Here is a 57671-nt window from a genome sequence, read left to right as displayed (position 1 = left end):
GCTTGTGCGACCACCGCCAGGTATCGCTCCGCATGCATTTCGGCAAGTTGTGCGTAGCGCTCCTGGCTATCCTCCAGCATGTCGATCCGATGTGTGAAGACATGGAATTCCGGGATGACATGCAATCCAGTGATCCTCGCCTCAAATGCCTTGGCGAGTGTCACCGCCATGCGCACAGCAGCGTCGGAGAGTGCCGATCCATCGGTGGGCACCAAGATATGCTGAAACATGTTGACCTCCTCATGGCCGGCCGGGCCATCCGCCTTGCCCCCTGGCACGCGTTACGAACTTAATGGTATGACAAGCGTTCCTGCTCTGACGTGACGCGCTCCTCGATTCTCTGATCAGGGGAACAGGGGGACTCGTGGCGGTGTAGCTCCCTTGTCAGCCTTGGTGCTTCGACAATTTGGTGTCTCCGCCTGGGCGGCAAGATTTCGCCTTCAGCCTAGCACTGCAGCAACCGTCAACAAAGGGCCGGCGGCGACAGCGGTACGCTGAGCGAGAAATTCTACGGCGTTGATCGCAATGGGAGGATTGCTCACCTGCGACAGCGGGATGTTGCAGCGCCGCATGCCATCGGTGTACAGATATTCCGATGACCTCCTGAACCAGGATCTGATCCCAGACCGCATGTACAGCGCGCGGTACGCCAGGAAGACGGGCAAGCGAGCCCTCGTCAGCGACAAGAGGCTTTCGTGGCATAAGCGCGACGATACTTCCGTCGCTTTGATTCCACGGTCCTCTTGCCCCCTTCCGAGCTGCTTCGTCGTGGCTTGCTGTTTGTCATGCCGGGCTGTCAACCCAAGCCTATATTTGACACAGTGCCAATCGTGCTGCGCGACGCACCGCGATGATTTTGCTAACAGGAGCGCAAGATGAACGACATCCGATCCGATTTCTCCATGCGCAAGGACGCATTGGCCCGCGACGTCGATACGCTGATGGCCGACGTGCAGGCGCTCCTTCATGAAGTCAAAGCCGAAACCGGCGTAGGGACCAGCCTTGAGCGCCACGCACTTAAAGCCCGGCAGCGCGCGCTGCAGGACCGCCTCGTTGCACTGCGCGATGAGGGCCGCGCCAAAGTCTCCGAGTGGGCGACAACGACCGATCGCTACGTTCATGAGCATCCGTGGCAAAGCATGGGTACCGTGGCCGCCATCGCGGCAACCACAGGCGCTATCGTCGCGCTGGCTGCCAGCCACCGTTAGGCATTCGTGACTGCGGCGCCGGCATGGCAGTGACACGTGGTAGTCCCGCATGGGACACGTGGTGTTTGCCATGCCGGCAAATGGCTGCAGCCCCTTGCCGGAAGCAATTCAGGGACGGCCGACATTTGGCGGTCTGGCTCGGCCAGGTGCCTCGCCAGTGCTCTTCGGGAGGCAAGCCTCGTCTGCACGGCATTAGCCGGCGCGGCGACACTGTGGTTAAACCAGCATCCTGACGCCTGTTTTTCGTGCCGGCCGCCGTGTCCGGCGAGCCGTGAATTCGATAAGGCCAGGATGCGCGGATCTCATCGAGGCTGCGGGCGTGCTTCGGCAAGCGCCCATTGGGCAAGCCGGATACATGCATGCAGATCGTTTCGACATCACGAGCAAGAAGCCTGCAAAAGGCGTCGGATCCATACATGCCAGGGGCACCGGCGGGGCACTCGCTTCATTGCCGCGGCGGTGAGCGGGGCGGTCTGGTTCATCCGGAAGGCGTGGCGCAACACGACAAGGTAGAGGGCGCCCAGACTCAGGCCGAGATTGACATCATCACACTGCTCTCCAAACAGTGCTCGATGTGCCCACCGTCAACTGGGTTGACCGCCGAGGAGCAGAGCTTCCTGAGTATGCGGACCGCGTCCGCATCGCAGGGCAAGCCTGCAAGCGGGCCTGACTCGGTGACGGTGGAGACCTTACGCGGCACGTCAGCCCTGCCCGGCGGCCGATTCCCACAAGCTGTTCGCTACCCTTTCTATGCATTCCATGGCGCATCGCGCCATTGGCGAAGGTGTGCGCCCCGTCAGCGAGACGATCCCGGGGCGTACGATCAGTTCCGGAGCATCTTTGACCTCAAGTCTGACCAGAGTGCCGGCATCGACGTCCGCCACGACGAGGGCACGGGTACATGCCAGTACCGTTTCCGTGCTGAGCGCCACCGTGCGCAGGATGGCGAAGTTGTCGCATTCCAGCGCCGGCACGGCGGCGCTGGGTGACTGGCCCAAGGCTGCGGCCAGGGCGGCCTGCATCATGGCCGGGGGCGTCGCCGATGCCAGCCCGAATTGCCAGACTTGCGCGAAAGCACAGCGATTGCCAGCCAGCGGATGACCTGCGCGAGCGTAGAACTCGACCTGCTGCGGGGGCAGCAGCCGGATAGTCAGTGCGGCTTCCCTGGGAAGGTCATTGGTGTCTGAAACAAAGAACTCGATGCTTTCCGCGCGCAGCCGTTCCAGCAACTGCTTCCAGTTGCTTTCAACCACCCGCAAGCCGACCTTGGGGTGGCGCTGGCGCAGCTCGGGCAGCACCCGCGGCATCAGCGTGACCGCCGGAAACGGCCCGACCCCGAAGGCCGTGTCGCCGAGCTCGACATCCCGGTAAAGATCGATATCGCGCTGCAGGCAGCGGGCATCGAACAGCAGCTTGCGCGCGCCCTCGATCACAAACTGCCCGGCGGGTGTCGGGCGCACATCCGCATCGCCCCGCTCAAATAAACGCAAGCCCAGTTCCGCCTCAACGGCCTGGATGCTGCGGCTGAACGCAGGCTGGCTGAGATGCACGCGCGCGGCGGCGCGCGCGAAATGCAATTCATCGGCGAGGGCGAGAACGTGGGTGAGACGGCGGAGATCCATACTGGACGCATTGCGTCAGACGCATTGATCGGATGCTGATAATGCATTGGACGAATCGGTGCGGCAATCCTAAAGTCAGCGCATCAAATCCCGGCAACGAACGGGACGGCCCGGATGAAGGGAAACGGAGACAACATGAAAGTGCTGGACAAGTTCTACATCAACGGCGCGTGGGTAGCCCCGTGCGCCGGTGCAACCTACGCCGACATCACCGATCCGGCGACCGAGATGGTAATCGGCAAGCTGACCATGGGCAACGCGGAGGACGCCGGGCGTGCCGTGCAGGCCGCCACGGCAGCGCTGCCGGCGTGGTCCGGCACCACGCGCGAGGCCCGTATCGGGCTGCTTGAACGCGTGATGGCGTGCTACCAGGCGCGCCTCGGCGAACTGGCGCAAGCGGTGCGACAGGAGATGGGTGCCCCGTCGACCCTCTGCAACACGCTGCAGGCGCCCATCGGACTCGGCCAGATCCAGGCCACCACCGAAGCTCTGCGTCACTTTGAATTCGAAAGCGAGCGCGGCCGCAGCTGGATCCGGCGCGAGCCGGTCGGCGTGGCGGCGCTGATCACGCCATGGAACTGGCCACTGAACCAGATCGCGGCAAAGGTGGCACCCGCGCTCGCGGCGGGCTGCACGATGGTGCTCAAGCCGTCAGAGATCGCGCCGCTGGATGCCGTGCTGTTCGCTGAAATCCTGCACGAGGCCGGCGTGCCCGCAGGCGTGTTCAACATGGTATTCGGAGACGGCCGGGTGGTCGGGGCCGCGCTGTCGTCGCATCGCGATGTGGACATGATTTCCATCACTGGCTCGACCCGCGCCGGGGTGGAAGTGGCCATCAACGCCGCGCCGACCGTCAAGCGTGTCGCGCAGGAACTGGGCGGCAAATCTGCGCTGGTCATTCTCGATGACGCCGACCTGCACGCCGCCGTCGCGAGCGGCGTGGCACAGGGCATGATGAACGCGGGCCAGACATGCATCGCGCCCACGCGCATCCTGGTTCCGCGCCACTGCTACGAAGACGCGGTGTCCATTGCCGCGGCAGCGGCCAACGCCATCCGCGTGGGCGATCCCGCCGATCCGGAAACCGCCATGGGCCCGATCTCCAACCGCGCTCAGTACGAGAAGGTGCAGCGCATGATCCGCGTCGGCCTGGAGGAGGGCGCGCGGCTGGCTGCGGGCGGACCAGGGCGTCCGGAGGGACTCGAACGCGGATTCTATGCCAGGCCGACCATCTTCGCCGACGTCCGCAACGACATGGCAGTCGCACGCGAAGAGATCTTCGGGCCAGTGCTGGTGATGATCCCCTACGACGGCGAGGAAGCGGCGATCGCCATCGCCAACGATACCGATTACGGCCTGGCCGCCTACGTGGCGGGCACGGACCCGGAGCGCACACGCCGCGTGGCGGCGCGGCTGCGCGCGGGCGCCGTCCTCCTTAACGGCGCCATGCTGGACATCGCCGCGCCATTCGGCGGATGCAAGACCTCCGGCAACGGGCGGGAATGCGGGCCGGAAGGACTGGCTGAGTTCCTCGAGATCAAGACGGTGACGTCGCTCTGATCGGGCACGCAGCCCGCCGTCCGACGCGGCGCGCGTGCCGCGGCTCCCCACGCTGTCCCACTGACGATGTCCCCGGCGGCCGCCCGCGATGGCGACCCGCCGCGGCGACGTGCACCTTGCTGGAGAACGCATGAGCACCTCTTATCAACCGGCCATGGCGTGGCGCACCGCCTTGCTGCTGGTGGTCTACATGGTTATCAATTTCGCCGACAAGATCGCGGTCGGCCTACTGGCCGTGCCGATGATGACGGAGCTGAACCTGTCGCCCGCGCAGTTCGGGCTGGTCGGCAGCAGCTTCTTCTGGCTGTTCGCCATCGCCGGCGTCAGCGGCGGTTTCCTGGCCAACCGGCTGCCCACGACGGGCATCCTGCTGGCGATGGCGCTGGCCTGGTCGGTGCTGCAAATCCCGATGGCCATGTCGTCCAGCCTCTTTGTGCTCGTGGCGGCGCGCGTGCTGCTTGGTGCCGCCGAAGGGCCGGCGTGGCCCGTCGCGGTCCATGCTTGCTACAAGTGGTTTCCCAACGAGAAGCGCGAGCTGCCGGTGGCCTGCCTGGCGCAAGGCGGCGCCATCGGGCTGCTGTTGGCAGGCATGGCCATGCCGCTTGTGACGGCGCACTGGGGATGGCGCGCCAACTTCTACGCGCTGGCCGCGATCGGCTTTGCGTGGGCGTTGCTGTGGGTCGCGCTCGGCAAGGAAGGCAAGGACGCCGGCGCTGGAAAAAGCGAGACGAAGGAGGGCATGTACGTGCCCTATCGCCGGCTGCTTGCCGAACCGACGGTCGCTGCCTGCATGGCCATGAAGTTCTTCTCCTACTGGGGTCTGGCTCTGACGCTCACATGGCTGCCGGCCTATCTGCAGAAGGGCCTGGGGTACGGCGCGGTCGAGTCGGGACGGTTGTACGCGGCACTCATCGCCATGAGCCTGCCGGTCAGCATCGCGGGATCGTGGCTGGTGCGCCAGCTGCTGGCGCGCGGGGTGTCGTCGAGGACGGCGCGCGGACGCGTCGCCGCGGCGGTCGTTGCCCTGGGCGGCGCGGCATTCGTGCTGGTCTGGCTGGGCGGGCTGCCGCCGCTGTGGCGCGCGGCACTGATCGGCCTCACGCTCGGCCTGACCCAGATCATGTATGCGGTGGGGCCGGCCATCCTGGCGGAGGTTGTGCCGGATTCGCAGCGCAGCGCCGTCCTGGCCATCGACAACTCCATTGCCTCGTTTGCCGGCGTACTGGCGCCGCTGGTCACCGGCTTCCTGGTGCAGGGCATGACGGGAAGCGCGGGCTATGAGGCCGGCTTCGCCATCTGCGGCCTGTTGATGGTGGTCGGAGCGCTAGCAGGGGGCGTGGCGATCGATCCGGCCCGGGCCGCCTTGTCCGTGCGCCGGCATGCGACGCCTGGCTACGGCTATCACGGCGAGGCACCGGCATCGAGCCACTGACAGGCCGTGGCGACTGGCAGGAAAATCAAATCAAGACACTGATTGGAGCAGAGACAAATGACCGCATACAACTTCCCATTGCTGATCAAGCAGCTGCTGGTCACGCCGATCGCGCAGCGCTCGCGCAAGGAGATCGTCTACGAAGACCGCGTGCGCTTTGGCTATCCCACGCTGGTCGAACGCATCGGGCGGCTCGGCAGCGCGCTCACCCGGCTTGGGGTGGGCCGGGGCAGCACGGTGGCGGTACTCGACTGGGACAGCCATCGCTACCTGGAAGCCTACTTCGCCGTGCCGATGCTGGGCGCGACACTGATGAAGACGAACATCCGCCTGTCGCCCGAGCAGATCGCCTATACGCTCGATCATGCCGAGGCGGAGACGCTGCTTGTCAACGTCGACTTCCTGCCGCTGGTCCGGGAAATCCGCGCGCAGCTGCCGCGCGTCAAGCGCCTGATCTGCCTGACCGACGGTAACGTGCCGTCGGACCTCGACTGGGCAGGCGAATACGAGGCGCTGCTCGCCGCCGGCGATCCGGCGCATGCGTTCCCGGAGTTCGATGAGAACACGCGCGCGACGCTGTTCTACACCACGGGCACCACCGGCCAGCCAAAGGGCGTCTCGTTCAGTCACCGGGACCTCGTGCTGCACAGCCTGACTGCGCTGGCGACGCTGTCGCAGGCCGGCGGGAACGCGCGTTTCTCGCGCAACGAGGTGTACATGCCATTGACACCGATGTTCCACGCGCATGCGTGGGGCTTTCCGTACATCGCCACGCTGTGTGGCTGGAAGCAGGTCTACCCGGGCCGCTACGAGCCGTCGAAGCTGTTGAACCTGTTCCGCAAGGAAGGCGTCACCTTCTCGCACTGCGTGCCGACCGTCCTGCACATGGTCCTGTCGGCGCCGGCTGCGCAGGACGTTGACTTTGGCGGCTGGAAGGTGGTGATCGGCGGCAGTGCCTTGTCACGCGCCCTGTGCAGGCAGGCGCTGGCGCGCAACATCGACATCTGCTCGGGCTATGGCATGTCGGAGACCTGCCCGCTGCTGAGCCTGGGCCAGATCAAGACCGACATGATCGGAGACATTGCCGACCCGCAGGCGCGACGCGAGCGTGAAGTCGACGTGCGGGTCGGTGCCGGAATCCCGGCGCTGCTGGCGCAGATGAAGGTCGTCGACGCTGACATGCAAGCGGTGTCGGTGGATGGGGTATCCGTCGGCGAAGTGGTGGTGCGCACGCCCTATCTGACCCAGGGCTACCTGAAGAATCCCGATGCCAGCGCCGCGCTGTGGGAGGGTGGCTGGATGCATACCGGCGACATCGGCCGCTTCGACGCGGATGGCTACCTGCATCTGGTGGACCGGGCGAAGGACGTGATCAAGAGCGGGGGCGAGTGGGTGTCGTCGATCGACCTCGAGGATGCCATCGCCCAGGTTGTGGGTGTCTCCGAGGTGGCCGTGATCGGCGTGCCGGATGCCAAGTGGGGAGAGCGGCCCATGGCGCTGGTGGTGCCGCGCGCCGGCGGCGCGCCGCTGGACGCCGACGCCGTGCGCAACCACCTTTGCACACTGGCGGAGGCGGGAACGATCTCGAAGTACGCGATTCCGGAGCGCATCCTGCTGGTCGACCAGATCGACAAGACCAGCGTGGGCAAGCTCGACAAGAAGCGCCTGCGCGAGCGTTACAAGCCGGCCTGACCGGCGCTGCGCGGCGCAGGATGACGGTCAGGCGCTGAAAGGCGCAACTATCAATGGCGCGGTCCGGTAAGCCCCGGACCGGCTGCCTCAAGGGAGATTGGAATGAGCGAACAAGCATATGCGGCCGCGCCGAATAGTCCGGCCATCATCCGCCCGGGTATCCGGAAGGCCTCGTTCACGGTGGAACCCGTCGCGCCGTGCCTCGGGGCGGAGATCGGCAACATCGATCTCCGCATGCCGCTCGAGGACGACCAGTACCTGGCACTGCGCGCGGCGCTGTTGAAGCACAAGGTGCTGTTCTTCCGGGACCAGGACATCAGTGCCGCGCAGCAGGTCGAGCTGGCGCGGCGGTTTGGCGAACTTGAAGTGCATCCCGTGTTTCCCCACCACCCCGACCATCCGGAGCTGGTGATACTGGGAGGCGATAGCACGCAGGCGGCGCGCGAGAATATCTTCCACACCGACGTGAGCTGGCGCAAGCGTCCGTCAATGGGTTCGCTCCTGCGCTGCCTCGAATGTCCGACGGTCGGGGGCGATACGCTGTGGGTGAACATGGCTGCGGCACATTCCGGCCTGCCCGCGGCGGTGCGTGAGCGGATTGCCGGCCTGCATGCCGTGCATGACATCCTGCCGGCCTTCGGTTCGCGCATGACTACCGAGCAGCGCGAGGCCCGCCGCCAGGAATTTCCGCCGGCGACGCATCCCGTCGTGCGCACGCACCCCGAGACCGGCGAACAGATACTGTATGTGAACGAGGCGTTCACCACGCACCTTTCGAACTACCTGGAACAACACGAAGGCCAGTATCGATTCGGGTTTGATTTCAGGATCGAGGAAATGGACCTGCTGCATTACCTGTTCCGCCAGGCGAGCGCGCCGGAATACCAGGTGCGCCTGCGCTGGCGCGCCAACACCATCGCCTTCTGGGACAACCGTTCTACGCAGCACTACGCCGTCCAGGACTACTTCCCCGCGCGCCGTCGCATGCTGCGCGCGACCATCATCGGCGACGTGCCGTTCTGAGGCACTACGACGCCACCACCAACAGGGTTTGCCTGATTACCAGGGAAGGAGATTCACATGTCAAAAGTCGTAGTCGCCGGGGTCGGCATGGTTCCGTTCACGAAGCCGGGCGCCAGCGGCACGTACATCGAGATGGGTTCGGAAGCCGCGCGCATGGCGCTGGGCGACGCCGGCATCCCGTATGACCTGGTGCAGCAGGCTTACGTCGGCTACGTGTACGGCGACTCCTGTGCCGGCCAGGCTGCGCTGTACCCGGTGGGGCTCTCGCAGGTTCCCATCGTCAACGTCAACAACAACTGCTCGACCGGGTCGACCGCGTTGTTCCTGGCCCGCCAGGCGGTCGAGAGCGGTGCGGTGGAGTGCGCGATCGCGCTGGGTTTCGAGCAGATGCAGCCGGGAGCGCTGAAGTCGCAGTGGGATGACCGGCCGGCCCCGCTGGGCACGTTGCTCGATATCACCCGGGACCTCAACCAGGAAGCATCGGCTGCGGGCATACCCATCGCCCTGCTGCAGTTCGGCGGGGCGGGGAAGGAGCACATGGAGAAGTACGGCACCAGGCTGGAAACCTTCGCCGCAATTCGCGTCAAAGCGAGCCGCCACGCCGCCAGCAATCCGCTGGCGATCTTCCGCAAGGTGGTCAGCGTCGAGGACGTGATGGCCGACCCGGTGGTCTGGCCGGGCGTGATGACGCGGCTGATGGCCTGCCCGCCGACCTGCGGCGCCGCTGCGGCCATCCTCTGCTCGGAGGCGTTCGCCAGGAAGCACAACCTGCGCGCTGACGTACGCATCCTGGCCCAGTCGATGACAACCGACAGCCCTAAGACCTTCGAGACCCGCTCGATGATCGAGGTCGTGGGCTTCAGCATGGCGCAGGAAGCCGCGCGACAGGTATATGAGAGCGCCGGCGTCGGCCCGTCGGACATCCAGGTTGCCGAGCTGCACGACTGCTTCGCGCACAACGAGTTGCTGACCTACGAATCGCTCGGCTTCGCGCCGGTAGGCGGCGCCGAGAAGTTCGTGCTGGACGGCGACAACACCTATGGCGGCAAGGTCGTGACCAACCCGTCGGGCGGCCTGCTGTCGAAAGGCCACCCGCTGGGCGCGACCGGCCTGGCGCAGTGCTATGAGCTGACCCGTCAGATCCGCGGCATGGCTGGCCCGACGCAGGTCGAGGGCGTGAATCTGGCGCTGCAACACAACCTCGGGCTGGGCGGCGCCTGCGTGGTGACGCTCTATGGTCGCGGCTAGGACAAGGTGGCGCTGGGTGGCGGCGCCACCGGACATGAACTGGGAGACCCACACATGGCAGACAAAAGCCTCATAGGCAGCAAGATGTCGGCGGGCACCGTCGACGTGGAGAAGGGCCGCCTGCGCTTCTTCGCCAAGGCGATCGGCGAAGCCGACCCGATCTACACCGACGAATCCGCCGCGCGCGACGCCGGCCATCCGGCTTTGCCGGTGCCGCCGACCTTCCTCTTCTGCCTGAACAGCGAGGTGGGCGAGCTGCGCAAGACGTTGGAAGTCCTGCAGATGGACCTCGGCCGAATCCTGCACGCCGAGCAGGCCTTCGACTACCACCGCATGGCCTATGCCGGGGACGTACTGCACTTCGAGACCAGGGTCGCGGACGTCTACGACAAGAAGGGCGGGGCGCTGCACTTCGTCGTGCAGGAAACCAGCGTCACCAACCAGAAGGGAGACCGCGTTGCGGAGCTGCGCAGCACGCTGGTCGAGCGCCGTGGCTGAGGAGACGTTCCAGATGCAAGCACCGCGCTACAACGACGTGAAGGTGGGCGACAAACTGCCCGCCCTAGCCTTGCCGGCCACCAACCGCACCACGCTGGCGCTGTACGCTGGCGCCTCGGGCGACCACAACCCGATCCATATCGACATCGACTTCGCCCGCCAGTCGCGCATGCCGGACGTGTTCGCGCACGGGATGCTGTCGGCCGCCTACCTCGGCCGCCTGCTGACCGGCTGGGCGCCACAGGCGGCACTGCGCAACGTCGCGATCCGCTTCACCGGCATCACCCACCTGGGCAACCAGCCGACCTGCACCGGTGAGGTGGTCGAGAAATTCGAGGCCAACGGCGAGAAGCGCGTGAAGGTGGCGATCAGGTCGACCAACCAGTATGGCGAGGACAAGCTGGTTGGCGAGGCCATCGTCGCGCTGGACTAACCCATTGTTGTCTCCCCGTCCCCAGGCAGGAGAGGGGAGCAGAACCGAACAGAGCATCCAAAGGAAAACCCAAATGACCAAACTCGCAGGCAAGTCCGCCATCGTTACCGGCTCGGGCCGCGGCATCGGCCGTGAAGTGGCCCTGAAGCTGGCGTCCGAAGGCGCGCGCGTAGTGGTGAACGACCTTGACGCCGAACCGGCGCACGAAGTCGTCGAACAGATCCAGTCGCAGGGCGGCGAGGCGGTGGCCTGCATCGGCAGCGTGACCGCTACCGACTTCGCCGACCGTCTGGTGGGCACGGCAGTCAGTCACTTCCAGAGCATCGACATCATCGTCAACAACGCCGGCTACACCTGGGACAACGTGATCCAGAAGATGAGCGACGAGCAGTGGTACGCCATCCTGGATTGCCACCTGACGGCACCGTTCCGCATCCTGCGCGCGGCCTATCCGGTCATCAGCGCTGCCGCCAAGGCCGAGGCTGCGGAGGGCCGCGAAGTGTTCCGCAAGATCGTCAATATCTCGTCGGTGGCCGCCGGCGGCAATCCAGGCCAGGCCAACTATTCGTCGGCCAAGGCCGGCATCCTTGGCATGACCCGGGCGCTGGCCAAGGAATGGGGCCGCCTGAAGGTCAATGTGAACGCCGTCGCCTTTGGCCACATCGAGACCCGCCTGACCGTGCCGTTCGCCGGCAAGGAAAGCGCCACCGTCAATATCGAAGGCCGCGAGATCAAGGTCGGCATCAGCGAGGCGCTGGCCGAGCAGTCGAAGAAGTTGATCCCGCTCGGCCGTCCGGGCACCGCCGTTGAAGCCGCCGGTTCGGTCTACATGTTCTGCCAGCCCGAGTCGAACTATGTTACCGGCCAGGTGCTGGTCTGCGGCGGCGGCGTCGGCAGCGTCTGAGACGAAGCAAGGGGAACCAGCATGCTCGAAAACTACCGTTCGCCGTGGATGGATGAGGACCTGGACGCGTTCGCCGGTGCGGTGCGGCGCTTCTGCAAGGACATCATCGAGCCTAGCGAGATGAAATGGCGTGCACAGCACCACGTCGACCGCGCGGTCTGGCTCAAGGCCGGTGAACTCGGCCTGATCCTGCCCGACGTGCCCGAGGCGTACGGCGGCGCAGGCGGCACGGTGGCGCACGCGGCGGTGGTGATGCGCGAGATGGGCTACGCCGGCAGCACCGGCTTCGGCTATGGCATCAATTACCTGGTGGGCCACTACCTGGGCAGCTATGGCACCGAGGCACAGAAGCAGCGCTGGCTCCCAGGCATCGCGACCGGCCAGATCATCACGGCGGTCGCCATGACCGAGCCGGGCACCGGCTCAGACCTGCAGGGCGTGCGCACCACGGCGAGGAAGCGTGCCGACGGCAAGTACGTCGTCAACGGCGCCAAGACCTTCATCACCAACGGACAGATGTGCGACATGGTGGTCGTGGTCGCCAGGACCGGCGACCAGCAGGGCGCCAAAGGCATTTCGCTGCTGATCGTCGATGCCAGCAACCCGGGCTTCCGCCGTGGCCAGTGCCTCGACAAGGTGGGCCAGGACTCCGGCGACACCTCCGAGCTGTTCTTCGATGACTGCGTGGTGGAGGCTGACGCGCTCCTCGGCGGCGCGGAAGGCCAGGGTTTCTTCCAGCTCATGGGCCAGCTTCCGTACGAACGCGCCATGATCGCAGTGGGAGCCGCCGCGCAGATGGAGCGGGCCCTCGAGCTGACGGTGGCGTACGTGAAGGAGCGCAAGGCCTTCGGCAAGGCGTTGATCGAGCAGCAGAACACCCGCTTCGTGCTGGCCGATGTCAAGGCCACGGTGACGGCCTCGCGCGCCTTCGCCGATCACATCATCCGCCACTGGATCGACGGCACGCTCGACTCTTCGCTGGCCTCGATGGGCAAGTTCTGGCTGACCGAGCGCCAGGGCGAGGTGATCGACAAGTGCGTGCAGTTCTTCGGCGGCTACGGGTACATGCTGGAGTACCCGATCGCGCGCATGTACGTCGACGCGCGCGTGCAGCGCATCTACGGCGGCGCCAACGAGATCCAGCGCGAGCTGGTGGCGCGTTCGCTGTAACGCCCGGCACGACTGAACGATCGTCAGCGGGCTGCCGCGCTCCAACCTGGTGACTATGCGCGCCTTCGCCGAGGCGTGGCCGGATGCCGCAAATTCACCTCGAAGCGAGCGGCGACGACTCTTATCTCGATCTGCAGTTCTATCAGCTGATAGCTGCGCTGCAATATCGTCATTGAACTGAAGACTGGCGCCTTTGAGCCAGAGTATGCAGGTCAGATCAGTTTCTATCTGTCGGCGGTTGATGCCCTGATGAAAACTGAAGCCGACCATCCTACCATCGGGCTACTGTTATGCCAGGGAGCACAACCGGCTGGTGGTCGAATACGTGCTGCGCGGCATGGGCCAGCTGATTGACGTGGCCCAGTACCAGTTCGTTGCGGAACTCCCGGCTGAGCTGCAGGAAAGCCTGCCGAGCGTCGCGGCTGGTGGCGTCGTCGACAAAGACCAGCAGCGTGCAGGCCGGCGCCCGGTCCTCGAACCAGGCGTGGTCGCTGCCGTCGATCTGCACCAGCTCACCGAGGCAGGCGCGGCGATTGCGCGACTGGTGCACCCTGGGCGGGCGCAGCTTCCTCGGCACCCAGAAGCCGGCGTCGATCATGATTCGGCGCACGCATGCCGGCGAGATCTCGATGCCATGGCGCTCGCGCAGCTTCTCGGCGGCCAGGGTCGGGCCGAAGTCGGCGTAACGGTCGCGGAACAGGCCCCGCACGCGGGATTCCAGACCCGGAGGCAACTGATTGTGGCCAGGCTGACCCCATTTACGGGAGACGAGGCCCTGGGGGCCGTCCTGCCGGTACCGCTGCACCAGCCGCTCGACCTGGCGCTTGGAAAGGCCGAGCTTCTCGGCGGCGCGCCAGACCATCAGACCGTCTTCGACGACGGCCTGGATGACCTTGCAGCGGTCCAGCTCCCGCATACTCATGGTGATCGGGTCGGCCCATGGTCGCGCTCCAGGCTAGACGGCAAAGCCGCCAGCTTGGCACGCTCCGGGACGGGGTACGACATTTGAACTTAACCCAAGTACGACATTAGAAAAAACGGCATAATAAGTGTTATTTTAAATTGGTACGCAACATAACAAAATTGGCTCTGCGGTGCGATCCGTGTTCTGTAAAGCAGCTTGGAGTAAACAAGCCGACCGGTGGCGCTCCGTTGCCTAGACGGGATGCAAATCGACGCGTAGCGGCATTCAGAGGCCGAACCAGTTCGCCAGCCGCAAACCAGCCAATTCCGCAAAATCCTTTGTGTTACGCGTCACCAGGGTTAGCCCGTGCGCTATCGCAACCGATGCAATCTGCCCATCCACGAATGGCAATGTGAATCCAGCCCGCTCGCGCGACTGGCGCAGCTCTGCGTGGATCCGCGCTCCGGCAGCGTCATAAGGCAAGACTGGCAAAGTGCCCACGACATCTTGTACAAAACGGCCAACAGCGTCCTTCCGTTGGCCATCCGGCATGCGCAACCAACCAAAGCGGAGTTCGTGCCAGACCGGGGCTGGAATGGCTAGCTCCCCCTCGTAGCGGGCCAAATTTTCCATTACCGCGACCTCAGGTCTCGGCCGCATGGCCTCTGAAACAATGTTGGTGTCCAGCAACCAACTCACGGCGCTCACCATGAGAATTCTCTTCCCCCATCGGGTTGACGTAATTGCGCAAAGGGATCGCTCTCATCCTCCCCTGTCACATGCCTTTGGCGCCACTCGGTCAAACGCGCAGAAAAGCCAGAGGAAGACCCAACCAGCTGTCGATATTGTGACCACGACATCAAGACGCCGGCAGCCTGCCCGCGCCGGGAGATCATTAGGGGCTCTTGTGCCACTTCTACACCCCGGAGCGCATCAGCGAGATGCGCTCTTGCCTCAGAGAACGGGATAGTTCGCATGGAAAGTGCTCCTGGCTTGATGTGTACATTTAAATTGTACATCATGGGGGGTCAAGCAGAGTTCCAAGTCAACGGCCGCTCCCTGTCAGCGTTGCACGCTCCGAGGGGGCGACGATTCAATGGCCGGCGTGTATTGGGTAACGCCGGCGCGTACTGCACGTATGGCCGCTTCCTGAACCAGAGGCGGCGCCGTGAAGTCCGGCTCGCCGATGCTCAGATGGATCACCGGTTTGGCTCGGGCGGCCTCGGTAGCGGCCAATTGTGTAGCCGCCTTGGCTACCTCCATCACGTAGAACGGCTCGATGTGAGCAGCACGCTTCGAAATCTTCATCGAATATCTCCATCCGGGAATGCGCCGCTCTTATGTGGCTCACTGGGGATCATTGTGTGCCAGGCGACGTAAGGGCCACGGAACGGTGGGGCGCTCGCGCCGGCAGGCGTGGGTCGAAACGAGAATTCTCGTGACCTCGTGCGGACTGGACAATATGGCTTACAGAGAATGTGTTTTGCATCCTGCGTAAGAATTGAAGCGCTTTCCATCCGGTTGCGCCGCAAGACGGAACCGCTGCCATTGAATGCGTCTTTCAGGGTATCTCAGGCGAGATAGTGACCTTGGACGGCGAATCGAATCTCACATAGCCTTCGGGAAAGGAGGGGCGAGGTCCCGCTCAATCCCCCACGTGCGCAAATCTCCGCAGCGCGCCAAGGTCCATAATCTGGATCGCCCCGTATTCCACCGCGATCAATTTGGCGTCAGCCAAATCGCGAAGTGCACGATTTGTGTTCTGCCGCGATAGTCCAGACAGGCGTCCTATTTCCTCTTGGGATAGACCCAAGATCCTGTCAGTAGCTGGATAGAGCTGCTGATTGAACATCTCGGCCAAGCAGAATGCCACTCGCGCTGAGGCTTCGTGCAACCGTAAGTTGTGTACCAAACCGACGTAGTAGCCACAGCGCGCATTGAGCTGGTCTATGACATATCGGCTGAACTGGCTGCTGTGATCGAGCAGCCAGAGAAATGTCGATCTTGGGACGAATGCCAGCCGACTGTCCCGAACTGCCACTACCGAATAGGGTCGGGGCTCTTCCTTTAGGACCGCTCCCTCCCCAAACCAAGAGCCAGCAGGGACGCCCGCGAATGTGACAGTGCGCCCTGCGCTTGAGGCGGTATCGACCTTAATGATCCCGTCCACAACTGCCAACCAGTGGTCAGCGGGATCGCCCCGGTGGCAAACGGTCGAGCCGGCATGATATGAGCGATCAAAGCAGTCGCTCCTTACACGAGCCTTTTGTTCGCCGGAAAGATTCGGATACCACGGCGACCGGGAAAGGAAATCCACCAGGCTCGAAATCCCTGCATCCTCCGTTTCTGTTGAATCACGGAACAGGATCGGTCTTCCCAGCCTGTCTGTGCTTGCAGGCCCTTCGGGCGCAATGCCAAGCCGCTCCACTCGCTCGGCACAGAAGACTCTTAGAGAGTTCATGATGGTAGCGCTACGTCGTCTTGGACGGCCGCAACCAGTGGCGTGCGGCAATCACCATAGATTCCTCGCTCAGCCGTCATCCGGGCGCGCGGCAGCAGAACCGCTCTGATTTCGCATGTCAACACGGGTGGTCTCTTAAGTGAAATTTAAATTCACTTAAGGCTATGCGGCAACCTGGACCCTGTCAAGCTCGTCGCATTAGGTGTTTCCACGGCCCGCTCCCAAGTTTTCGGTCGTCCTGGGGCCAGTCGCATGCCATAATTGGATCCTCTCGCAACAGGGCTGAGTAGGTTCAGATGCGTTAATCGACACCCGAGATCCTATGTCTACTGAAACCGAGCTTCTACTTAGCACTCCGCGCGCACGGATTCGCCGCCGCGGAGCGGACAAACATCCCCTGATTCTGAAGGCGGCGCGTGCCTTGGTCGCTGACGTGGGATTCCGGGAAACACAGATGTTGTCGGTTGCCGAAGCCGCAGGGATTGCCATTGGCACGTTGTACCGATACTTCCCGTCGAAGACAGAATTGATGATCGAGGTCGTCAAAGTAACGGCGCAGCGCGAAGTGGATGTGGTTGCCGGCATTGCAATGCGCGATGGATCGGCCCACGAACGACTGGGTGCGGCGGCATGGACCTTCGCCAATCGTGCCCTGCGAGGTCGCCGCCTTGCTCACGCGCTAGTTGCGGAGCCAGTCGAGCCCGATGTTGAGGCAGCGCGCCTGGTCTATCATCGCGCGCTGTCGAGAGTCTTCAAGACCATAATCGAGCAGGGAATCACCAGCGGTGAATTCCCTGCCCAGGACGCGGCCGCTTCTGCAGACTGCATTGTTGGCTGCCTGTTCGAAGGGCTAGTAACGCCACTGTCCAATGATGTTAGTGCTGATGCGGCGCAGATAAATATCCATGCATCAGCCATTATCACTTTCTGCTTGAGAGGAGTTTCCGGCTCCCAAGCTCCCTACAGCGTACCGACTCAGTAGTTGTCCATCGGGCGCGCCCGACCCCGAGGCATGAAACGGCGGGGACCAAGAGGCACTTCGTGACGGCGTTTCCTAGTAGCCTCCGAGCAGCAGCTCCCCGGTAGCTAAAAAACGTCCATCAGCATTGCTGATGGACGTTGCCAGTACAACTATTACTCGATGGGGTCGTCCAGAAAGAATCTAGTGATCCTCCTCATCCCAAACTATTGAGACGGGTCCGTACAGGTAAAGCTGCTTTCGACGTTCGGGTCGCCGGTACCGTTGTACTTCGGATACTGCGGATACCTGCACAGCGGACGTGTGATCCGAGCAGTGCCGGCGGGGGCGTAAAACGTTTGCGCAATTATCCTTTTCGCCGAAGGCGGAGTTCCTTTCTCGAGCCACTCAAACATCGGACCAACGAGGTCCACGTTGTCAGCCCCATTGCCCATTGCGCAGTGATTGACACCGGCGGCCGTGTAGAACTCCATGAACTGGTCAGCGGCAGCTTGCCCGCCCGCCGCAGCCACGACCGCGTTGTAGTAGCTGATAGTGTTGTTCGGCGTGATCAACCAATCTGCCATCCCATGCCACAGCAGTAGCTTCCCTCCCTTGGCCCTGAACTGGCTCAGATCGGGATTGACAGCGTTGATCAGGGAGGACAATTCATCGAGACGCGTCGTGTACTGTGCCGGATCAAGTTGCAGAGGATCAACCGTTGCATCTTGAGCCACCATGTACTTGATGAAGCCATCCATCAAGCCCTTGGCTACGGAATCTCCCCAGATTGGCTTACCAAAGCTCCCATCCTCGCCTCCTCCAAATGGGAAGCCGGGCCATGTATAGCGTCCGGATGCAATGTTCGTGGGCTCATAGAGTGACTTGGCCGAGGCGACCTGCGTGTCGGTCAGGCATGCATCGGTCTCGGCTCCCGTGCAGCGGAGTTCAGCGATATCAAACTGGCAGGAATCTGGCTTCCCAATGATGTTGTCCTTGAGGCCATCAAGGCTGTCACATTTGTTTAAGACCGCCTTGGCAATGGTCTTGATCTTGGCGGTGCTAAGCGCAGCGCCCGGTTGCGCAAGTTGCTTAAAGCTCTTCTGGTAGTACAGAAATTGGGGAATGTAGGCGTTGGCGGGCGCTCTCGCGATGATCCCGTCAAAGAGTGTCGGATTGCGCTGCGCCTGGAGCAGTGCCTGTCTGCCGCCGCCCGAACAGCCTTCGTAGATCGATTTCGAGGTGGCGACCTTTTGTTCACCATAGACGTAGGTCATGACAGCACGTGCTGGTCCAATGACGCGCGGTACGGAAAGGGAGGCGTAGTCGTTCAACATGTCCCGATCCATCGCGAACTCAGCATCGATTCCCCCGATCGACGTGGCGTTCCCCGCGGAGGTGTGTCCATGGTTACTCGCGATTGTCACGTAGCCACGCTCCTTAAGATTGGGACTGATATCAACGCGTGGGTCGGGTGGGATCAGTCCATCAAAGCCGCCGCCTCCGGAGAAGACTTGGCGCTCGTTCCAAACCGTCGGGAGATTCATCTCAAAACTCAGATCCTTGGGCATGTGTCCAACGACGACACATCGCTCCGGTAGGGCTCCGGAAGCCTGGACAAAGGTTGACTTAGTAATCGTCGCCTCGCCGAACTGCATGTTCAGTAGCGCCTGGCATTTGCTTTCTGCGCTGGCGGTCGGGGTCGTACTCTGAGGAGGCGTCGAACTGGAGGCCGAGTCTGAGGAATCGCTGCCACCGCATGCTGCCAGGGAGCTGGCAATCGCAAGTGCCGACATCGTGCCGAAAAATATGGCCGCACGGCGCCGACCTCTGTACTGAGGTACCTGTTGTCTCTGCATTTTGTGTCTCCTTCGTTGGCTCTGCTGGAGTGTTGTGAAGCTATTCATGGATGGCAGTGATGAGCTGTTGTACCGTTCAGCTATCCAGCTACGCACAACTCTATGAGTCTGAGCGGGCGGGGAATGTCCTGTGCAAGACATTCCTGCGACTAAGAAATCTCAGCGCAAGGCGAAGCGATTTTCTCCAGAAGGATTTCAGCCCTTGCGCAGGAGAAGAGGAGGCGAGACTAGAATAACTGCGCATGCCGCGCAGTGCCACGCGTCTCAGAATAGAGACGGTTGAGGATCGCCCGAGCAGTTGGCGCGGCGGCCACACGCGAGCCTAAGGAAGTGCCCACCGCTTACACCTAGCGGCGGGCAAAGCAAGAGGCTGGAGACCCGGGACGAAGAACTGTGGCCGGGTTACGAGCCGGAAAGCTCCGTAATTGCTTCACGGCTCCCGGCGAGCTCTCGCAGCCGGAACTTCTGGATCTTCCCAGTGCCCGTCTTCGGAAGCGCCCCGTAAATGACGCGGACAGGGCATTTGTAGTGAGCAAGCCGCTCGCGACAGAATGCAATCATCTCGGCTTCCGGCGGGGCGATGACATCGGGCTTCAGCTCAATGAACGCGCAGGGTGATTCGCCCCACTTCGCGTCGGGCTGGGCTACTACGGCCGCGATCAAGACCGCAGGATGACGATGGAGTACGTCCTCAACCTCCACGGACGAGATGTTTTCACCACCAGAGATAATGACGTCCTTCGATCGGTCTGTGATCTGGATGTAGCCATCGGGATGCATCACAGCCACATCACCGGTGTGAAACCAGCCGCCGGCAAACGCATTCGCGGTCGCGTCTGGATTCTTCAGGTACCCCTTCATCACAATGTTGCCCTTTAGCAGAAGCTCGCCTTGTGTCTTTCCGTCGCAGGGAACGGGCTCGCATGTTGCTGGGTCCGCCACGCGTAACCCCTCCAAAACTGCGGATCGATTGCCTTGGCGAGCCATCAGCCGTGCTCTTTCGTCCATAGGCTTGTCGTGCCAGACCGGATTCACGAAGGAACTGACGGGGGTACCCGAAGCCTCAGTAATGCCGTAGACGTGTTCGACTTCAAATCCCATCTCAAGAACAGACTTCAAGACGGTCGCGGGCGGCGGCGAACCTGCAGTTCGCACACGGACCGTATGAGAGAAGGCTCTACGCTCAGCAGCCGTGGATGTCGCGAGCGAAGCAAGTACGATGGGCGCAGCGCAGAAATGATCGACACCGTGCTGGTCGATTGCGGCAAAGATATTTGTGGCCGTCACCTTTCGTAGGCACACATGCGTGCCTGCGGCTGCCGTGATCGCCCAAGCAAAGCACCAGCCATTGGCATGAAACAAAGGCAGCGTCCACAGATATACCGGCCTGCGCGGCATACCCCAGTCCGTCAGTTGCAACAAGCTCATCAGGTAGGCGCCTCTGTGGCTGGGCACAACCCCTTTAGGATCCGATGTGGTGCCAGAAGTGTAGTTGAGGGCGATGGCATCCCATTCGTCGGTGGGCCAGACACCGGCGAAATCCGGGTCGCCTTCCGCCAGGAATGCTTCGTATTCCATTGTTCCAATCAACTCACCGCCGATCGCCTCAATGTCGGCGATGTCGATTATGAGTGGCTTGCTGTCAAGCTGCTCCAGCGCTTTCGCCGCCAGGGCGGAGAACTCCCGATCAACAAAGAGAACCTTCGATTCTCCGTGACGCAGGATAAAGCGAACGCCTTCGGCGTCCAGGCGGCAATTGATGGCATTGAGCACCGCGCCGCTCAACGGGACACCATGATGTGCCTCGACCATGGCCGGCGTGTTCGGGGCGAGGATAGACACCGTGTCCCCCTTCTTAATCCCCCGCTTTACTAGCGCGCTGGCCAAGCGTCGGCAACGTTCCCTCGTTCGGCTCCAGGACTGCCGCAGCGCGCCATGGACGATGGCGGTGTGATCGGGATACTGGTCCGCACACCGGTCGAGAAACTGCAAAGGGGTCAGTGGAAGGTAGTTTGCAGGGGTCCGGTCAAGGCCGTGTTCGTAAATATTTCCGCTCATCATCTGTCTCCGTGTCGGGTCATAGGGGCTCGGTCCTGATGGGTGACCCTTCCTCAAGCCGTTCAGCAAATTAACTGTAGCTGGGCCCGACGATTGTCATTCGCAAGACATTTCAGAATCCCACGGAAGCGGCTTGCCGATGGATTGCAGTGATTGTCGGCTACATGACATTGACCTCGCTTGATGATCGCTACTCTGCAATCCAGCGGGCGCCAGGCCCGCATGATGAGACAGCGAGGTAGGAGATGGAACGAGCAGGACCGCCACCGGACGAGTTGGCATCGCTTCGATCGGCCGTTGAATGGGCGATCGCAACAAGACGTAGCGTCAGAGCTTATCTTCCGCGTCCCGTACCCGACGCAATCGTCCAAGCCATTCTTGATGTGGCTCGCTACGCGGCCACCGGCGTGAACATCCAGCCGTGGAAGGTGCATGTGGTAACCGGTCCCGCCAAGGACCGTGTGTGCGCCGCCATCAGGAAAGTCGATAACGATCCGACGTTATCCAAAATGCACTCTGATGAGTGGAGCTACTACCCGGATGAGTGGGTGTCTCCATACATCGACCGGCGTCGCGCGCTTGGCTGGAAGCTCTACGGCCTCCTTGGCATCGAGAAAGAAGATAAGCAGAGAATGCACGAACAGCACGGACGGAACTATCAGTTCTTCGACGCGCCGGTCGGGCTGTTCTTCACCATGGATCGCGTCATGGAGCGCGGCAGCCTGCTGGACTACGGCATGTTCCTCCAGAACATCATGGTCATGGCCCGCACTTACGGGCTCAGTACCTGCCCTCAGGCGGCATTCATGAAGTACCACAAGATCATAGAACGCGAGCTGCATCTGAAGCCTGAGGAGATGTTCGTCGTAGGCATGAGTCTTGGCTTCGCAGACGAATCGCGCATCGAGAACTCTCTCGTCTCAGAACGAGAGCCGTCGTCATCTTTCGCCGTCTTTCACAGCACCTGAGCTACACAACAGACGGGCGATAGCCACATAGATCCATCATGAAACGGAGGAGACCATGAACAAACAAGTTGACGTACAAGAGATAGCGCAAAGCGCCAGATTTTCACGATTCCACGCAGTCATCCTGTTCTGGTGCGTGCTGATTCTTGTTCTTGACGGCTACGACCTGGCCGTCGTGGGTGCTGCTTTGCCCTCGATCATGAAACAGATGGGGGTCGACGCAGCGAAGGCTGGCTTCATGGCCAGTTCTGCGCTGTTTGGCATGATGTTCGGGGCGATCTACCTGGGTACGCTCGCTGACAAGATCGGTCGCCCTGTGTCGATCTGCGTATGCGTGGCGCTATTCAGCGTATTCACTGCCGCAGCAGGTCTCGCGCATGATCCTGTGACCTTCAGCGTCACCCGCTTCCTTGCAGGACTCGGCATTGGTGGTGTCTTGCCCATCGTGACGGCACAAATGGGTGAGTTTGCTCCGAGAAGCATCCGCGCCCGGCTTGTGACCATCGTCTTTGCCGGGTATTCGATCGGCGGGATTCTCGTCGCTCTCACTGGTAAGCAGCTGATCGAAGCCTACGGCTGGCAATCGGTGTTCTTCGTCGCCGGAACGCCCATTTTGCTTATCCCCATCATCCTATGGACCATGCCGGATTCACTCGCGTTCCTGGTCCAGAAGAAGCGCGCCGACAAGCTCGTCAAGGTACTGAAAAAGATCGCCCCCGAGGTGCAGGTGAGCATCCGGGACAATTTTGTGATGCCGAAGGATGCGCTGATTACCAGCGCTCCTGTAGCCCGGCTGTTCCAGGAAGGTCGCGGGGCCAGTACCTTCATGATCTGGATTGCGTTCTTTATGGGCCTTTTCATGGTGTACTCCCTCAGCTCGTGGCTCACGAAGCTGATGGCGATGGCGGGCTACAGCCTGGGTTCTGCTCTCACCTTCGTGTTGGTATTCAACATCGGCGCAGTCGTGGGAGCAATTGGCGGCGGATGGCTGGGCGACAAGTTCAACATTAAGCACGTCCTCGTCGCCTTCTACGCGGTCGGTGCAGTGTCACTGGCGCTCATGGGCTATACGAAATCGACGGAGCTTCTCTTCATTGTCGTCTTCGTCGTTGGTGCCTCTACCCTTGGCACTCAACTTCTTGCCTACGCCTACGCCAGTGAATTCTACCCAGCTGCCATCCGCTCTACGGGGGTGGGCTTTGCTTCTGGCATCGGACGTCTCGGGGCGATTGCCGCGCCGGTTCTGATCGGGACGCTGGTTGCAATGCAATTGCCGCTTGAACAGAACTTCCTTGCGATCGCCTTCGCAGGTGTACTCGGAACCATCGCAGTCATGATGGTCGACCATCGTCTTTGCGCAGCCAATCATCAGGAAGCGCGCGCACATGCTGCGGTTCCTGCCCGCACAGAATTGAACTAGTAACCATTGGACATCAACCGATGCAGATTGAAAACAACGTATTCGTAGTCACCGGCGGAGGATCAGGTCTCGGTGCGGCCACGGCCAGGATGCTCGCTCATCAAGGTGGGAAGGTCGTGATCGTTGACCGCGATGCAGCCGCAGGCACTGCCGTTGCCTCCGAGACGGGTTGGATCTTTGTCCGAGCTGACGTCACGAGCGAAGAAGACGCAAAAGAGGTATTTGCTGCAGCCACAGCGTTAGGTATGCTTCGCGGCCTGATCAATTGCGCCGGTGTGGCACCCGCCGGTAAAGTCGTTGGTAATCAGGGTGCGCATTCCATGGAATCCTTTCTGCGCACGGTGCACATCAACCTGGGCGGAACTTTCAACATGGTTCGTCTTGCCGCCGAGATCATGCAGCAACAGGACCCTGATTGCACCGGTGAACGCGGCGTGATTGTGAACACTGCATCGGTCGCGGCCTTTGATGGCCAAGTCGGGCAGGCAGCATATGCGGCATCGAAGGGAGCGGTTGCGTCCATGACGCTACCCTTGTCTCGCGAGTTGGCGAGGTCAGGTATCCGCGTGATGACGATCGCTCCCGGAATTATGGAAACCCCGATGCTGCTAACCATGCCATTGGAAGTACAGGATGCGCTGGGTCGATCAGTTCCTTTCCCTCCTCGCCTCGGTAGGGCGACCGAGTTTGCCAGTCTCGTCGAGCATGTGATTGGCAACGGGTACCTGAATGGGGAGGTCATTCGGCTCGATGGAGCAATACGAATGGCTGCGAAGTGATTGTCAAGGAGAACACGCATGAGCACTAACGATCCGATCGTCATACTGTCGGCGGCACGCACGCCAATCGGTGGGTTTCAGGGGGAATTGTCGAGCCTCACAGCTCCGGAGCTAGGCGGCTTCGCCATTCGTGCTGCCGTGGAGAGGGCTAACGTAGATGCTGCGGACATTCAGGAGCTACTAATGGGGTGCGTGTTGCCTGCAGGCGTCGGTCAAGCACCCGCGCGACAAGCCTGCTTCCAGGCGGGACTTCCTCAATCGGTCGCCTGCACGACCATCAGCAAGGTCTGCGGGTCAGGCATGAAGTCAGTGATGCTGGCGCACGATCTGTTGTCCGGGCGCGGGCACGATCTAATCGTCGCCGGTGGGATGGAGTCCATGACCAACGCACCTTATCTGCTCCCCAAGGTACGAAAGGGTTATAGGCTTGGTCATGGCTCATTGCTGGACCATATGTTTTTCGACGGCTTGGAAGATCATTACAGTGCGGACACACGTGGTCGCCTGATGGGATCGTTTGCGGAGGATTGCGCTGAGAGCTATCAATTCTCACGTGAGGCGCAAGACGAATGGGCCATCTCGTCGACGCTTCGCGCGCAGGAGGCGATCAAGCGCGGTGACTTCGCTTGGGAAACGACGCCGGTCATCATAGATAGTCGTTCGGGATCGCAAACGGTCCTGCATGACGAACAGCCCCTGAAAGCCGACGTGGACAAGATTCGGACCTTGAAGCCAGCGTTCCGAGGCACAGGGACTGTGACAGCGGCGAACTCGAGCTCTATCTCAGACGGTGCTGCGGCGCTCGTGCTGACGCGGGAATCCGTAGCCCGCAGACTCGGGGCAGAACCTCTCGCGCGCATTGTGGGTCATGCTACCCACGCGCAGACCCCCGCGACCTTCACGAGCGCGCCGGTAGGGGCGATCAGCAAGCTGCTGGACCAACTCGGATGGCGAGCATCAGATGTCGATCTGTGGGAAATCAACGAAGCCTTCGCGGTGGTTGCCATGGTGGCAGTACACGATCTGGCACTGGACCCAGAGAAGGTCAATGTCCATGGCGGCGCATGCGCGCTTGGGCATCCCATCGGAGCATCCGGCGCGCGAATTCTTGTGACGCTCTTGGGCGCCTTACGAAAGACGGGAAAGAGACGCGGTGTCGCGAGCCTCTGCATTGGGGGCGGTGAAGCAACTGCGACGGCGATTGAATTGCTGTGACGCTGGCACCAGCCTCAAAGGCAGGCTGGTCACGATTCAGTTTGCGGGCTACTCCTTCGCGCAAACGTAGCGTCAAGATCCCAACCGATGAGCAGGCGCCCAAAGGAAGCCGATATCAACTGCATCCCAGCGCTAGAGCTGGCCTTTCGCAAGGACGGAACCGTAACGCCCGCGAACGCCCGTTCGATCTAGGGCGGTGCGGCCGCAGTCCTCTTAGTCAGGTTGTCCATCGCGGTGGCTAGGGGGCGTCTGTCGGAGCGCTCCGATACTGCTTGGGGAAAATGGATGTTCGAGGTTGATCTTTGGGAGATCGATGAAGCGTTCGCCGTGGTCGCCAGGGCAGCCTTTCGGGACCTTCGACTTACGCGAGATCGGGTGAACATTCATGGAGCGATGCGCGGGCCCCCGGCGCCGCCGTCGGCATTCGTTAAGGCAGATGACGAATACCCCGGGGCCACCCAAATTGCCCCGGGGTTGCGGGCTCTATAAGTGCGATGATATTGCCGCGCGTTCTAGGAAGTCGTGCAGGTGAAGCTTTCGGCGGCCTTCGGATCTCCGCCGATGTATTTCGGGTACGCCGGGTATCTACAAAGCGGGCGGCGCGCGGGCGTGCCCCCATCAGTCGGCGCCCGTTGTTCCGCAACGATGACGGAGCTCGATGGCTTGGTTCCATTCTCCAGCCACTCGAACATCGGCCCCACCAAGTCGACTTTATCTGCGCCGGTGCCGCCGTTGCAGTGGTCCACCCCTGGCGCGGTGTAGTACTCGACGAACTCGTCCGCTGAAGACTGTCCTCCAATTTTCTGTACGACGCGCTGATAGTAGTCGGTCGCATTGTTGGCAGTGATCAGCCAGTCAGTCTGCCCCGTCCAGAGAAGGAGCTTTCCTTTGCGGGCTTTGAAACGGCTAAGATCCGGAGCGACGGCGTCGAGCATCGCGCTTAGCTGCTCAAGCCGGGAGAGGTACTGTTCGGGCTCCAGCGTCAAGGGATCGATGGACGCGCCTTGCCCAACCATGTACTTGATGAAGTCGAGCCCAAGCTGGCCTCCCGGCTTCCAGTTTGCTGCGGTCTCTCCCCCCGGAAGGAAGCCGGGCCAGGTGAAGCGGCCGTTGCCTATGCTGGTGGGGGCATAGAAAAGCTTTGCAGTCTCCACCTGTGGAGGGGTCAGGCACGAGTCGGATTCAGCACCGGTGCAAGCTAATTCTGCAGGATCGAACGAGCATGATTCTGGTCGACCGATGATTCTGTCTGCCAGGCCATCGAGGCTGTCGCACTTTGCGTATACCGCATCGCCGATGGCCTTGATCTTCGCTTCACTGAGTGCCGCGCCCGGTTTCGCGAGTTGCTTCTGCATTTTTTGATACCAGAGAAACTGCACGGTATAGGCATTGGCTGGCGCACGGGCGATGATGCCATCGAACAGATCGGGATTCCGCTGCGCCTGCATCAATGCTTGTCGACCACCGCCCGAGCAGCCCTCATAGATCAGCTTTGTATCGCGAAATGCGTCGCCATAGCGGCTGCGAAGGATGGCCTTTGCCGGACCCAATACACGCGGCACGGAAGCCTGCGCATAGTCAGCGAGCATGTCTTGATCGAGAGCAAATGACGCGCCAGGTGATGTCAGCATGTCATGACCGTGATTGGTCGCGATGGTGGCATAACCTCGCTTTGGAAGGTCTGGACTTCCCACGGGACTGACAGCAGGGTCACTAATGTAGCCCACGTCGAGGAAGCCGTCGAAGCCGCCGCCGCCCCGGAAGACGGTGCGGTGATTCCACTCCGTAGGCATGCGCACGTCGAAATCCAAGTTCTTCGGCATTTCTGCGCGAACGATGCAATGCTCCGGCACGTCGTTGGTAGCTGCAATCAGCTTGGCCTTCGTAACCGTAGCGCCTTCATAAGTCTGACCCAGGAAGGCTTCGCACAAGCTCTGTGCGCTAGCTTGGGGGACGGAGACTTCGGTTCCTCCCTCGCCGCTTCCGGCACAGCCGGACAGACAGGCGACTGCAAGCACGGTGATACCCGGACTCATCAGACAAAAGGGCAGTACCGGTAGACGCTCGCTAGGTCGCGAGGTCGACGGTCGTGTCGCTTCTTCGGTTGGTGGGAAATTCAAGAGTGAGCGCATTCGATTCTTTCTCCTCATAGGTGTGTGCTTGTTGGCACAAATAGAGGGTATGAAAGCTGCGCAATGCTGATTGTCGGCTGCACGACATTTACAAGTTTCGGGGGGCTCTGATCCGCTCTTGAATTCAATGAATGCAAGGCGTCGGGGCGGTTGAGGTATAGGTGCGCTTCGAGAAGCGCGCGGGTGCCCCGCAGAAAAGTACGTCTACACGCGCCCAGCCCCCGCTGATGAGCGAAGGCGAGGCCGCCGACCCGCTCAAGGGTGGCGGGGGGCCTGCCGACTGTTGACTGCCTGCGGCCGGACTGCGCAGGCGATGTGCCTCGATTTGCCGTCGTCCATTTTTGCGGGTGGCCATTGCAAAATAACCCGGCTTATTTTGTATCCTAAAAACGCCGACGCCGACGCCGACGCCGACGCCGACGCCGACGCCAACGGCCGACCGCCCGCACGCTCGCTCCGGTCTTCACTTCATCATACCTGCTGCCCCGCGGCCGCCACTTCTGGTGCGGCCGACCCGCCCGCCGTGCCCAATCGGGATCGGGCGGCGATTGCCGCGTGGTTGGCCGCACGCGGGCGCGGCGTCCCCATCGTCTCCATCGCCGCCGTCGTCCCTGTCGCCCCCGTCGCCGGACGAGCGCGTGCGCCGGGCACGGGCCAAGGCGGGGCCGCGCTTGGTTACCGCATTACAGAGGTCCGCCCAATGAGCCTGCCACTATCTAGAGCCGCAAGTCGGATGAAATCCGTTGCGTAGCTTGGTCGCGGGTTACTCAGATCCCGGGCTACGCCGCCTTCAGGAAACCGACTCTACCGTAATCAGATAGGTTGATAGCGGGCGCTGGGTTACGCTGCCCGCGCCTCGTTCGGTACGGCAAGCGACATGGCGAGCCGGCTGATATCCCAGATGAACCCGCTCAGTTCGCGGGCCACCGCGACCACCGCAATGTTCGGGTTCTTGCCGCGTGCGGCAAGTCTCCGATAGCGCCGGCACAGTCGAACTTGGGCGTCCCAGGACCGGTCAACGATGGCCTTGGGAATGCCTTCGTGCCGTCGCTGAATCTCGGGGCTCACGCGTGCCGGGTGCCGGTAACTCCAGGCGGCCTCGATCAGCAGCTTCCTTGCATAGCTATTGCCGTTTTTGGTGACGCTGCCTTGGCGTCGTTTTTCCCCCGATGAGTGTTCGGCAGGCGTCACGCCGAGCCAGGCCATCAGCTGGCGCGGATGCACAAAGCGCGAGAGATTGCCCAACTCGGCGAGCATGCCTATCGCCGTGGTGAACTGCACGCCGCGCATGGCCTGCAAGCCCAGTACGGCCGGATAGAAGCGCCAGTTGACCACGGCTTCGCGCAAGGCCGCTTCGAGACGGCTGCATTGCGCGAGCCGATCCTCGATGGCACGTCGATATTCGTCAAAGGCAAGTTGTTGCCACACGGTGTCGAACGCAAAGGCACTGATCCAGCGCCGGTGCGCTGGTCCCCAGTCAGCTCTGCCGCTGTAGTGGACACCGTGCGAGAGCAGAAAGGCCTTCAGGCGTTGCCGGACGGGCTTCAGATCGTCCTTGGCGTTGACCCAGGCGCGTGACCGGAATGCTTCGTCTTCGACGCTGGGCACGTACACGGCCGAGAGGTCACCGGCGCGCAGCGATCGCACCAGTTTGACCGCATCGCGCCGATCGGACTTGACGCGTTCGCCGGGTTTCTTCGGGATCAGCGACGGCGCGCACACCATGCACTCGAAGCCCTTCCCTGCAAGCTGCCGGTAAAGGCCATAGCCGCAAGGGCCGGCCTCGTAGACGATGCGGATCCGCCGTGCTTTGGACTGCAGGCGCTTGCACAGGCGATCAATATCCGTCTTCGAGGTACCGATCTTGCCAAGCTGTTCCACCTCGCCCATGCCGAGTGCATAGGCGACCGTGATCGAGTCCAAGCCCACGTACAACGTGCTATCGTGTTCCATGCTGGCCTCCGCGCTGGAAATCGCCGGGTGTGGCACTGTCCACACCATGCGGCTCTGGCAGTCATGCTAACCCGCGTTTGATTCCTCACGGCGGGCCAGCCTTTGCCCCCAGGAGAGTCATACTGTCTAGAGAATGGTAGGGGGGAGTCAAACTCGAACACGCCATACGCGCGCTGGACTGTCTGGGTTTGACGATGCTGGTCGTGCCGAAGGCGCATGCGCTTTGGCTCGAACGGGCCGCCGCCCATGTCGCCAAGGTTGGCGAGGAGGAGGAGGTGTTGACCCACGACTAATTCGACGCGGTGATCCGCGCGAGGCGTCGATCCAGAATCGCTACCGTCGCGCCCACCCCGCAGCGCGGGGAAACGCGCCCGCTGGCGCTACCTTGGATCGGTCGCGAGACGGCCCGCGGGAAGGCCCTGTCGCGTGATGCGCTCTACCTGTTCCTCGAGAAAGTGCGCCATGGCGGCCGAGCGCCTGCGTGCGCGCGGCTTCGAGGGGAAGCCCAGGCGACGGCCCTGGCCAACGCCTAGGCCCACTGACTGCACCACACAGCCGGCTCGACATGACGGATCAGCAGGTAGACCTGCGTTATGTGCGCGACACCCTTGGCCATGCCTCGGTCGCGAAGCTCTGATGAAGGCTCGGGACCAGCGGCTGACGGAGGCTGCCAAAATCCTGCCTTGGCAATGGTCCGCCACAACGGACTGAACGATACGCAGCCGTTCAAGGTGATGATCGACAGGGAGAAGGGCGCTGCGCTGGAGCGTATCCGTCACAAACATTGACCCGGGCGATGACCCCGATCACGCGTTTTCGTGGCTCGGGGCCATCGCGCGGCACGGTGTCCTTGTTACTTCAGTAGCGCGAGCACTTTCTCAGGCAAGAATGGGACGGACCGCATGCGGAGGCCTGTCGCGTTGAATACGGCATTGGAGATGGCGCCAGGGATCGTCGCAGGCGCCATTTCGCCCACGCCCCAAGGCACCGCTTCCGGTCTGTCGATCAGGCTGATGGAAATGTTCGGGGCCTCAGGGAATCGCAGGATGGGATAGGTGGCCCAATCAGTGGTCGTGATTTGATCGCGATCGAATCGGACCTCCTCAAGAAGAACCCGGCTGATGGTCTGCACAATCCCCCCCTCAATCTGATTGCAGGCGCCGTCAGGGTTGATCACCTGGCCGCAGTCGTGACTGCACCATACGTCGGTCACTCGGACCTTTCCGCTCTTCAGGTCAACCTCGACGTCCAGAACCGTAGCGACGTACGTTCGATCATTGTCGTAGCGGACAAAGGCAAGGCCGCGACCCCGTGCGCTGCCGCCGCTTAACTGGGCCGGCGTAGGGGCCGGGCGGTACTGCCATGCCGACATACGAGCCACGTCCTCCAGTACCGCGCGGGCGCGAGGATCCGAAAGATACTCAAGACGCCACGCTAGCGGATCGGCGCCAGCTGCAGTCGCCATTTCATCGAAGAACGCCTCATTGGCGAACGCATTTTGCAGCCGGCCAGGAGATCGCAAGTGCGATGTACGAAACGCCCGGTCCTGCAGCCGATGGACGTTTGTGGCGATATTTGGAAAGGCATAGAGGACCTCGGCGTTCTTTTGGATCTGCGCGGTGATATACCCTGTACGCTTTTGACCAGAGAGGGTTGCCGCCAGCAGGGGAAATTCGCTGAGCGTGCCCTGTGCCGCTGCAAGGTAGAAATCGGACTTCCATGCGGTAGGCCGCCCGTTTTCATCGATACCGCCTTCGAGATCCACTACCGTCGGCGGACTCTTCGGATCCCATGCGTGCTCGTCGGCACGCATCCACTGAACGCGCACCGGTTGCGCGATGGCCTGGGAGATGAATGCCGCATCGGCCGCACAGTCTTCGTGGCCGTTCCGGCCGTAGCAGCCGGCACCGTCCAGATAGATCAAGCGAACCTGAGCCTTGTCGACGCCGAGCACGCTCGCGATTTCGCCCTGCAATGAGTGGGTAGCCTGAGACGCCGACCAGATCGTGCAACGCCCCTCCCTGAAATCCGCGACGGCACATGCCGGGCCAATCGAGCCGTGCGTGTGCGGCGCAAACGTGTAGGTGGCCTTCAATCTCTGCCTGGCACGATCGAGCGCGGGCGAGACTTGTCCCTTCGCAGCGGGCCGTTCCACACTCCGAACCGGCAGTGAGCGCCAGTATTCGGTCAGGGCAGACTGATCAGGAAAATTCTCGGCGCCTTGCCACTTGACCTTCAGCATCCGTGCTGCCTTCACAGCGCTCCACTCGGACTTGCAGACAACCGCAAGATAGTTTTCTTTGTGGACGATGCGAACGAGGTCTCTGACGCCCTTGACGGATGCGGCATCAAAGCCAACCAGGCGCGCGGCCGGGCCGCTGGGGCGGATCACTCGGGCATGCAGCATTCCAGGCAGCTTGAAGTCCTGCATGTAAGTGAAACGCCCACTTAGCTTGTCGGGAGTATCGACACGACTGACCGATTGCCCCACGAGACGCCGGCTGCCGGGTGGCTTCAGTGGGATGTTGCTGTCCAGTGGTACATCGAAGCTTTGCGCCGCAACGACTTCGGTGTATGGAATCTGCCGTTCCGGACCTGCCGAGATAATGCCGTTGCTCACGGTCAACGTCTCCGGAGGCACGCCCCACCGCGCTGCGGCGTATTGCGTCATCGCCCGCCGGGCGCATGCGGCAGCTCGCCTGAGTGTACTCCCACCGTCCTGGATGGTCAGGCTTCCCGCGGTCTGTCCCTGGTCGACGGTCAGCAGCGTGTCACCCATGACGAGCTCGATCCGGTCAAAGGCAACGTCCAGCTCATCTGCAACCATCTGCGCGAGCGCCGTGCGGGTCCCTGTTCCAAGATCGACCTTGCCGCTGTACACCATGACCCGACCGTCCTTGCCGATGCTGAGCCACGCATCAAGCTGGTTTTTGCCCATGGGCTTGGGCGAAGCAATAGGGCGGCCGGAGTCGGCGTTCTGCGCCAAGGCACGGGTGCTGAAGGAGAACGAGACCACCAGCCCGCCCGTTCCCTTGAGGAAGTCTCGACGGTCCATCTCAGATCTCCTCCTTGGGGAACGCTGCGGCGCGCCGCACCGCCTTGATGATGCGGGTATGGGTGCCACAGCGGCAAAGGTTGCCAGCCAGTGCTTCGCGAATCTCGCTTTCGTCTGGATTAGCGTTGGATCTGAGCAGGCCTGCAGCGCTCATTACCATGCCGTTAATGCAGTAGCCACACTGGACGGCTTGTTCCTTGATGAAGGCACTTTGCAATGGGTGAGGGCGCTCGGGAGTGCCCAAGCCCTCAAGCGTCACAATGCTCGCGCCTCGAAGTGTGGACACAGGAAGCAGGCAGGACCTCGTAGCTGTCCCATTCAGCAGCACCGTGCACGCGCCGCACTGGCCAAGTCCGCATCCAAACTTTGGGCCATGGAGGCCTAGCTCGTTGCGAAGGACATAGAGCAGCGGCGTATCGCCGTCCGCACTGACGGTGTGGGGCTTGCCATTGACGTTGAGTTTGAAAGTTGTCATCAGCGCTCCATATGCAGAAGAATGGACAACCTCGCTTGGCCGTCCCCACCAAAGAGCTATTCGCACAACGCCCGGCCGCGCTCACTGAGGCGTTGCGTCCCGCAGCAGGTCCAGTGCCACATCGACGATCATGTCTTCCTGGCCGCCTACCATCTTGCGGCGACCCAGTTCGACCAGGATGTCCACAGTCTTGAGGCCGTACTTGTCGGCGGCAATTTCCGCGTGGCGCAGGAAGCTCGAATAAACGCCGGCATAGCCCAACGCAAGCGTTTCGCGGTCCACGCGAACCGGGCGGTCCTGGAGTGGACGTACCAGGTCGTCCGCCGCGTCCATCAGGCCGTACAGGTCGCAGCCGTGATTCCATCCCTGCCGTTCCGCCGCAGCGATAAATACCTCCAGCGGGGCGTTGCCCGCACCGGCGCCCATCCCCGCGAGACTAGCGTCAACGCGTGTGCAACCCTCCTCGAGCGCAATCAGGGAGTTCGCAACCCCGAGGCTCAGATTGTGGTGCGCGTGAATGCCCGTTTCGGTCTTCGGATCCAGCACGTCCTTGAACGCCCGGAAGCGGTCGCGGACGTCGCTCATTCCTAGTGCACCGCCCGAATCAACGACATACACGCATGTCGCGCCGTAGCTTTCCATCAGCTTCGCTTGTGTTGCGAGATTCTGCGGAGTTGTCATGTGGCTCATCATCAGGAAGCCGACGGCGTCCATACCGAGCTCACGTGCGTATTCCAGGTGCTGGCGTGAGACGTCCGCCTCGGTGCAATGCGTCGCCACGCGGACCACGCGAGCGCCGGCATCAAACGCATTGCGCAGATCATGAGTGGTCCCGATGCCCGGTAGCAATAGCGTCGCAATTGCCGCATTCCGGACTGACTCCGCTGCAGCCGCAATCCAGGCGACGTCCGTGTGTGCGCCAAAGCCGTAGTTGAAACTGGAGCCTTCCAGGCCGTCGCCATGAGCGACCTCGATGCTGTCGACGCCGGCCCGATCCAGCGCTGCTGAGATCGCCTTCACGTTGTCGATACTGTACTGATGGCGTACGGCGTGGCTGCCGTCGCGCAGCGTGACATCCGAGACGTAGATTCGCTTGCTGTCGTTCATTGCGTTCACTCCTTTGCGCCGCGCGCGATGCCAGCGGCTATCCGGCGATGCGCCATCAGATCTCCACACGCCAACGCCGCGGAGGTCATGATGTCCAGATTTCCCGCATAGGCGGGGAGATAGTGGGCTGCGCCCTCCACCTCGAGGAATACCGATGTTTTGAGCCCGTGGCGCGGGCCGAGCCCTGACACATTGATCGGCTTGTCTGCAGGAATGTCGTCAAACTGGACGGCCTGCTTCAGGCGGTAGCCGGGTACGTAAGACTGAACGGCCTTCACCATGTTGGCGATGCTTTGTTCCACGGCTTCGCGGTCGGCCGGTTCCGAAAGCACGAAGACCGTATCGCGCATGATCAAAGGCGGCTCCGCCGGATTCAGCACGATGATGGCCTTGCCGCGTTCGGCTCCACCAATCTGCTCGATCGCCTTACGAGTCGTCTCGGTGAACTCGTCGATGTTTGCGCGTGTGCCGGGTCCTGCGGACTTGCTCGCGATCGATGCAACGATCTCGGCGTAGTGGACCTTGGCGACGCGCGATACGGCCGCCACCATCGGAATCGTCGCCTGCCCGCCGCACGTGACCATGTTCATGTTTGGCGAATCCTCCTCCTCGAGATTGATTGCCGGAATGACATACGGACCGATCGCCGCGGGCGTAAGGTCGATCACCTGCACGCCTTCACGTTGCAGGACCTCGTTGTGGCGCGCGTGCGCGCTCGCGGATGTAGCATCGAAGACGATATCGATATCGCGGAAGCCCTCGAGTCGAAGCAGTCCTTCGATGCCGTCGGATGTCGTGGCAACTCCGAGTCTGGATGCTCTTGCCAGGCCATCCGACGTCGGATCGACGCCGACCATGGCGCCCATCTCAAGATACTTAGAGTTGCGCATGACCTTGATCATGAGATCGGTGCCAATATTGCCCGGGCCAATGATCGCAACCTTGACCTTATGTTGCATGTCTGTCTCCATAAAACTCAGTGATGTCGTACGGTGCGGTGGCGAATCTGTCTCAGCCCCCGACGTGAAAACCCGCCCGTCCAAACCGCTCCATTTCGACGGAGACATACTGCCCCGGCCTGATCCACTCAGCGGGGGTCGCGCCACCGGCCATCACGATCCATCCAGCTTGCAGAGGCTCATCGGCGAGCTCGGCAAGACGCGCGGCAGCGACCAGCGAACGCAACGGGTGTCCGAGCAATGCGGCCGTGGACCCGACCTGCACCGTCCGCCCGTCGATCGACAGCGTGAGACCAAGGTTCGAGAAGTCCTGGTGCGGGTCCTGCCATGGTCCGATGACAAAGCCGCTTGAGGAGGCGTTGTCTGCAATGACCTCGGGAAGCGAGAACTTAAAGTCCTGATAACGCGAATCGATGACTTCGAGCGCCGGCGCGATGGCTTCCACGGCAGCGAGCGCCTGGGCTGGAGTGACGTGCCCGCAAAGCGGCTCGCGCAGGACGAACGCCAGCTCAGGCTCGACGCGTGGATGGACGAAGCGGGAGACGTTGACTGTCGAACCCTCCTCAATGAGCATGCCCGAGGTTAGCCGTCCCCAAATCACGTCGGACAGGCCCATCTGCAGCATCTTGGCGCGGCTGGTAAAGCCCATCTTTACGCCGACGCGCTTTTCGCCGCGATCCAGTCGGCATCGGATGGATGCACGCTGCACTTCGTAAGCTTCAGGGAGGGGCATTGCTCCCTCAGGATCGAATTGGGCGACGGCCTGCGCGCGCTGCGCGGCTTCGTCGAGAATGCGTGCGAAGTCGGAGTACTGGCTCATGCTGCCTCCTTGCCCGTTTGCCCGAATACGGCTCTGACGGAGCCCAGCCCGCTGATGCGGGCTTCGAATATGTCGCCTGTGTGGACCGCGGCCATGGGGCCTAATGCGCCCGAAAGGACCACCGAACCTGCCTTCAGCGGGGTGCCGAGCGCGGCCATCGTACGGGCAAGCCATACGACGGCGTTGAGGGGGTTGCCCAGGCATGCGGCGCCGGCGCCCGTCGACACGGGGTCACCGGCGCGCTCGAGCACCATTCCGCACAGACGCAGGTCCATCTCGCCGAGTTTTTTCGGCGTGCTGCCGAGCACGAAAGACGAGGAGGAGGCGTTGTCAGCGATGGTATCGGCGATGCCGATGTTCCAGTTTGAAATCCGGCTTCCCACGATTTCAAGCGCCGGCAGTACGTACTCCACGGCGTTGAGGACGTCCAGCTGTCCTGGATTTTTCATCGTAAGATCCCGTCCCAGCACGAACGCGATCTCGGCCTCGATCTTGGGCTGCGTGAGCGTATCGAAAGGGATCGACTCGCTATCGCCATAGCTCATGTCGTCGAACAGCATGCCGAAGTCCGGCTGATCAACGCCGAGCTGCTTCTGCACAGCGAGGGAGGTGAGGCCAATCTTGCAACCCACCACGCGATGACCATCGCCACATTTCTGCATCGTGTTGAGACGCTGGATTGCGTAAGCAGATTCGATGGTGATGTCCGGATAGGTCTCGCGTAACGGGGCGATGTACTTGCGCGTTTGCGCTGCCTGCCGCAGTGCGACTGCGGCGGTTGCGATTTCGGTTGACTTCACTGGGATACCTCCTTTGTGGGGGCGGGCTCGTCCTTGGCGCGATCACCAACGACCCAGTGCGCCGGTGCTACGGGCGTGGCGAAAACGCGGATCGATTCGAGCGGGGCTCCCAACGTCTCATGAACGGTTTGTGCAACTGCCTTAAGACAGCGCTTCACGACGGCCGCATCGCGGCCGCTGACGAGGGAGATGTGTACGATTGGCATAGCAAGCCTCCTGAGAGTGGAGGAAGTATTGCGGCGCGCTGCCATGCCGGTCCAATACTGTTTTCAAGCCGGGTGATACCATTCCGGTATCGTGAATCCCGCTGAAGGACGACCATGGACGTGCGGCAAATGCGTTACTTCTTGGCAGTCGCGGAGGAGCTCAACTTTGGTCGGGCCGCCGAGCGGTTGCACATGGCCCAGCCCCCGTTGACGAGACAGATCCGCGCGTTAGAGGAGCAGATCGGCACGCGACTCTTTGAGCGCGGCAATCGCGGCACAGAGCTCACCGAGGCGGGCAAGCGACTTCTGCAGGACGTCCCCAACATCCTTGCGCTGACCCAGCTGGCGGAAGAACAGGCCAGGCTCGCGGGCGCAGGCCTGCTGGGGCGGCTTGACGTGGGAATCTTCAGCGCGGGCATCCTGAATGTAGTCCCTCGCCTGCTGGCCAGGTTTCATACAGCCCGGCCTGAAGTCCAGATCAGCCTTCACAACATGACGAAGAGTGAGCAAATCACTGCGCTGCGCGAGCGCCGTATCACTGTTGCGTTTAACCGCCTGGTTCCGGAAGAAGAGGACCTTATTGTGGAATCGGTCCTGCGCGAGCCCTATCTAGTCGCGCTTTTCGAGGGGCATGCACTGTGTAGCCGGGCTGCCATTTCAATTGCCGATCTCGACAACGAGCCGATGATCCTTTACCCCAATATTCCGTTGCATGGTCTTGCGCAGCAGGTCGCGGAAGCGTTTCGACTGGCCGGGGCCAGGCTGCGGGTCGAGCAGGAGGTCGAGGACGTGGTGACATGCGTCGCTCTCGTCGCCAGCCGGTTTGGACTTGCCATCACGACGGAGTCTGCAGCGAATCTCCGTTTGCCCGGGGTCGTGTACAAGCCCTTGAGAGATCCCAGATTGCGCGACATCGAGCTGAGCTGCGTCTATCGCCGGGGGGACACGTCTCCCGTGTTGCAGGGATTTCTTGGCATCGTGCGCGACTACCGGAATGATCCTGGCGTGGTCGCGCCATAGCGCAGGCGTGCGTGCCCGGCCTATGCCGTCACGGCGGACGAGAACGTCAAGGCTTCCTGCTCGATCGTTTCGATCAAGGCTTCGGCCGCCGGAGAGAGTGAGCTTGCGCCACGGTGGATAAGGAACACTTCGCGCTCGACGACGGGATTGTCCAGCCGTTTCCAGGTGATCTTGCTCTGATCAGCCAGCACGGTCGCGGAGCCTGGAACGATCGCCACGCCGAGGCCGGCCTTGACCAGGCCGATCAGCGTGCCGACGTAGGTCGCCTCGAAGACAGGTTCGCCTTCCAGGCCGGCAGCGATGAGTCCGCTGTCGGCGAGTTCTCTCAGCACGCTGCCACGGGGCAACGCCAGCAATGGCATGTCCCGCAGATCGGACCAGTTCAGTTGTGGCTTTCCCGCCAACGCATGGCCGATGGGAAAGACCGCGGCGAGCGGTTCACGGAACAATACGGTGGCGTGCAGACCGTCGGGAGTCGAGCCGAATGTCCCGATGCCAACGTCCGCCGCGGAATTAGCCACCTGGGGAAGTACCTGATCGGGTAGCGAGTCCTTGAGCAGCAGCTCGATTCCGGGGTAGCGCGATCGGAACGCGGCAATCACTCTCGGGACAAACGTGCTGGACAGAACCAGAGGCGCGGTCAGGACCACGCGGCCACGCCGCTTCGCCACCAGCTCGCCCACATTCGTGACCACGTGGTTGAGGTCTCCGAGAATACGTTCCGCCCCGGCAAAGAGATCTTGTCCGACCTCTGTGAGTGCCACCGAGCGTGTGGAGCGGTCCAGCAATTTGGCATTGAGGGCTTCCTCGAGATCCCGGACCAGCAGGCTCACGCTTGACTGGGTCAGATGCATGGACTCCGCCGCCTTGGTAAAGCTGGCATAGCGCGCGACCAGCACGAGCGCCTGCAGCTGCTTTAGCGTCACATTCATTGAAAAACCCAATATATTGATAGGTATAAGTCGTTTGAATTATAGGTGGCGCGGGTATTAAATGCTGGCAACGGGTGCCATGACACACAAGGCATCCTGCACAGGAGACAGAAATGCTACGCCGTGCCCTTATCTCTGGCCTTTCCACGGCCTTTGCACTGGCTTGTCCGGCCGGTGCAATGGCGGAACAGGCTTTTCCCGATCGACCCATCAAGCTCACCGTCGGCTTCGCCGTAGGCAGCTCAACGGATGTCGTGTCGCGCATCGTGGCGAAACGCGCGGGGGAAATCCTCAAACAGCCGGTGGTAGTCGACAACCGTCCCGGTGCGAGCAGTTCCGCGGCGGCCCGGGCCGTCGCCGCGTCGCCGCCTGACGGCTACACGCTATTCGTCGTGACGGTGGCCAATGCAATCAACGCGAACTCGCGCGGCACCGTGGGCGTGGACCTGCCCAAATCGTTTGTACCCATCACGCTCCTTGGCCGCGTGCCGAACGTGCTGGTCGTCCATCCCTCCCTCAATGCCAAGTCTTTGCAGGACTTCATCTCGCTGGCGAAATCGAAGCCCGGTCAACTGAGCTACGCGTCGTCTGGCATTGGTACCTCGCCGCACCTGGCAGCGCTGCTGTTCGACAAGGTTGCCGGGGTGGAAATGCTCCACGTTCCCTACAAGGGAAGCTCCGAAGCCATGACGGACCTGCTTGCCGGACGGGTCAATGTCATGTTCGCACCGGCATCGACCGTGATGCGCTACGTCAGCGATGGCAAGTTGACAGCGTTGGCCACGGCCGGTGCGCATCGCTCGCCAGCAGCACCGAAGCTCGCAACGCTGGCTGAGCTTGGACTTCGCAACTTTGAATCGTCGGTATGGTTCGGCGTCGTCGCGCCCGCAGGCACACCGGCAGCCGTGCAAACGAAACTTGCTGCGGCATTCCACGAAGCGCTTAAGTCAGAGGACGTGAAGGCGCAGTTGGGGACGCAAGGGTTCGAAGTGGAGGGCATGGCGCCGCAAGCCTTTGCGAGATACATGCTGGAAGAGACGGACAAATGGGGACGCGTCATGAAGGACGCCGGTATCACGCTTAACTAAGGAAGAGAGAGTAGCAATGGAAAAGCTCACAGCACTGGAGTGCCGGGAATTCATCAAGGTCGTGGTCGAAAAGGCCACCGAGATGCGGGTTCCCATCACAGTGGCGGTGGTTGGTCCGGAGGGCCACCTGATCGCGCTTGAACGAATGGACGATGCCGGCTTTATCACGCCGGACACCGCCAAGGCGAAGGCGTACACGGCCGCGGCTTTCCGATCGATGAGCCCGCGCTTCCCGGATGGCCTGGTCATCCAGCAGTGGTTCAAGGAGCGCAATCCCCAGATGCTGGCAAACGCATCGGTGTTTACCAACGGCCAGGTCGTGGCCTCCGGTGGCTGCGCTCCCGTCTTCAAGAACAACGTGATGGTTGGCGCCTACGGCATCAGCGGTGGCACGTCGGACCAGGACGAAGTCATCGCACGCTATGCCCGCGCAAAGGTGGGCTGGTCGCACCTGCCGGCTGACGATGACACGCCGGATGACGTCAAAGAGCACATCAACACCATCTATGCGAAGGTCGGCCTGGGGGAGCGTCATCTGTAACACGCCCCCATGGGTGCATGATTGAGGTGGGCTCCAGGGCCCGCCTCAATCGATCATTCAGTCTGCTTTTTGGCCAGGCGTAGCCACATATCAGCCGGCCGATACTTTTCGCGCAATGCGGAAAGATGCTCGCCAAACAGCGAGTCCAGGGTAGGTCCAATCTTTGAGTACATCTCAGCGAGATAGACCTCGTGCGTGATCATCGTTTCTACGACGTAGACCAGGGACGGGTTGCTCGCAAACGACGCGGAAGCGTCGGCGGTATAGGAGGCAATGATGAAGCTCTCGCTGTCCACCGTCATCGTGAAAACGACATCGCTAGCCCCGCGATGGGCTCCACGCCCTTCATGCAGAAACACGGTGAAGCGCGGGTCTGCGCGCAGCGCGCTTTCGTCTTCTCCAAACACGATCAGAATGATCTGCACGCCCCGGTTGGCCGTCTCTGTGAGCATGGGAAACCTGGGCACAATCATTTCCGCTGGCGCCTTGATCCACACATGGCGTTGCGCCCCGGTGATCATCTCATCGATTTTCGAATCGATCTGCGCGGTGCCTCCTTCAGTGAGTTCATTCTCGCGTGGGAGTGCGGGAATGATTGTGCGACGCTCAAACGGTTTCTGGAGCTGGTTCCAAACGACGCGCAATGATGCGTTAGCTCGACTCGCACTCGCTCCCGAAGGGGGCCCCCCGATGGGGTGTATCTGCAGCAGCTTGAGCAGGGGCCAAGCTGTTGCGGACAGGAGCCGCGCTTCGCCGACATGCCGCCGGCGTGCATCGTGCCCCTGCTGGCCGATAACGGCGTGTCCCTGACCGGTGAGTCGAGTTCGCCTTCCATGATACGTCCAGTATTCCCTTCGTCGCATTCCTTGCGCTCGACACTTCCGGCGGGCAGCGAAAGCCTGCTATTGGCGTGAACAGGCCTGGCGTAGCTGCTCGTCACAGCCGCTCAAGCAGCACCTTGGCTTGCCACAAGTCAGCGGTGTCGAAGCCTTCCGTGAACGAGCCGCGAATTTCGGCAAGCATTTGCCGCGCTGCTGCCGTCTTGCCCTGTCGTTGCCAAAGCCGAGCCAAGCTCAGCGCCGCTCGCAGCTCCAGCGACTTGGCACGTTGGTCGCGCGCCACTGCGATGGCTTTGTGAAAACACACTTCCGCTCTCTCGTCGCCCGCGGACCCGTCGGCCCGGGCGCCTGACTCATGAACCAGCAGTTCACCCTTGAGTCGATGCAGCTCAGCTTCGTAGTAGCGTTCCCCGGTCCTGTCTAGCATGGCCATTGCCTCGACCAGCGTATTCTGACCTGCCTCGGCTTGCCCCGCGTTGCCATAAGTTTCCGCCAGCAGGGCCAGAAAGTATGACCGTCCGAGTTGTGCCCCCGTGGCCTGATAGGCGGTCAGGCCTCGAAGTATTCGGGAAATTCCTTCCGCGCTATGTCCCAGCTCGGCCAGCGCCCAGCCCTGAAGGATAGTTCCCCACGCCAAGTGAAGCGGAAACCCCTGCTCGGTCGAAAGCGTGACGGTCGCCTCGGCCCAGTCTATGGCCAGTTGCGCCTCATGCCGCAACTGATGTAGCTCGGTGCTAACGGCCAAGGTATGGGCGAGGCCAAGGGGGTGAGACGCACGAGCCAGAATGAGCGCCTCCTGGCTTCGCTTGATGGCCTGATCCGGATAGCCCAAATACCACAGAATCAAAGCCAAGATCCTCCGGCCCTGCATCCCCGGGTGGTCCCGTCCGTGAAGAAAGGTCGCTCCGTCCAGCGGTTCTGCGTCATGGAGGGTAACCGACTGCTGCACGTGAGTATGAGCCATGGCGAGCTCGCCTAAACGAAACAAAGTCACTCCGCGCAGAAAATGAGCGTGCATCAGCATCCCCGGGTTCTGGGTGTTCTCAGCTAAGCGGAGGAGCCGCTCCGCTAGCTCTTTTGCGGTCTGGTACTCGGCACGCAATTGATAATAGGTCCGCAGCCCCATCTGCACCGAGAAGAGCTGCGAAGGTTCCCCAACCTGTTCGCACAATGCGAGCGCGCGAGCATAGGTCGCCACTACCTCCGACGCCCCATAACCTTTCGCGGCCATCCAGGCCGGACCGATGGCCAGCTGTAGCTCGAGTTCTTGCTGGACCCGCTCGGGCGTGTCGGGCAGACGCTCGAGCAGCGCCAGGGCCGCGCTGAGCTGTCGGATCGCTTCGAGACTGGCGGAACGCTGGAAGGCCTGTTGCCCGGCGCACTGCAGGTACTGCACGGCTTTCGGAATGTTGCCGCTCAGGCTGTAGTGGTGCGCGAGCTCGCTCCAATAGTCCTTGAGCCGACTATGGAAAAGCGTCTCGATGGCCTGTGCCGTGCGTTCGTGCAACACGCTACGCCGCTCTATGAGCATCGAGTTACCAGCGACTTCCTGAGTGAGCGCATGTTTGAACACATACTCCACCTCCGGAAATGCGGGCCGCTCGTAAATGAATTCTCCGGTCTCCAAGCGGGACAGAAGACGGCGTAGAGTGTCTTCCGGCTGCCCGACGACCTGCCGGATCAGATTCAATGGAAACTCCTTGCCGATCACGGCAAGGATCTGCAGCAGCTCCTTCTCTGCAGTGGGCAGCCGGTCCATACGGGCTGCGAGCACGCCCTGCACAGTAGTCGGGATATGCAGCGCGGTCGGGGTCTTCTCGATCCGATAACGCCCAGGATCGCCGAGCAGTGCACCTTCCTCGGCCAAGGTCTGGACCACCTCTTCGATGAAAAAAGGATTGCCCTCCGTCTTCTCGAGGACAAGCAGTTTGAGAGCCGTGAGCCCGGCATCATCTCCGACCAGCTCGGTCAGCAGGCGGTGAGCGTCGACAGGCCCCAAGGGATCCAGTCGCAGTTGGGTGTGGTCGCTTTTGAGGACCCAGCCGTGCTGATACTCGGGCCGATAGTTCACGAGCAGCAGAATCCGGGCATTTGGCACACGCTCGATAAAGAACCCGAGGAAAGCCTCGGTTTCGCTGTCTAGCCATTGCAGGTCCTCGAACACGATCTCAAGGGGCTCATTGAGGCTTTCGCGCACCAACAGTCGAGTAATCGCATCGAAAGTGCGTTGGCGCCGAATCTGCGGATCCATGTGCGCCAACACCGAACTCTGCTCGGCGATTCCCAGCAGATAGAGCAGGTAGGGCACGACGTCTTCGAGACTACGGTCGAGGGTCAGCACGCGGCCGGTGACTTTCTCCCGGCACCTTCGCTCATCATCGTGGGCGGTGATCTGGAAGTAGTTCTTCAAAAGCTCGATCAACGGCAAGTAGGCGAAGGATCTGCCATGCGAGACCGAAAAAGCCTCCACCACCAGACAACCTCGGGGCGAGAGTTGTTTGAACTCATGGAACAGCCGAGACTTCCCGACCCCGGAGTCTCCCACGACGCAGACGATTTGCCCGTGTCCGGCCTTGACCTCATTCAACGCCTTATGCAATTGCTCCAGCTCCGACTGGCGGCCTACGAATCGGGCCAGCCCGCGTCGCGTAGCGACTTGCAGTCGTGTGCGCAACAAGCCGAGGCCGAGTACTTCATAGACGGCAAGCGGCTCGGGAACGCCTTTGATCTGAGTCGCGCCCAGGGCTTTGAACTCGAAATATCCCTCGGTTAGCTTATGGGTGGCCTCGCTCACGAGGATCGACGAGGGCGTCGCCATTGCCTCCATTCGTGCAGCAATATGGATCGTGTGCCCTACCGGATCGTAGTCCGTGTGAAGGTCGTCCTTGCGGATCGAGCGCACCATGACCTCGCCCGTATGGACACCGACGCGGATTCGCAGCGGGATGCCTCGGTCCAGGCGGATCCGGTCACTATGGCGGCGCATCGCTTCCTGCATGCGCAGCGCCGCATAGAGTGCCCGCTGCGGATGGTCCTCGTGGGCAATCGGGGCGCCGAAGAGGGCCAGGATTCCGTCGCCGAGCGATTTCACCACGAAGCCCTCGTAGTAATGCACGGCGTCCATCATAAGTTCGACGACGGGGGCGATCAGCCGGTGCGCTTCTTCGGGGTCCAGGTCGTGGATAAGTGCTGTGGAGCTAGCCATATCGGCGAAAAGCGCCGTGATGGTCTTGCGCTCACCGGCGGTTTCGCCGCGGGATTCCACGGCCGCCTGCTCAGCCAGGACGCGCTCGGCTAGGTGGGGAGGTGTGTAATGAATGGGCGCAGAAGCCGCTGGCTGAACAATTGCGGGCGCCGCTTGCAACGACGCGCTCACGGGCGCGCCGCATTCGCTGCAGAACTTGGCGTTAGGACTCAGTTCGTGGCTGCACTGCAGACAGGTGTGTACAAGCCGTGCCCCGCATTGCTCGCAGAACTTGGTTCCTGCCGGATTCTCGAACCGGCAATTTGTGCAGTGCATATAGCCTCTCGACGGCTTAGGACTCCTTCCGAATAATTAGAGGCTCAATCGACTCGCGCATCAAGAGCGGTGGCCGACATTCGTGCAGAAGGCGAGTTTCTGACAAGGCGCACACTCGGGCCAGACTGTGGCCCCCGCTGCGGAGTGTGGCGCCTGGAGCCTAGGTCGTTGTGACTTGCACCCGGCCCGGGCGGGGTTCGCCGATTCTTCGGCGCCTACAACTCGCTGCCCATGGATGCCTAGATTCACGCGGCTTGCTGCTGAGGCTGGAACCGAAGCCGTGCTGGAGCACGTGCGGCAGAGCGGGTACGCCCCGACCGGCTTCGAACCCCATATCGGGCACTTGCTGGGCGAGGCGCCCATTGGCCTTGTGGTCATGGCGGTGGCGCAGGCCGCCCTGCGCCGCGGCATGTCGGTTTTGCCGAGGTCGGGCACCATCTTGCTCAACTCGCGCGCCAATACAAGCAAGCGTGCGCGCCGGACCGCCGCGGCCATGGCCCTAGGCCACCGCGCTGGCAGGCGGCAAGCGGAGTGCTATCGAGGAAACTTTAGAGTCGTATAGACAACCGGCAAAAAGGTGAACCGCCCATCGCCATCGGTTCGCACATGCCCGATGCCCGGAAAGGGAACGTGCGCGCCGCCGATTAGGTAGCCCTGCTGTGCGGCGTCGGCCAGCATCCGCCGCCGCTCGCCGCGCGCGGAGCCGGCGTCCACGTCGTATGCGATGGTGACTGACGGGTCCTCGAACTGTACGGCGGCGACGTGAATGATGTCACCCCAAAGGAGAAGCCTCTCGCCGTTGCTCTCTATGGAAAATCCTGTGTGCCCCGGAGTATGACCATAGAGACTCTGCGAGGTGATGCCGGGAATCAACGGCACACTGCCATCAAAGGGCTTCACCTTCTGAGCCGCCACGTACGGCCTGAGAGAGACCATGGCGCCTTCAAAGAATCGCTTCATGGACTCTGGGGCTGCGCGCATTCTTGCTTCACTGAGCCAGAAGTCCATCTCGCGCTTATCCAGACGCACCATCGCGTGCGTAAACGTCCGCTTTCCGTCAGTGACTAGGCCGCCGACGTGGTCGGGGTGCAAATGGGTGAGGTAGACTTCATCAACTTGCTCGGGCCGGTAACCGGCCGCGCAAAGATTGTGCAGCAAATCGCCTGTTTGTGGGCTGAGAAGAGCCCCGGCGCCAGCATCGATCAGAACAAGTTCCTTGCCGGTGTTGATTAGGTAGGAGTTATGTGAAGTCTCCACACGCTCACCGAGGAAATTCTCCCTAAGCAGGGTGGCGACCTTGCCAGGGTCTCCGTTCAACAACGTTGTGGCCGGCATCGGATTGGTGCCGTCCGACAAAGCCGTCACTTCGAACTCGCCCACCATGATGCGGTAGAAGCCCGGCGCCTGACCGCCCACGACGGGCGCTTCCGCGTGTACGCTCGGCACGAGTGCGACAGCGCAACAAAGAAGTAGACCGCGAAGATGGCGCAATGGAACCATGGTCAAGTTTCCTCTTGTGAATTCATTGATGGAACCTATCGCTACGGACCCGCCTCTATCGACTCGCTTCCGACACACGCGTACTCAGCCAGTCCAGGATGAAATCCGCGACCTGCAAGTTGTTCTTATCTTGCATAATCATGTGGGAGTTGCCCCGAATGCCGACACTCGGAAGTGTCATGATTTCGGCGCGCCCGCCCGCGACGCGATTGATGCGCTCGACCACAGCCTTACGGGCATTGAAACGTGGACGTCCGGTGAACGAAGCTGAATCGAGGTTGTCGCCGAACAGTTCAAGGTTGGGGATGCCAGCATAGGCGGAAATCTGCGCGTCGCTGGGTACAATCGATTGTGAGCCTTCGATATTAATGACCGCCCGCACCAGCTTTGGCCGTATCCCAACGAGGGCGTCTGCGAAAGGGCCCGACAGTGAATGGACGACTACCACGGAGGGCCCAATTTTTTCGAGCAAGGCTGCCAGGCTGTTGGGCACAGTATCCATGGGGCCGTTCGTGAGCAATGATTCCGCAAAAGGTACGACCTGTGCCCCAAAGGCCGGCATGGCTTCCGCTGGATATTGCGTGTCTGGGTAGGGCGTGCCGTATGCTGGCCCAAAGCGGAACAATGTCCATGCCAGTTCTGCCGTCACCATGAGGACGTTTGAGGGCAGCGCTCCCGTGCTGTCATCCTTCTTTGCCTGATTTATCGGTGTAGCGTCGAAGCCCGATCGCCCTCGGCCTGGCGTGTCGACGACGTACACCGGGTGGCCTTGACGCACGAAATAAGTCGCCCACCCTTCGCGCCCGTCCGGGGTGGTCTCAAAGCTCGCCCCTGTGAGCCCGCCGCCGTGAACCAAAACGATGGGTGTGCGACGTGGCGCCTGTGCGGGAATGCGATAGTGGACGTACATCTGGTCGACCACGATGGTGCCCGCTGGGACAGGACCCGCAGGAGAGATTCCTGGCGCGGGGGATTGGATCTGTCGTCCCCCGATGAAGAACACTCCCTCGTCTGCCAATTGCAGTGGGGCCGCGGCTGCCGCGGAGGAGCAGGCCACGCTCAGTAAGAGATTGCCCGCCAGTAGGCAGTACCTCATTTGCTTCGCTAAATATGTCATACGATGCATGTCTCCGTTGGGGCCTTTTATATGACGCAAGCGGGGACGGTGCTTTTTCTGGCCATCGAAAGGCGCCTAGCGACTTATCCGGGCTGGGCAGTGGTCCCCACTCACTTCGACTTCTGCTGTGGATAGTGACTCTTGCCATTCGGAGCAGTCCAATACTGAATTTGCGTGAGTTGATACCGTACGGGTATGTTGTTCGAAGCGCCGGCGAGCAACCGTATGGAAGGAAATGGTGTGCCATTCTTCCCCAGATCGTGGGACTGCCCGGCGCCCCTGACTGACCGCCAGCGATTCACGGTTGAGGAAGGGAACGCTTACTACGTACCTAATTCTCGATGGCGGATCCGGCAGGCCCCCCAAGGAGGCCGCCGCCGAACTGGCCGCCCTGCGGGCCGAGGCGCGGCACTTCACTACTGCCTTCAGTCTTCAGGGCTCTATGTCGGCTGCCGCGATGACGTTGTTGGAAAGAACGCCAATTCCTTCGATTTCCACGTCGATAGCGTCACCCACCTTGATGGGCCCGACGCCCGCCGGCGTGCCGGTCATGATGAGGTCGCCAGGGAGCAGCGTCATGTATTTGCTCAGGTAGGCGATGATCTGCGCCACGCTGAAGACTAGGTCTGCGGTGTTTCCGTCCTGCCGCACTTCACCGTTCACCCTGGTAATGATGTTCAGGTTCGACGGGTCAAGGTTAGTGGCAATGACGGGTCCAATTGGTGCAAAGGTGTCGTAACCCTTGCCAGCCAGGAGGCATCCAAACTCGCTTTCACGGCGCTGCAGGACGCGGTCGCTGACATCGTTACCGCAGGTGTAGCCCAGCACGCAGCTAAGAGCGTCCTGCTCCGACACATGGCGCGCTTGCTTGCCGATCACGACGGTGAGTTCGCCTTCAAAATGAATATTCTGGCCGTCCGACGGGTAGACGATCGAATCACCGGGGCCAATGACCGTGGTGCTGGGCTTCATGAAAAGCACCGGGATTGCGGGGCTGGCCTTGCCCACCTCCTGCGAATGCGCCCGATAGTTGTAGCCCAGACCGAAGACTCGCGGGCGCTCGATTGGCGTGAGCAGCCTGACGGTGCTGAGATCGTCAATGTGACCGGATGGCTGCAGGGTTTCCCAGGGGGCCGCTGCCAGCCGCTCAATTCTCCCCTCAGGCTTGCCAAGGCCGTAGTGAACAAGGCCGTCGGCCAGGTAACGGATGATCTTCATGATGCACACCATGTCAAAATTAGTGTGCTAACGTTAGCGTGCGACGGTCGTGATGTCAATTCGAGCTGCTGGTTGGTTCGACTTGACATCGCAATTTTGCCGACACATACTTATGCCAACGTTAGCATTGAATAGCACAGGCCGAGGACGGTTCGCCAATACGTTGGCGGGCACGTACCTGCAGTCGAAAACGGAGACAACGATGCAAAGCGAATCGCAAGAAATAGCGGGACTACCAGTCGAACTTCGGCGTGTTGTCACCGGTAACGGGGCGCATGGTGCTGCGGCTGTGGTCATGGACGCCGCTGCGCCGCGTTCCGAAGCATTCCGGCATATCCCCGGGATGGTGTCGCGTCTGGTGTGGGCGACATCGCGGTCTTCAACAGTGCCCTTCGATGGCACGGATCCGACAGTTGCGGTACGGAGCATTGTTCCCGCCGCTGGTGAGACACGTTTCCTCGTGGTCACTTTTCCGCCGGACAGCGTCTTCTCGTCGCCAGAATTTGATCCGGCGTTGGCGGCAGAAGAGAACGCAAGGATCAGCCCGGGCCTGGCAGAGCTCTTCGAGGCCGACGGCATGCACACGACGCCCACCATTGACTACGGCATTGTCCTTGACGGTGAAATCTGGCTTGAACTTGACAACGGCGACGTGACACACCTTCGCGAACATGACCTGATCGTACAGAACGGCACCCGCCACGCCTGGAGGAACAGAGGCCAGGTAGCGGCGAGTGTGGCCTTTGTGCTGGTCGGTGCGCAAAACGTCACCAACATCTAGCGTAACTGTGTTGCAAAGCGTGCCTTTGGGAAATGGCTGGTCCGCGTCAAATGCAATTTATTCAAACATTCGGTTCAATAACAGGAGTCTGCATATGACCGATACAACCATCACACGCGTCCATGGCCGTCGTGTTTGGGATTCCCGCGGCCGTCCGACTGTGGAAGCGGAGATAACGCTGGCATGCGGAGTGATCGGTCGCGCCATCGCGCCGGCTGGCGCGTCAACCGGCAGCGGGGAAGCGATGGACCTGCGTGACGGCGGTGTTTCCTTTGGCGGCCTCGACGTCGCCAACGCCGTTGCTTCCGTCAACGGCGACATTGCGAACCTGCTGACAGGCCGGGACGCTTCAAACCAGGCCGCGATCGACAAAGGCATGGTGGAACTTGACGGTACCCCGAACCGGGGACGGTTGGGTGGCAACGCGCTGGTCGCAACTTCGATGGCCGTGCTGCACGCAGCTGCGGCGGCTGCGGGGAAACCCATCTGGCACTACCTTGCTGGCGACCGGACGGTGCGCATTCCGCTGCCCGAAATCCAGATTTTTGGCGGTGGCGCCCATGCGGCGCGACGCGTTGACGTTCAGGACTTCATGGTGATGTGTCCGGGCGCGAGCAGTTTCAGCGAGGCCCTGGACTGGACCGCCGAAATCTATCGCGCGGCGGGGGCACTGATGAAGAAGGCCGGCAAGTTGCAGGGCGTCGCCGACGAAGGAGGCTACTGGCCCACGTTTGATTGCAACGAAGAGGCGCTTGACGCGTTGCTCGCTGCAATCAGCGACACGGGCTTGCACCTTGGCACGCAGGTCGGCATTTCGCTGGATATCGCGGCCTCGGAGTTCGGCCGCAATGGCAGCTACAGGCTTGCGCTGGACGGGCGCACCCTCGACACGGAGGGGATGGTCAGGATGCTTGGCGGCTGGCTGGCGAACTATCCGATCCTCTCGATCGAGGATCCATTGGCGGAAGACGATCCGGCTGGCTTCGGCATTTTCACGAAGGAGTATGGCCACCGGTGCCAGATTATCGGCGATGACTACCTTGTCACCAATGCACAGCGCGTCGCAAGCGCGGCGGTGGCCGGCCATACCAACGCAGTGCTGATCAAGCCTAACCAGGCCGGCACCATCACCGAAGCACATGATGCGCTGGTTGCGGGCAAGGAGGCCGGATTCGGCACGATTGTGTCCGCGCGCTCCGGCGAAACCGAGGATGTGACCATTGCTCACCTGAGTGTCGGCTGGGACGCTGGCCAGCTCAAGGTGGGTTCGTTCTCACGCTCCGAGCGCACGGCGAAATGGAACGAGGTACTGAGAATCGAGGAGTGGCTTGGCAAGCAGGCGGTCTTCAGTGGCTGGGGCGCGCTGCCGTTTCAGCTCTGACACGGGACTGCGTCGTCGGCACAGGAACCCCTAACCAGTCCCCATTGTTTCGCTGTTCAAGAGAGGTGGTCTTCAATGCCAGATCTTATGCTGTTGGGTATATCAGGAAGCATGCGTCGGGAGTCAAACAATACCGCCCTGCTTAGAACGCTGCAGATGTCGATGCCAGCCGGCATCGGATTGTCTGTCATCACACTGGACGATATTCCGCTCTATAACCAGGACGTGGAGCTTTGCGGCGTGCCGCCAGGCGTTCAGCAATTAAAGTCTGCGATCGAGGCGAGCGATGGAATCATATTGTGCTCGCCGGAGTACAACTGCGGAATGCCTGGTGTGCTGAAAAACGCCCTTGACTGGGTGTCGCGCCCCGCACTGACTTCGCCGCTGAAGGGCAAACCAGTGCTAATCGTGACCAGCTCCCCGGCCTTTACCGGTGGCGTACGGGCACAGGCCCAACTGAGAGAGACGCTCTCCGGCATGCTCGCGCGCGTCATTGCCTGGCCACAGGTGGTCATCGCCGGCGTTCAAAGCAAGGTCCAGGAGGGCAGGCTTGTCGATGAGGCAAGCGTGAAATTCCTGCTGGATGCTGTTGGTGGCCTGGCTGCGGAAATCGCGTTGTTGCCACGCAACCCATCCGCGACCGCGCCGACTTAAACATCCCCTGCAGCTCCTATTGATCTTTGCCTACTTCTGTCCTAATTTATGCGAACGTTAGCGCGCACTGTTGAATATTCCCCCAAGACGAGGTTCATATGCTGCCACCCGTAAATCTTCGCCCGCCATTCAACATCACCCGGACCAGCCATGTCGTCCTGCATGTCGCGGACCTGGCGAAGAGCCGCCAGTTTTACGTCGATATCGTGGGTCTCGTTGTTTCTGACGAGGACGACCAGGTCTGCTATCTGCGCGGATTGGCAGAGGCCTGTCATCACAGCCTGGTCCTTGTACAGACCCAGGGCGAGGCGACCTGCAAGCGATTGGGCTTTCGGGTGTTCTTCGAGGAAGACCTGGATCTTGCCTATCAGTTCTTCCAGGACGAGGGGTTGCCAGCGGAGTGGGCCGAAGTTGCGTATCAGGGCCGCACGCTCCATGTCACGGACCCGATCGGCACGAAGATTGAACTCTGCGCAACGATGGAAACGCGCGAGCGCCAATACCTGAACCGTGAAATCTTCAAAGGGGCGCACGCCCAGCGACTCGATCACTTCCAGATATTCGCGCCCGACACCTATGCTCTGTGTGCGTTCTACAGCCGGCTCGGTTTCCGGAACTCGGAATACCTCGCGCATGGTGACAAGTTGCTTGGCGCGTTCATGTACCGCAAGGGCACGTGCCTTGACCTGGCAATTGTGCAGAACGAAGGGCCGAAGTTGCATCACTTCGCCTATACCGTCTCCGAGTCGCACAACATCTTCGACGCGTGTGATTTTGCCGGAATTTACGGGTACGGCACTGAGGTCGAACGCGGCCCAGGTCGTCACGGCCCGGGCGGAATGCTCTTTGTCTATCTACGCGATCCCGATGGGCACCGCGTAGAGCTGTTCAACAGTCACTACCAGACGATCGACACCGAGATTGAACCGGTGCGGTGGGATGCGGCCACGCTTAGTACGAACGTGCGCTGGGGCCTTCCGGCACCGGAACGGTGGTACTTCGAGGCCACCAGCTTCGAGGAGACATCGCTGATTCCTCCGGTAGAAAAACCAAAACCCGAGACGCTCGAAAGCTACGTGCAGAAGCAGCTATCGGCAAAAAATCAGGCATAGAAAGAGGATTTCCAACCATGTCACGAGTCAAATACCTTGATCGTTCGGACTGCACTGATGCCGCCATCTTTGACAGGCTCGAACGTGAGCGAAAAGTCCCTACCGCCAACATCTTCAGAGCACTGGCGAATGTGCCTGAAATCCTGGGTCAGTTCCTGTCTTATGCAAACGCGCTGCGCGCCTCGGAGCTGAGCCCCAAACTTCGCGAGCTTGCAATTCTCACGGTCGGGCATTGCACCGGCTCGGAGTATGAGATCGCACACCATCAGTCGCACGGGCTGAAAGCGGGGATCAGCGAAGCGCAGCTGAAGGCAATCCCAGAATTCAAGACGTCCCCGCTCTTTGACGAATGCGAGCGTGCCGTGATGAAGTTCGCCGAAGAGTCCACGCAAAAGGTGAACGTCAGCGCGCAGACCTGGGGCGCGGCAGCCGAGTTCCTTCCGGAACGCCAGCTGGTCGAACTGGTGCTCACCATTGCCTGGTACAACTCGGGCGTCCGCATCATGGGTGCGCTGGACATCGAACTGGAAGAGGGCTATCGCTAATACGCCCTGCGAAACCCGGTCTAGTTCGAATTGATTTAACTGCAAAAGGTACTGTATGGAAAAGACAATGGTTGCAGCCAGGCTGCATGCCCTTGGTACGCCGATGACGCTTGACACGATTCCTGTGCCGAAGCCCCGCCCGACCGATGTGCTGGTGCGCGTGAAAGCGTGCGGCATCGTGCCGAATATGGCGAATGTGATCAATAACTGGATGACATGGTTTCCGCACCAGCCGTTGCCGAAATTTCCGGCCATTTTTGGGCTGGATCCGGCGGGCGTGATCGAAGAAGTCGGTGAAGCCGTGATCAATGCGAAGCCGGGCGACCGGGTCTATGTCAGCCCGTTGCGCTCGTGCGGTTCGTGCTCGGCCTGCAAGGCAGGGCACCGCAGTCTTTGCCGGTATTACACGCTCAACGGCTATTTCAGCACCAGCCGTGATGGCCAGAAGATCTTCGACTTGTACCCGTATGGTGGCTTCTCGGAGTATATGACCGCACCTGAGTACGCGATCGTCAATATTCCCGACAATCTGCCTTTCGAGCGGGCCGGCAGGTTCGGCTACCTGGGAACATCCTACGGGGCATTGAAGAACGCGGGCGCGGGGCCGGGCCAGGTCGCGCTGATCGACGGCATTACCGGAACGCTTGGGGTAGCGGCGACGGTTCTTGGCCTCGCGATGGGTCTTTCCCGGATTATTGGAACTGGCCGGGATGAGCGGCTCCTGCAGCGCGTGAAGGCGCTTGCCCCGGACCGGATCGAGGTCATCCGTCTCGGCGAAAAATCGACCGGAGAGTGGGCACGCTCGCTGACTGGTGGCGAGGGCGCCGATTTCGTGATCAGTGCGCTGGGCGCAAAGGCGCCCGCATCGACGATGCTCGACTCGATGAAGGGTGTGCGACGTGGCGGCAAGGTGGTCAATGTCGGCGGCGTCGCAGAGAACCTTCCGGTCGATGTCAAGTGGCTGATGGACGAGCAGGTCCAGTTGATCGGCTCGAACTGGTTCACGACTGCGCAAGGACAGGAGATGGCGGAGATGGTGCGCACGGGAACTATTGACCTGTCGTATCTGGAAAACCGCTGCTTCCCACTCGCTGACGTCAATGAGGCGATTTCCGGACTCAAGGACCGCGACGGCGGGTTCAGCAACTACGTCGTGATCCCCTAGTAGGAGTAGGGCCCTCCTGCTGAAGGCCTTCTTTTTGCGTTCAGCAGGAGTTCAAATCCGTCAGACAGAAAGATAAGAAGCCGGCGGGGAGAAGGGCGCGGACAGAATCGATGAAGTTCAGGGATCGAAGCCCGGCATCGCTGGCGCTTCGCACCATCTACGATCAGAGGAGACAAGAAATGGAGAAAACCAACTATACGACCATGGCCAAGCTACTGCATTGGTCAATGGCGGCGCTGATTCTCGTCGCTTGGGTAATTGGCTACTACTCAAGCCTGCTCACCTTGAAAGAAAAAATCCAGACGGACAGTATCATGATCCATAAGTCTGTCGCGAGTGTGACGCTCTTTCTCATTGCCATTCGGATCATCTGGCGTCTCACACACCCGGCTCCTGCGGCGCCGGACGGGATGTCGAGTCTGGAACGAAGCGCGGCGAAGATCGGCCATTTTCTGCTCTATGCGTGCATGGTCGCACTTCCTCTTTCGGGATGGCTATGGAGTTCCGCTGCGGGTTACAAGATTCCGGTGGCCGAGATCTTTTTCCTGCCACCGCTTATCGACAAGAACCCGGCACTGACCGCGACACTTAGCGGGGTGCACAAAGTCCTAGCCTACATGATACTGGCGCTGATTTGCGGTCACGTGATGATGGCGCTGAAGCATCATTTCATCAATCGAGATGCATTGCTCTTATCGATGCTCCCGAGGAAGAACCGGACGCCGCATCCTTCACGGTCGATTACCTAGTCGCGGCGCAGGTTATCGCTGTAGAGTGCGGCTGCGAGCGTTGGGGCAGCCTGGGCGCTGTGGATTCCTGCCAGGCCGGCGGCAACCTGGCGACCAATCCAGGCGGTGGCAACGTAGCGCACTTCGGCATGGCACGCGAACTGGTATTGGGTCCCGTAGCGATCCTGCCATCGGGCGCGGTCTACTACGACCTGTGCACGCTGCGAGAACCTGTAGCGCCCGGCCGGTGCACCGGACGACTGGGCCGCCCGTAACGGCGCCTCGCTCACCGACGCAGTGCTGGAGCAGGTGATGCAGTTCGGCTGCAGCATCAGCGCCCAGCACGGGATCGGGTAATCAAGGGTCACGCGTTGCAATCAGTACAAGGGCCCGCTGGATCTGCGGCTGATGCAAGCGGCGAAGGCCGTCTTCGATCCCGCCGCCATTGTGTGTCCCGACAAGCAGCTCTGAGCCATTGCGAGAACGTCATGAACAAAGCTGCGGTTGGCGTGCCGGGCCGGCGGGCAACCCTACGCAACCACTCACCTTCGGAACTGCTGAGCTGCATTCGGGCGCTGGCGGGCTCGCTGCGCAACGTTGCTGGCTGCCCCCGCCAGCACGTCATCGCGTTGATCAACGGTGCGATGGCCGCCGCCTCGCCGCGCGAGGTCGCCGTGGTGCTTGGCGCGGCGGCCGAACTGGGCATTTATCCGGATACGGCTTCGCTCGATCGCTGCCATGATTTGGTGCAATGCACCGATGAGGTGGCCGTACGCGCTGTCGTGTGGGTAGTGCGCCACCGGCTGGCGCGCCAGCGGTCTCATGGCCGCGGTTCGCAGCAAGCACGGACCCGCAACACCAGTCAATGAACCTGTCAATGAACGAGGCAGAAATTTTTGATGCGGCGCCAATCCCCGCAGGGCGGGCGAATAATCAACAATGGCTCGATCACAGCGCATGCGCCACGTCCGTTCTCATCGCCTTACACACCCAGCAAGCGCGCGCTACTGGGCCTGACCAAAAGCATTGCGCTAAATGGCCGCGCCTTCACCATCGTCTGCACCCCGATCGACATCGGCAATGCCCTGACTTAGCTGGGGGCACGAATGCAGAAGGGCGTGCTGCAAGCCAATGGCACGGAGGAGTCTGAGCAGATGGTCGACGCTCGCCAGGTCTACGATGCGGTGGTCTACATTGCTGACCTCCTCTTTCCGCCAACGCCCTGAGTGTGACGTTGATAGCAAGCAAGATGCCTTTCCTCGGCCGCGGCTGAGGCGGGCCGCTACCGCATGCGGTGATGATCTTATGAACGCGTTTTTTTCCCTCGCGCCAGGTTTTCACGCGTCAGACTAACTGGAGGGGCTGCCTCCTGCGCGAACGCAGGAGGCGAGGGCGGAGCGGCAGATCCCGCTCCTGGGCGCTAGCCCGCCGATTCATCAGCCGCGTGCCAGCGCAACGCGCCAACCGTCGGCGACTTCCATCAACCTGGATACCGGCTGGCGCAAGAAGCCAAAGGCCACCGAGCGTACCAGTTCCTTGTGCTTTTCCTGGATAAGGTATTCGACGGGTGATTTGCCGTCGACACGCGCCAACAGCAGCGCGGGCAGCAGGCTGGCCGCGCGTGCTTCCAGCCTGTCGGCTGGCTCCCAGCTGACTTGTTGAAGATACTGCCTGGCCAATGTTTCGAAGCACTTGACTAATGCATCACGTCCATCCGATTGCACCACGCACTTCAGCAGCAGGTGATTGAGACAGAAGGCGAGATCGAACGCGGGATCCCCGTACCATGCGCATTCGGCGTCGAGAAACACAGGGCCTTTGGGGCCGACCAGGATGTTCTTCGGACTGACATCGCCATGAACCAGGGCAAGGCGCGTGTCGCGAGTGCGTTGGGCAATCTCCACCAGTACATCTGCGACGTGGGGGTTTCGTGCTGCTGTTGCAAGAAGGTAGGGTTCGAGCCGAAGCGCATGAAAGTTCTCTGCCGAATCGAACTTTGCCGCGAGATCCGGTTTCGCCGCGCTGGCGGCGTGCAGCTTGCCGAGGACACGACCGACATCATCTGCTACGGACGATTCGATATGGCCTGCCATCAGCTGTGCCTTCCAGACGGGGTACATTTCAAGCGGAAGGAACGACATCGCGAAGAGTCCTGCCTTGGCGTCGCGAGCGATGGGCCGCGGAACATTGTCGGGGACGTGCTCCGAGGCAAACTGCAACCATGCCCACTCATAGGCATTGCGTGTCAAGGGGGCCTCCCAGTCTGCAGCCACCTTGAGTTTGCCCAGTGCACGCTTGACGGCAAGAGTACGGCCGGGCAGCTCGACTTTCCAGATATCGGATGACACACCTCCGGTCAGGCGGCTGAAGGACGCTTCCTCATTGGCGGACATGAGGCCCTGAGAAGCCAGAAAGGACATTAGGAGCGTCTGCTCGACGTCAAAGGATGGAAATGTTTCGGAGATCGTCATGTCGCCTTAGCGGTTGAAGTCAGTGGCATTGCAGCGGACGGCGCCTTGCGAGGCATCGCGCGCATTGGGCCGGCAGGGCAAGCAGCAATGCTGAGATGGCCCCGCGTAGTAAGTGAAACGAACCGGTTTTGTCGAAATTC

At 61.4% G+C, this 57671-nt stretch carries 52 protein-coding genes and 4 pseudogenes (1 of these 56 only partly in view); 30 read left to right on the top strand and 26 right to left on the bottom strand.

Annotated elements, in window-relative coordinates:
• Positions 1-230, bottom strand: the 5' portion of a protein-coding gene (locus tag AC10V3_RS39625; protein WP_349605391.1) for a universal stress protein. The gene continues 208 nt to the left of window position 1, outside the view; the window shows 230 of its 438 coding nt (coding positions 1-230); it begins with the start codon at positions 228-230; the stop codon falls past the left edge of the window.
• A gap of 645 nt (positions 231-875) precedes the next feature.
• Between AC10V3_RS39625 and AC10V3_RS39620 the strand changes: the two genes are divergently transcribed.
• Together AC10V3_RS39620 and AC10V3_RS39615 are read left to right on the top strand one after the other, a co-directional pair.
• Complete coding sequence (locus AC10V3_RS39620) at positions 876-1208, top strand: ElaB/YgaM/YqjD family protein (RefSeq protein WP_349605390.1); 333 nt, start codon at positions 876-878, stop codon at positions 1206-1208.
• 101 nt (positions 1209-1309) lie between these two features.
• Positions 1310-1429: pseudogene (locus AC10V3_RS39615) on the top strand (transposase); the annotation flags it as partial.
• Positions 1430-1909: 480 nt separating this feature from the next.
• Here the strand turns inward: AC10V3_RS39615 and AC10V3_RS39610 are convergent.
• The gene (locus tag AC10V3_RS39610) at positions 1910-2830 is read right to left on the bottom strand and encodes a LysR family transcriptional regulator (protein WP_349605389.1); all 921 of its coding nucleotides are present in this window, start codon (positions 2828-2830) and stop codon (positions 1910-1912) included.
• A 135-nt stretch (positions 2831-2965) separates the two neighbouring features.
• Between AC10V3_RS39610 and AC10V3_RS39605 the strand changes: the two genes are divergently transcribed.
• The 10 genes from AC10V3_RS39605 to AC10V3_RS39560 all read left to right on the top strand — a co-directional run bounded on the left by AC10V3_RS39605 (position 2966) and on the right by AC10V3_RS39560 (position 13144).
• Positions 2966-4390, top strand: coding sequence for an aldehyde dehydrogenase family protein (locus tag AC10V3_RS39605; RefSeq protein ID WP_349605387.1), 1425 nt, complete (start codon positions 2966-2968; stop codon positions 4388-4390).
• A gap of 130 nt (positions 4391-4520) precedes the next feature.
• Positions 4521-5822 (top strand): MFS transporter, encoded by a 1302-nt coding sequence (locus AC10V3_RS39600; protein WP_349605385.1) that lies wholly within the window; start codon positions 4521-4523, stop codon positions 5820-5822.
• A 57-nt stretch (positions 5823-5879) separates the two neighbouring features.
• A complete protein-coding gene (locus AC10V3_RS39595) occupies positions 5880-7514 on the top strand; it encodes a fatty acid--CoA ligase (RefSeq protein WP_349605383.1) in 1635 nt (544 codons plus the stop codon).
• 102 nt (positions 7515-7616) lie between these two features.
• Complete coding sequence (locus tag AC10V3_RS39590; RefSeq protein ID WP_349605381.1) at positions 7617-8537, top strand: TauD/TfdA dioxygenase family protein; 921 nt, start codon at positions 7617-7619, stop codon at positions 8535-8537.
• Positions 8538-8594: 57 nt separating this feature from the next.
• Positions 8595-9785: a lipid-transfer protein gene (locus tag AC10V3_RS39585; RefSeq protein ID WP_349605380.1), complete on the top strand. Its 1191-nt coding sequence runs from the start codon at positions 8595-8597 to the stop codon at positions 9783-9785.
• A 54-nt stretch (positions 9786-9839) separates the two neighbouring features.
• Entirely contained in the window at positions 9840-10283 is a 444-nt protein-coding gene (locus AC10V3_RS39580; protein ID WP_349605378.1) for a MaoC family dehydratase N-terminal domain-containing protein, read from the top strand.
• 13 nt (positions 10284-10296) lie between these two features.
• On the top strand, positions 10297-10716 hold the full coding sequence (locus AC10V3_RS39575; protein ID WP_349605375.1) for a MaoC family dehydratase: 420 nt from the start codon (positions 10297-10299) through the stop codon (positions 10714-10716).
• A gap of 73 nt (positions 10717-10789) precedes the next feature.
• Entirely contained in the window at positions 10790-11620 is an 831-nt protein-coding gene (locus AC10V3_RS39570; protein WP_454753675.1) for an SDR family NAD(P)-dependent oxidoreductase, read from the top strand.
• 21 nt (positions 11621-11641) lie between these two features.
• Complete coding sequence (locus AC10V3_RS39565) at positions 11642-12790, top strand: acyl-CoA dehydrogenase family protein (protein WP_349605371.1); 1149 nt, start codon at positions 11642-11644, stop codon at positions 12788-12790.
• Positions 12791-12943: 153 nt separating this feature from the next.
• Complete coding sequence (locus tag AC10V3_RS39560) at positions 12944-13144, top strand: PDDEXK nuclease domain-containing protein (protein ID WP_349605395.1); 201 nt, start codon at positions 12944-12946, stop codon at positions 13142-13144.
• 64 nt (positions 13145-13208) lie between these two features.
• Here the strand turns inward: AC10V3_RS39560 and AC10V3_RS39555 are convergent.
• From AC10V3_RS39555 to AC10V3_RS39535, 5 genes and pseudogenes are all read right to left on the bottom strand, one after another.
• Positions 13209-13712, bottom strand: a pseudogene (locus AC10V3_RS39555) (helix-turn-helix domain-containing protein); the annotation flags it as partial.
• A gap of 267 nt (positions 13713-13979) precedes the next feature.
• Complete coding sequence (locus AC10V3_RS39550) at positions 13980-14405, bottom strand: type II toxin-antitoxin system VapC family toxin (RefSeq protein ID WP_349605369.1); 426 nt, start codon at positions 14403-14405, stop codon at positions 13980-13982.
• A complete protein-coding gene (locus tag AC10V3_RS39545) occupies positions 14399-14671 on the bottom strand; it encodes a type II toxin-antitoxin system prevent-host-death family antitoxin (RefSeq protein WP_367576159.1) in 273 nt (90 codons plus the stop codon). Before AC10V3_RS39545 ends, AC10V3_RS39550 begins: the two co-directional genes overlap by 7 nt.
• A 100-nt stretch (positions 14672-14771) precedes the next feature.
• Positions 14772-15002, bottom strand: a pseudogene (locus tag AC10V3_RS39540) (aminotransferase); the annotation flags it as partial.
• 337 nt (positions 15003-15339) lie between these two features.
• Positions 15340-16155, bottom strand: a complete 816-nt coding sequence (locus AC10V3_RS39535) for a Crp/Fnr family transcriptional regulator (protein ID WP_454753678.1) — start codon at positions 16153-16155, stop codon at positions 15340-15342.
• Between the two features lie 322 nt (positions 16156-16477).
• On the opposite strand from AC10V3_RS39535, the gene AC10V3_RS39530 reads away from it, so the two are divergent.
• The gene (locus tag AC10V3_RS39530) at positions 16478-17137 is read left to right on the top strand and encodes a TetR/AcrR family transcriptional regulator (protein ID WP_349605365.1); all 660 of its coding nucleotides are present in this window, start codon (positions 16478-16480) and stop codon (positions 17135-17137) included.
• A gap of 203 nt (positions 17138-17340) precedes the next feature.
• Here AC10V3_RS39530 and AC10V3_RS39525 read toward each other — a convergent pair whose 3' ends face one another.
• A complete protein-coding gene (locus AC10V3_RS39525) occupies positions 17341-18972 on the bottom strand; it encodes a tannase/feruloyl esterase family alpha/beta hydrolase (RefSeq protein ID WP_349605363.1) in 1632 nt (543 codons plus the stop codon).
• A 402-nt stretch (positions 18973-19374) separates the two neighbouring features.
• Positions 19375-21030, bottom strand: coding sequence for an AMP-binding protein (locus tag AC10V3_RS39520; RefSeq protein ID WP_490924689.1), 1656 nt, complete (start codon positions 21028-21030; stop codon positions 19375-19377).
• A gap of 245 nt (positions 21031-21275) precedes the next feature.
• Between AC10V3_RS39520 and AC10V3_RS39515 the strand changes: the two genes are divergently transcribed.
• From AC10V3_RS39515 to AC10V3_RS39500, 4 genes are read left to right on the top strand one after another with little or no spacing between them, the layout of a single operon-like run.
• The gene (locus AC10V3_RS39515) at positions 21276-21998 is read left to right on the top strand and encodes a nitroreductase (protein ID WP_349605361.1); all 723 of its coding nucleotides are present in this window, start codon (positions 21276-21278) and stop codon (positions 21996-21998) included.
• A 55-nt stretch (positions 21999-22053) separates the two neighbouring features.
• Positions 22054-23418, top strand: a complete 1365-nt coding sequence (locus AC10V3_RS39510; RefSeq protein WP_490924384.1) for an MFS transporter — start codon at positions 22054-22056, stop codon at positions 23416-23418.
• A gap of 20 nt (positions 23419-23438) precedes the next feature.
• The gene (locus AC10V3_RS39505) at positions 23439-24197 is read left to right on the top strand and encodes an SDR family NAD(P)-dependent oxidoreductase (protein ID WP_349605357.1); all 759 of its coding nucleotides are present in this window, start codon (positions 23439-23441) and stop codon (positions 24195-24197) included.
• 18 nt (positions 24198-24215) lie between these two features.
• Positions 24216-25412: an acetyl-CoA C-acyltransferase gene (locus AC10V3_RS39500; protein WP_490924383.1), complete on the top strand. Its 1197-nt coding sequence runs from the start codon at positions 24216-24218 to the stop codon at positions 25410-25412.
• Positions 25413-25924: 512 nt separating this feature from the next.
• Here AC10V3_RS39500 and AC10V3_RS39495 read toward each other — a convergent pair.
• The 9 genes from AC10V3_RS39495 to AC10V3_RS39455 form a co-directional block, all read right to left on the bottom strand.
• Positions 25925-27343 (bottom strand): tannase/feruloyl esterase family alpha/beta hydrolase, encoded by a 1419-nt coding sequence (locus AC10V3_RS39495; RefSeq protein WP_349605354.1) that lies wholly within the window; start codon positions 27341-27343, stop codon positions 25925-25927.
• A gap of 1041 nt (positions 27344-28384) precedes the next feature.
• A complete protein-coding gene (locus tag AC10V3_RS39490) occupies positions 28385-29497 on the bottom strand; it encodes an IS110 family RNA-guided transposase (RefSeq protein WP_490924382.1) in 1113 nt (370 codons plus the stop codon).
• A gap of 853 nt (positions 29498-30350) precedes the next feature.
• On the bottom strand, positions 30351-32552 hold the full coding sequence (locus AC10V3_RS39485) for a xanthine dehydrogenase family protein molybdopterin-binding subunit (protein ID WP_490924381.1): 2202 nt from the start codon (positions 32550-32552) through the stop codon (positions 30351-30353).
• A 1-nt stretch (position 32553) separates the two neighbouring features.
• On the bottom strand, positions 32554-33027 hold the full coding sequence (locus AC10V3_RS39480) for a (2Fe-2S)-binding protein (RefSeq protein ID WP_349605348.1): 474 nt from the start codon (positions 33025-33027) through the stop codon (positions 32554-32556).
• An 81-nt stretch (positions 33028-33108) separates the two neighbouring features.
• Complete coding sequence (gene dmpG / locus AC10V3_RS39475) at positions 33109-34134, bottom strand: 4-hydroxy-2-oxovalerate aldolase (RefSeq protein ID WP_454753686.1); 1026 nt, start codon at positions 34132-34134, stop codon at positions 33109-33111.
• A gap of 5 nt (positions 34135-34139) precedes the next feature.
• Positions 34140-35093 carry an acetaldehyde dehydrogenase (acetylating) gene (locus AC10V3_RS39470; RefSeq protein ID WP_490924380.1) on the bottom strand — a complete coding sequence of 318 codons (954 nt, stop codon included), beginning with the start codon at positions 35091-35093 and terminating at the stop codon, positions 34140-34142.
• 52 nt (positions 35094-35145) lie between these two features.
• Complete coding sequence (locus tag AC10V3_RS39465) at positions 35146-35913, bottom strand: 2-keto-4-pentenoate hydratase (protein ID WP_349605343.1); 768 nt, start codon at positions 35911-35913, stop codon at positions 35146-35148.
• On the bottom strand, positions 35910-36713 hold the full coding sequence (locus AC10V3_RS39460) for a fumarylacetoacetate hydrolase family protein (RefSeq protein ID WP_349605341.1): 804 nt from the start codon (positions 36711-36713) through the stop codon (positions 35910-35912). The genes AC10V3_RS39465 and AC10V3_RS39460 overlap by 4 nt, the downstream gene beginning before the upstream one ends.
• Entirely contained in the window at positions 36710-36919 is a 210-nt protein-coding gene (locus AC10V3_RS39455) for a tautomerase family protein (protein WP_349605340.1), read from the bottom strand. Before AC10V3_RS39455 ends, AC10V3_RS39460 begins: the two co-directional genes overlap by 4 nt.
• Before the next feature lie 114 nt (positions 36920-37033).
• Here AC10V3_RS39455 and AC10V3_RS39450 point away from each other — a divergent pair, with 114 nt between their 5' ends.
• Complete coding sequence (locus AC10V3_RS39450) at positions 37034-37939, top strand: LysR family transcriptional regulator (RefSeq protein ID WP_490924379.1); 906 nt, start codon at positions 37034-37036, stop codon at positions 37937-37939.
• A 20-nt stretch (positions 37940-37959) separates the two neighbouring features.
• Here AC10V3_RS39450 and AC10V3_RS39445 read toward each other — a convergent pair whose 3' ends face one another.
• On the bottom strand, positions 37960-38871 hold the full coding sequence (locus tag AC10V3_RS39445) for a LysR family transcriptional regulator (protein ID WP_349605337.1): 912 nt from the start codon (positions 38869-38871) through the stop codon (positions 37960-37962).
• Between the two features lie 113 nt (positions 38872-38984).
• On the opposite strand from AC10V3_RS39445, the gene AC10V3_RS39440 reads away from it, so the two are divergent.
• Both AC10V3_RS39440 and AC10V3_RS39435 read left to right on the top strand, forming a co-directional pair.
• Positions 38985-39959 carry a Bug family tripartite tricarboxylate transporter substrate binding protein gene (locus AC10V3_RS39440; RefSeq protein ID WP_349605336.1) on the top strand — a complete coding sequence of 325 codons (975 nt, stop codon included), beginning with the start codon at positions 38985-38987 and terminating at the stop codon, positions 39957-39959.
• 16 nt (positions 39960-39975) lie between these two features.
• Positions 39976-40500 (top strand): GlcG/HbpS family heme-binding protein, encoded by a 525-nt coding sequence (locus AC10V3_RS39435; protein WP_349605334.1) that lies wholly within the window; start codon positions 39976-39978, stop codon positions 40498-40500.
• A 53-nt stretch (positions 40501-40553) separates the two neighbouring features.
• Here AC10V3_RS39435 and AC10V3_RS39430 read toward each other — a convergent pair whose 3' ends face one another.
• The 5 genes from AC10V3_RS39430 to AC10V3_RS39410 form a co-directional block, all read right to left on the bottom strand.
• Entirely contained in the window at positions 40554-41144 is a 591-nt protein-coding gene (locus tag AC10V3_RS39430; RefSeq protein ID WP_349605333.1) for a TrmB family transcriptional regulator sugar-binding domain-containing protein, read from the bottom strand.
• Positions 41145-41436: 292 nt separating this feature from the next.
• Complete coding sequence (locus AC10V3_RS39425; RefSeq protein ID WP_490924378.1) at positions 41437-44859, bottom strand: adenylate/guanylate cyclase domain-containing protein; 3423 nt, start codon at positions 44857-44859, stop codon at positions 41437-41439.
• Positions 44860-45393: 534 nt separating this feature from the next.
• Positions 45394-46359, bottom strand: coding sequence for an MBL fold metallo-hydrolase (locus AC10V3_RS39420; protein ID WP_349605329.1), 966 nt, complete (start codon positions 46357-46359; stop codon positions 45394-45396).
• Between the two features lie 55 nt (positions 46360-46414).
• On the bottom strand, positions 46415-47281 hold the full coding sequence (locus tag AC10V3_RS39415; RefSeq protein WP_349605327.1) for an alpha/beta hydrolase family protein: 867 nt from the start codon (positions 47279-47281) through the stop codon (positions 46415-46417).
• A gap of 627 nt (positions 47282-47908) precedes the next feature.
• Complete coding sequence (locus AC10V3_RS39410) at positions 47909-48694, bottom strand: fumarylacetoacetate hydrolase family protein (RefSeq protein ID WP_349605325.1); 786 nt, start codon at positions 48692-48694, stop codon at positions 47909-47911.
• A 202-nt stretch (positions 48695-48896) separates the two neighbouring features.
• Here AC10V3_RS39410 and AC10V3_RS39405 point away from each other — a divergent pair, with 202 nt between their 5' ends.
• From AC10V3_RS39405 to AC10V3_RS39375, 7 genes are all read left to right on the top strand, one after another.
• Positions 48897-49475 (top strand): cupin domain-containing protein, encoded by a 579-nt coding sequence (locus tag AC10V3_RS39405; RefSeq protein ID WP_349605324.1) that lies wholly within the window; start codon positions 48897-48899, stop codon positions 49473-49475.
• A gap of 94 nt (positions 49476-49569) precedes the next feature.
• Complete coding sequence (gene eno, locus AC10V3_RS39400) at positions 49570-50856, top strand: phosphopyruvate hydratase (RefSeq protein ID WP_349605322.1); 1287 nt, start codon at positions 49570-49572, stop codon at positions 50854-50856.
• A 75-nt stretch (positions 50857-50931) separates the two neighbouring features.
• Entirely contained in the window at positions 50932-51510 is a 579-nt protein-coding gene (locus tag AC10V3_RS39395) for an NAD(P)H-dependent oxidoreductase (RefSeq protein ID WP_349605320.1), read from the top strand.
• A gap of 98 nt (positions 51511-51608) precedes the next feature.
• Positions 51609-52622 carry a VOC family protein gene (locus AC10V3_RS39390; RefSeq protein ID WP_349605318.1) on the top strand — a complete coding sequence of 338 codons (1014 nt, stop codon included), beginning with the start codon at positions 51609-51611 and terminating at the stop codon, positions 52620-52622.
• 17 nt (positions 52623-52639) lie between these two features.
• Positions 52640-53167 (top strand): carboxymuconolactone decarboxylase family protein, encoded by a 528-nt coding sequence (locus tag AC10V3_RS39385; protein ID WP_454753693.1) that lies wholly within the window; start codon positions 52640-52642, stop codon positions 53165-53167.
• Positions 53168-53222: 55 nt separating this feature from the next.
• A complete protein-coding gene (locus AC10V3_RS39380) occupies positions 53223-54332 on the top strand; it encodes an alcohol dehydrogenase catalytic domain-containing protein (protein WP_114131462.1) in 1110 nt (369 codons plus the stop codon).
• A 179-nt stretch (positions 54333-54511) separates the two neighbouring features.
• A complete protein-coding gene (locus AC10V3_RS39375; RefSeq protein WP_349605314.1) occupies positions 54512-55081 on the top strand; it encodes a cytochrome b in 570 nt (189 codons plus the stop codon).
• Here the strand turns inward: AC10V3_RS39375 and AC10V3_RS39370 are convergent.
• On the bottom strand, positions 55078-55428 hold the full coding sequence (locus tag AC10V3_RS39370) for a hypothetical protein (RefSeq protein ID WP_349605312.1): 351 nt from the start codon (positions 55426-55428) through the stop codon (positions 55078-55080). The two genes, AC10V3_RS39375 and AC10V3_RS39370, sit on opposite strands and share 4 nt — an antisense overlap.
• A gap of 40 nt (positions 55429-55468) precedes the next feature.
• Between AC10V3_RS39370 and AC10V3_RS39365 the strand changes: the two genes are divergently transcribed.
• The 3 genes and pseudogenes from AC10V3_RS39365 to AC10V3_RS39355 all read left to right on the top strand — a co-directional run.
• The gene (locus tag AC10V3_RS39365; RefSeq protein WP_490924688.1) at positions 55469-55531 is read left to right on the top strand and encodes a hypothetical protein; all 63 of its coding nucleotides are present in this window, start codon (positions 55469-55471) and stop codon (positions 55529-55531) included.
• Between the two features lie 17 nt (positions 55532-55548).
• Positions 55549-55929, top strand: a complete 381-nt coding sequence (locus AC10V3_RS39360) for a hypothetical protein (RefSeq protein WP_349605310.1) — start codon at positions 55549-55551, stop codon at positions 55927-55929.
• A gap of 27 nt (positions 55930-55956) precedes the next feature.
• Positions 55957-56333: pseudogene (locus tag AC10V3_RS39355) on the top strand (SDR family oxidoreductase); the annotation flags it as partial.
• 163 nt (positions 56334-56496) lie between these two features.
• Here the strand turns inward: AC10V3_RS39355 and AC10V3_RS39350 are convergent.
• Positions 56497-57531: a phosphotransferase family protein gene (locus AC10V3_RS39350; protein ID WP_349605308.1), complete on the bottom strand. Its 1035-nt coding sequence runs from the start codon at positions 57529-57531 to the stop codon at positions 56497-56499.
• Positions 57532-57671 lie beyond the last annotated feature (140 nt).

Source organism: Cupriavidus sp. PB-02 (assembly GCF_058252315.1).
The sequence above is the reverse complement of the archived record's forward strand: the minus strand, read 5'-3'. Positions and strand labels throughout refer to the sequence as shown.

Bases quoted from the DNA above. Each gene is read 5' to 3' on its own strand.
- AC10V3_RS39620 (WP_349605390.1), top strand. From the start codon at position 876: ATGAACGACATCCGATCCGATTTCTCCATGCGCAAGGACGCATTGGCC.
- AC10V3_RS39610 (WP_349605389.1), bottom strand. From the start codon at position 2,830: ATGGATCTCCGCCGTCTCACCCACGTTCTCGCCCTCGCCGATGAATTG.
- AC10V3_RS39605 (WP_349605387.1), top strand. From the start codon at position 2,966: ATGAAAGTGCTGGACAAGTTCTACATCAACGGCGCGTGGGTAGCCCCG.
- AC10V3_RS39600 (WP_349605385.1), top strand. From the start codon at position 4,521: ATGAGCACCTCTTATCAACCGGCCATGGCGTGGCGCACCGCCTTGCTG.
- AC10V3_RS39595 (WP_349605383.1), top strand. From the start codon at position 5,880: ATGACCGCATACAACTTCCCATTGCTGATCAAGCAGCTGCTGGTCACG.
- AC10V3_RS39590 (WP_349605381.1), top strand. From the start codon at position 7,617: ATGAGCGAACAAGCATATGCGGCCGCGCCGAATAGTCCGGCCATCATC.
- AC10V3_RS39585 (WP_349605380.1), top strand. From the start codon at position 8,595: ATGTCAAAAGTCGTAGTCGCCGGGGTCGGCATGGTTCCGTTCACGAAG.
- AC10V3_RS39580 (WP_349605378.1), top strand. From the start codon at position 9,840: ATGGCAGACAAAAGCCTCATAGGCAGCAAGATGTCGGCGGGCACCGTC.
- AC10V3_RS39575 (WP_349605375.1), top strand. From the start codon at position 10,297: ATGCAAGCACCGCGCTACAACGACGTGAAGGTGGGCGACAAACTGCCC.
- AC10V3_RS39570 (WP_454753675.1), top strand. From the start codon at position 10,790: ATGACCAAACTCGCAGGCAAGTCCGCCATCGTTACCGGCTCGGGCCGC.
- AC10V3_RS39565 (WP_349605371.1), top strand. From the start codon at position 11,642: ATGCTCGAAAACTACCGTTCGCCGTGGATGGATGAGGACCTGGACGCG.
- AC10V3_RS39550 (WP_349605369.1), bottom strand. From the start codon at position 14,405: ATGGTGAGCGCCGTGAGTTGGTTGCTGGACACCAACATTGTTTCAGAG.
- AC10V3_RS39545 (WP_367576159.1), bottom strand. From the start codon at position 14,671: ATGCGAACTATCCCGTTCTCTGAGGCAAGAGCGCATCTCGCTGATGCG.
- AC10V3_RS39535 (WP_454753678.1), bottom strand. From the start codon at position 16,155: ATGAACTCTCTAAGAGTCTTCTGTGCCGAGCGAGTGGAGCGGCTTGGC.
- AC10V3_RS39530 (WP_349605365.1), top strand. From the start codon at position 16,478: ATGTCTACTGAAACCGAGCTTCTACTTAGCACTCCGCGCGCACGGATT.
- AC10V3_RS39525 (WP_349605363.1), bottom strand. From the start codon at position 18,972: ATGCAGAGACAACAGGTACCTCAGTACAGAGGTCGGCGCCGTGCGGCC.
- AC10V3_RS39520 (WP_490924689.1), bottom strand. From the start codon at position 21,030: ATGAGCGGAAATATTTACGAACACGGCCTTGACCGGACCCCTGCAAAC.
- AC10V3_RS39515 (WP_349605361.1), top strand. From the start codon at position 21,276: ATGGAACGAGCAGGACCGCCACCGGACGAGTTGGCATCGCTTCGATCG.
- AC10V3_RS39510 (WP_490924384.1), top strand. From the start codon at position 22,054: ATGAACAAACAAGTTGACGTACAAGAGATAGCGCAAAGCGCCAGATTT.
- AC10V3_RS39505 (WP_349605357.1), top strand. From the start codon at position 23,439: ATGCAGATTGAAAACAACGTATTCGTAGTCACCGGCGGAGGATCAGGT.
- AC10V3_RS39500 (WP_490924383.1), top strand. From the start codon at position 24,216: ATGAGCACTAACGATCCGATCGTCATACTGTCGGCGGCACGCACGCCA.
- AC10V3_RS39490 (WP_490924382.1), bottom strand. From the start codon at position 29,497: ATGGAACACGATAGCACGTTGTACGTGGGCTTGGACTCGATCACGGTC.
- AC10V3_RS39485 (WP_490924381.1), bottom strand. From the start codon at position 32,552: ATGGACCGTCGAGACTTCCTCAAGGGAACGGGCGGGCTGGTGGTCTCG.
- AC10V3_RS39480 (WP_349605348.1), bottom strand. From the start codon at position 33,027: ATGACAACTTTCAAACTCAACGTCAATGGCAAGCCCCACACCGTCAGT.
- dmpG (WP_454753686.1), bottom strand. From the start codon at position 34,134: ATGAACGACAGCAAGCGAATCTACGTCTCGGATGTCACGCTGCGCGAC.
- AC10V3_RS39470 (WP_490924380.1), bottom strand. From the start codon at position 35,093: ATGCAACATAAGGTCAAGGTTGCGATCATTGGCCCGGGCAATATTGGC.
- AC10V3_RS39465 (WP_349605343.1), bottom strand. From the start codon at position 35,913: ATGAGCCAGTACTCCGACTTCGCACGCATTCTCGACGAAGCCGCGCAG.
- AC10V3_RS39455 (WP_349605340.1), bottom strand. From the start codon at position 36,919: ATGCCAATCGTACACATCTCCCTCGTCAGCGGCCGCGATGCGGCCGTC.
- AC10V3_RS39450 (WP_490924379.1), top strand. From the start codon at position 37,034: ATGGACGTGCGGCAAATGCGTTACTTCTTGGCAGTCGCGGAGGAGCTC.
- AC10V3_RS39445 (WP_349605337.1), bottom strand. From the start codon at position 38,871: ATGAATGTGACGCTAAAGCAGCTGCAGGCGCTCGTGCTGGTCGCGCGC.
- AC10V3_RS39440 (WP_349605336.1), top strand. From the start codon at position 38,985: ATGCTACGCCGTGCCCTTATCTCTGGCCTTTCCACGGCCTTTGCACTG.
- AC10V3_RS39435 (WP_349605334.1), top strand. From the start codon at position 39,976: ATGGAAAAGCTCACAGCACTGGAGTGCCGGGAATTCATCAAGGTCGTG.
- AC10V3_RS39425 (WP_490924378.1), bottom strand. From the start codon at position 44,859: ATGCACTGCACAAATTGCCGGTTCGAGAATCCGGCAGGAACCAAGTTC.
- AC10V3_RS39420 (WP_349605329.1), bottom strand. From the start codon at position 46,359: ATGGTTCCATTGCGCCATCTTCGCGGTCTACTTCTTTGTTGCGCTGTC.
- AC10V3_RS39410 (WP_349605325.1), bottom strand. From the start codon at position 48,694: ATGAAGATCATCCGTTACCTGGCCGACGGCCTTGTTCACTACGGCCTT.
- AC10V3_RS39405 (WP_349605324.1), top strand. From the start codon at position 48,897: ATGCAAAGCGAATCGCAAGAAATAGCGGGACTACCAGTCGAACTTCGG.
- eno (WP_349605322.1), top strand. From the start codon at position 49,570: ATGACCGATACAACCATCACACGCGTCCATGGCCGTCGTGTTTGGGAT.
- AC10V3_RS39395 (WP_349605320.1), top strand. From the start codon at position 50,932: ATGCCAGATCTTATGCTGTTGGGTATATCAGGAAGCATGCGTCGGGAG.
- AC10V3_RS39390 (WP_349605318.1), top strand. From the start codon at position 51,609: ATGCTGCCACCCGTAAATCTTCGCCCGCCATTCAACATCACCCGGACC.
- AC10V3_RS39385 (WP_454753693.1), top strand. From the start codon at position 52,640: ATGTCACGAGTCAAATACCTTGATCGTTCGGACTGCACTGATGCCGCC.
- AC10V3_RS39380 (WP_114131462.1), top strand. From the start codon at position 53,223: ATGGAAAAGACAATGGTTGCAGCCAGGCTGCATGCCCTTGGTACGCCG.
- AC10V3_RS39375 (WP_349605314.1), top strand. From the start codon at position 54,512: ATGGAGAAAACCAACTATACGACCATGGCCAAGCTACTGCATTGGTCA.
- AC10V3_RS39360 (WP_349605310.1), top strand. From the start codon at position 55,549: ATGAACAAAGCTGCGGTTGGCGTGCCGGGCCGGCGGGCAACCCTACGC.
- AC10V3_RS39350 (WP_349605308.1), bottom strand. From the start codon at position 57,531: ATGACGATCTCCGAAACATTTCCATCCTTTGACGTCGAGCAGACGCTC.